This window comes from Actinomadura sp. NPDC048955 (assembly GCF_040649435.1).
Classification (GTDB): Bacteria; Actinomycetota; Actinomycetes; order Streptosporangiales; family Streptosporangiaceae; genus Spirillospora; species Spirillospora luteofluorescens.
This window is the reverse complement of record NZ_JBEZJI010000044.1, coordinates 1-57,207: the sequence shown is the minus strand read 5'-3', so window position 1 is coordinate 57,207 and position 57,207 is coordinate 1. Positions and strand designations below refer to the sequence as shown.

General features: G+C 71.8%; 49 protein-coding genes and 3 pseudogenes (1 of these 52 only partly in view). 25 read left to right on the top strand and 27 right to left on the bottom strand.

What is annotated here, in order from left to right:
• On the bottom strand, positions 1-903 hold the 5' portion of the coding sequence (locus AB0C84_RS32165; protein ID WP_361073882.1) for an ABC transporter substrate-binding protein. Its footprint begins 762 nt before the window's first position; 903 of the gene's 1,665 nt are visible here — the first part of the coding sequence; the start codon lies at positions 901-903; the stop codon falls past the left edge of the window.
• Positions 904-1,002: 99 nt separating this feature from the next.
• Here AB0C84_RS32165 and AB0C84_RS32160 point away from each other — a divergent pair, with 99 nt between their 5' ends.
• Positions 1,003-2,448 carry an aminopeptidase P family protein gene (locus tag AB0C84_RS32160; RefSeq protein ID WP_361073880.1) on the top strand — a complete coding sequence of 482 codons (1,446 nt, stop codon included), beginning with the start codon at positions 1,003-1,005 and terminating at the stop codon, positions 2,446-2,448.
• Between the two features lie 74 nt (positions 2,449-2,522).
• Here the strand turns inward: AB0C84_RS32160 and AB0C84_RS32155 are convergent, their stop codons facing one another.
• From AB0C84_RS32155 to AB0C84_RS32145, 3 genes are all read right to left on the bottom strand, one after another.
• Entirely contained in the window at positions 2,523-3,794 is a 1,272-nt protein-coding gene (locus AB0C84_RS32155) for a S1 family peptidase (RefSeq protein ID WP_361073878.1), read from the bottom strand.
• A 181-nt stretch (positions 3,795-3,975) separates the two neighbouring features.
• Entirely contained in the window at positions 3,976-4,644 is a 669-nt protein-coding gene (locus tag AB0C84_RS32150) for a GntR family transcriptional regulator (protein ID WP_361073876.1), read from the bottom strand.
• Between the two features lie 104 nt (positions 4,645-4,748).
• Entirely contained in the window at positions 4,749-5,705 is a 957-nt protein-coding gene (locus AB0C84_RS32145) for a LysR family transcriptional regulator (protein ID WP_361073874.1), read from the bottom strand.
• Positions 5,706-5,974: 269 nt separating this feature from the next.
• Here AB0C84_RS32145 and AB0C84_RS32140 point away from each other — a divergent pair, with 269 nt between their 5' ends.
• Positions 5,975-6,769: an ATP-binding protein gene (locus AB0C84_RS32140; protein ID WP_361073872.1), complete on the top strand. Its 795-nt coding sequence runs from the start codon at positions 5,975-5,977 to the stop codon at positions 6,767-6,769.
• Between the two features lie 25 nt (positions 6,770-6,794).
• Here the strand turns inward: AB0C84_RS32140 and AB0C84_RS32135 are convergent, their stop codons facing one another.
• Genes AB0C84_RS32135 through gcvPA form a run of 6 tightly spaced genes read right to left on the bottom strand, consistent with a single transcriptional unit; the run spans position 6,795 to position 12,967 of the window.
• A complete protein-coding gene (locus AB0C84_RS32135) occupies positions 6,795-7,460 on the bottom strand; it encodes a GntR family transcriptional regulator (RefSeq protein WP_361073870.1) in 666 nt (221 codons plus the stop codon).
• Positions 7,460-8,104, bottom strand: coding sequence for a GntR family transcriptional regulator (locus tag AB0C84_RS32130; protein WP_361073868.1), 645 nt, complete (start codon positions 8,102-8,104; stop codon positions 7,460-7,462). The genes AB0C84_RS32135 and AB0C84_RS32130 overlap by 1 nt, the downstream gene beginning before the upstream one ends.
• Before the next feature lie 34 nt (positions 8,105-8,138).
• The gene (locus AB0C84_RS32125; RefSeq protein WP_361073866.1) at positions 8,139-8,897 is read right to left on the bottom strand and encodes a glucose 1-dehydrogenase; all 759 of its coding nucleotides are present in this window, start codon (positions 8,895-8,897) and stop codon (positions 8,139-8,141) included.
• A 14-nt stretch (positions 8,898-8,911) separates the two neighbouring features.
• A complete protein-coding gene (locus AB0C84_RS32120) occupies positions 8,912-10,018 on the bottom strand; it encodes an NAD(+)/NADH kinase (protein WP_361073864.1) in 1,107 nt (368 codons plus the stop codon).
• 7 nt (positions 10,019-10,025) lie between these two features.
• Positions 10,026-11,606, bottom strand: a complete 1,581-nt coding sequence (gene gcvPB, locus AB0C84_RS32115) for an aminomethyl-transferring glycine dehydrogenase subunit GcvPB (protein WP_361073862.1) — start codon at positions 11,604-11,606, stop codon at positions 10,026-10,028.
• Positions 11,603-12,967, bottom strand: coding sequence for an aminomethyl-transferring glycine dehydrogenase subunit GcvPA (gcvPA, locus tag AB0C84_RS32110; RefSeq protein WP_361073860.1), 1,365 nt, complete (start codon positions 12,965-12,967; stop codon positions 11,603-11,605). The genes gcvPB and gcvPA overlap by 4 nt, the downstream gene beginning before the upstream one ends.
• Positions 12,968-13,065: 98 nt before the next feature.
• On the opposite strand from gcvPA, the gene AB0C84_RS32105 reads away from it, so the two are divergent.
• From AB0C84_RS32105 to AB0C84_RS32085, 5 genes are read left to right on the top strand one after another with little or no spacing between them, the layout of a single operon-like run.
• Positions 13,066-14,415 carry a sugar ABC transporter substrate-binding protein gene (locus tag AB0C84_RS32105; protein ID WP_361073858.1) on the top strand — a complete coding sequence of 450 codons (1,350 nt, stop codon included), beginning with the start codon at positions 13,066-13,068 and terminating at the stop codon, positions 14,413-14,415.
• A 4-nt stretch (positions 14,416-14,419) separates the two neighbouring features.
• The gene (locus AB0C84_RS32100) at positions 14,420-15,367 is read left to right on the top strand and encodes a sugar ABC transporter permease (RefSeq protein WP_361073856.1); all 948 of its coding nucleotides are present in this window, start codon (positions 14,420-14,422) and stop codon (positions 15,365-15,367) included.
• Entirely contained in the window at positions 15,364-16,209 is an 846-nt protein-coding gene (locus tag AB0C84_RS32095) for a carbohydrate ABC transporter permease (protein ID WP_218905682.1), read from the top strand. Before AB0C84_RS32100 ends, AB0C84_RS32095 begins: the two co-directional genes overlap by 4 nt.
• Positions 16,206-18,221: a beta-galactosidase gene (locus tag AB0C84_RS32090; protein WP_361073854.1), complete on the top strand. Its 2,016-nt coding sequence runs from the start codon at positions 16,206-16,208 to the stop codon at positions 18,219-18,221. Before AB0C84_RS32095 ends, AB0C84_RS32090 begins: the two co-directional genes overlap by 4 nt.
• Before the next feature lie 2 nt (positions 18,222-18,223).
• On the top strand, positions 18,224-20,377 hold the full coding sequence (locus tag AB0C84_RS32085) for a trehalase family glycosidase (protein ID WP_361073852.1): 2,154 nt from the start codon (positions 18,224-18,226) through the stop codon (positions 20,375-20,377).
• 49 nt (positions 20,378-20,426) lie between these two features.
• Here the strand turns inward: AB0C84_RS32085 and AB0C84_RS32080 are convergent, their stop codons facing one another.
• The 7 genes from AB0C84_RS32080 to AB0C84_RS32050 form a co-directional block, all read right to left on the bottom strand.
• On the bottom strand, positions 20,427-21,338 hold the full coding sequence (locus tag AB0C84_RS32080; RefSeq protein ID WP_361073850.1) for a formylglycine-generating enzyme family protein: 912 nt from the start codon (positions 21,336-21,338) through the stop codon (positions 20,427-20,429).
• 53 nt (positions 21,339-21,391) lie between these two features.
• Positions 21,392-23,395, bottom strand: coding sequence for a family 20 glycosylhydrolase (locus tag AB0C84_RS32075; RefSeq protein ID WP_361073848.1), 2,004 nt, complete (start codon positions 23,393-23,395; stop codon positions 21,392-21,394).
• Positions 23,396-23,451: 56 nt separating this feature from the next.
• Complete coding sequence (locus AB0C84_RS32070) at positions 23,452-24,432, bottom strand: aliphatic sulfonate ABC transporter substrate-binding protein (protein ID WP_361073846.1); 981 nt, start codon at positions 24,430-24,432, stop codon at positions 23,452-23,454.
• The gene (locus tag AB0C84_RS32065) at positions 24,429-25,205 is read right to left on the bottom strand and encodes an ABC transporter ATP-binding protein (RefSeq protein ID WP_179847019.1); all 777 of its coding nucleotides are present in this window, start codon (positions 25,203-25,205) and stop codon (positions 24,429-24,431) included. Before AB0C84_RS32065 ends, AB0C84_RS32070 begins: the two co-directional genes overlap by 4 nt.
• Positions 25,202-25,972, bottom strand: a complete 771-nt coding sequence (locus AB0C84_RS32060) for an ABC transporter permease (protein WP_361073844.1) — start codon at positions 25,970-25,972, stop codon at positions 25,202-25,204. The genes AB0C84_RS32065 and AB0C84_RS32060 overlap by 4 nt, the downstream gene beginning before the upstream one ends.
• Entirely contained in the window at positions 25,972-27,441 is a 1,470-nt protein-coding gene (locus AB0C84_RS32055; RefSeq protein WP_361073842.1) for a sulfatase-like hydrolase/transferase, read from the bottom strand. Before AB0C84_RS32055 ends, AB0C84_RS32060 begins: the two co-directional genes overlap by 1 nt.
• A gap of 74 nt (positions 27,442-27,515) precedes the next feature.
• Positions 27,516-28,682: an ROK family transcriptional regulator gene (locus AB0C84_RS32050; RefSeq protein WP_361073840.1), complete on the bottom strand. Its 1,167-nt coding sequence runs from the start codon at positions 28,680-28,682 to the stop codon at positions 27,516-27,518.
• Between the two features lie 69 nt (positions 28,683-28,751).
• On the opposite strand from AB0C84_RS32050, the gene AB0C84_RS32045 reads away from it, so the two are divergent.
• From AB0C84_RS32045 to AB0C84_RS32035, 3 genes are all read left to right on the top strand, one after another.
• The gene (locus AB0C84_RS32045; protein ID WP_361073838.1) at positions 28,752-29,729 is read left to right on the top strand and encodes an ROK family protein; all 978 of its coding nucleotides are present in this window, start codon (positions 28,752-28,754) and stop codon (positions 29,727-29,729) included.
• Positions 29,730-30,088: 359 nt separating this feature from the next.
• Positions 30,089-30,274 (top strand): hypothetical protein, encoded by a 186-nt coding sequence (locus tag AB0C84_RS32040; protein ID WP_361073836.1) that lies wholly within the window; start codon positions 30,089-30,091, stop codon positions 30,272-30,274.
• Positions 30,271-30,996: a peptidoglycan-binding protein gene (locus AB0C84_RS32035; protein ID WP_361073834.1), complete on the top strand. Its 726-nt coding sequence runs from the start codon at positions 30,271-30,273 to the stop codon at positions 30,994-30,996. The genes AB0C84_RS32040 and AB0C84_RS32035 overlap by 4 nt, the downstream gene beginning before the upstream one ends.
• A gap of 6 nt (positions 30,997-31,002) precedes the next feature.
• Here AB0C84_RS32035 and AB0C84_RS32030 read toward each other — a convergent pair whose 3' ends face one another.
• Genes AB0C84_RS32030 through AB0C84_RS32020 form a run of 3 tightly spaced genes read right to left on the bottom strand, consistent with a single transcriptional unit; the run spans position 31,003 to position 33,688 of the window.
• Complete coding sequence (locus tag AB0C84_RS32030; protein WP_361073833.1) at positions 31,003-31,803, bottom strand: methyltransferase domain-containing protein; 801 nt, start codon at positions 31,801-31,803, stop codon at positions 31,003-31,005.
• 34 nt (positions 31,804-31,837) lie between these two features.
• Entirely contained in the window at positions 31,838-32,575 is a 738-nt protein-coding gene (locus AB0C84_RS32025) for a glucose 1-dehydrogenase (protein ID WP_258942611.1), read from the bottom strand.
• A gap of 27 nt (positions 32,576-32,602) precedes the next feature.
• Positions 32,603-33,688: a dihydrodipicolinate reductase gene (locus tag AB0C84_RS32020; RefSeq protein ID WP_361073830.1), complete on the bottom strand. Its 1,086-nt coding sequence runs from the start codon at positions 33,686-33,688 to the stop codon at positions 32,603-32,605.
• A 287-nt stretch (positions 33,689-33,975) separates the two neighbouring features.
• On the opposite strand from AB0C84_RS32020, the gene AB0C84_RS32015 reads away from it, so the two are divergent.
• Positions 33,976-35,238: a hypothetical protein gene (locus AB0C84_RS32015; RefSeq protein ID WP_361073828.1), complete on the top strand. Its 1,263-nt coding sequence runs from the start codon at positions 33,976-33,978 to the stop codon at positions 35,236-35,238.
• Here the strand turns inward: AB0C84_RS32015 and AB0C84_RS32010 are convergent.
• The 5 genes from AB0C84_RS32010 to AB0C84_RS31990 form a co-directional block, all read right to left on the bottom strand.
• Positions 35,225-35,839: a TetR/AcrR family transcriptional regulator gene (locus AB0C84_RS32010; RefSeq protein ID WP_258942608.1), complete on the bottom strand. Its 615-nt coding sequence runs from the start codon at positions 35,837-35,839 to the stop codon at positions 35,225-35,227. The two genes, AB0C84_RS32015 and AB0C84_RS32010, sit on opposite strands and share 14 nt — an antisense overlap.
• A gap of 5 nt (positions 35,840-35,844) precedes the next feature.
• Positions 35,845-36,963, bottom strand: coding sequence for a hypothetical protein (locus AB0C84_RS32005; RefSeq protein ID WP_361073826.1), 1,119 nt, complete (start codon positions 36,961-36,963; stop codon positions 35,845-35,847).
• A 16-nt stretch (positions 36,964-36,979) separates the two neighbouring features.
• On the bottom strand, positions 36,980-38,491 hold the full coding sequence (locus AB0C84_RS32000) for a hypothetical protein (protein ID WP_361073824.1): 1,512 nt from the start codon (positions 38,489-38,491) through the stop codon (positions 36,980-36,982).
• A 103-nt stretch (positions 38,492-38,594) separates the two neighbouring features.
• The gene (locus tag AB0C84_RS31995; protein WP_361073823.1) at positions 38,595-38,975 is read right to left on the bottom strand and encodes a hypothetical protein; all 381 of its coding nucleotides are present in this window, start codon (positions 38,973-38,975) and stop codon (positions 38,595-38,597) included.
• Between the two features lie 106 nt (positions 38,976-39,081).
• Positions 39,082-39,426, bottom strand: a complete 345-nt coding sequence (locus tag AB0C84_RS31990; RefSeq protein ID WP_361073821.1) for a hypothetical protein — start codon at positions 39,424-39,426, stop codon at positions 39,082-39,084.
• Positions 39,427-39,475: 49 nt separating this feature from the next.
• Here AB0C84_RS31990 and AB0C84_RS31985 point away from each other — a divergent pair, with 49 nt between their 5' ends.
• Positions 39,476-39,970: an NUDIX hydrolase gene (locus AB0C84_RS31985; protein ID WP_361073819.1), complete on the top strand. Its 495-nt coding sequence runs from the start codon at positions 39,476-39,478 to the stop codon at positions 39,968-39,970.
• A 142-nt stretch (positions 39,971-40,112) separates the two neighbouring features.
• On the opposite strand, the gene AB0C84_RS31980 is transcribed toward AB0C84_RS31985, so the two are convergent.
• Complete coding sequence (locus tag AB0C84_RS31980; protein WP_361073817.1) at positions 40,113-42,272, bottom strand: serine/threonine-protein kinase; 2,160 nt, start codon at positions 42,270-42,272, stop codon at positions 40,113-40,115.
• Complete coding sequence (locus tag AB0C84_RS31975; protein WP_361073815.1) at positions 42,269-44,362, bottom strand: PQQ-binding-like beta-propeller repeat protein; 2,094 nt, start codon at positions 44,360-44,362, stop codon at positions 42,269-42,271. The genes AB0C84_RS31980 and AB0C84_RS31975 overlap by 4 nt, the downstream gene beginning before the upstream one ends.
• Positions 44,363-44,669: 307 nt before the next feature.
• Here AB0C84_RS31975 and AB0C84_RS31970 point away from each other — a divergent pair, with 307 nt between their 5' ends.
• The 13 genes and pseudogenes from AB0C84_RS31970 to AB0C84_RS31910 all read left to right on the top strand — a co-directional run bounded on the left by AB0C84_RS31970 (position 44,670) and on the right by AB0C84_RS31910 (position 57,143).
• Positions 44,670-44,996, top strand: coding sequence for a hypothetical protein (locus AB0C84_RS31970; protein WP_361073813.1), 327 nt, complete (start codon positions 44,670-44,672; stop codon positions 44,994-44,996).
• A 1,065-nt stretch (positions 44,997-46,061) separates the two neighbouring features.
• A complete protein-coding gene (locus AB0C84_RS31965; RefSeq protein ID WP_361073811.1) occupies positions 46,062-46,937 on the top strand; it encodes an SDR family NAD(P)-dependent oxidoreductase in 876 nt (291 codons plus the stop codon).
• 9 nt (positions 46,938-46,946) lie between these two features.
• Entirely contained in the window at positions 46,947-47,432 is a 486-nt protein-coding gene (locus AB0C84_RS31960) for a MerR family transcriptional regulator (RefSeq protein ID WP_361073809.1), read from the top strand.
• Positions 47,433-47,494: 62 nt separating this feature from the next.
• A pseudogene (locus tag AB0C84_RS31955) lies at positions 47,495-48,221 on the top strand (IS5 family transposase).
• Positions 48,222-48,635: 414 nt separating this feature from the next.
• The gene (locus AB0C84_RS31950) at positions 48,636-49,049 is read left to right on the top strand and encodes a hypothetical protein (protein ID WP_361073807.1); all 414 of its coding nucleotides are present in this window, start codon (positions 48,636-48,638) and stop codon (positions 49,047-49,049) included.
• 7 nt (positions 49,050-49,056) lie between these two features.
• Positions 49,057-50,664 (top strand): carboxylesterase family protein, encoded by a 1,608-nt coding sequence (locus tag AB0C84_RS31945; RefSeq protein WP_361073805.1) that lies wholly within the window; start codon positions 49,057-49,059, stop codon positions 50,662-50,664.
• 92 nt (positions 50,665-50,756) lie between these two features.
• The gene (locus AB0C84_RS31940; protein ID WP_361073803.1) at positions 50,757-51,875 is read left to right on the top strand and encodes a histidine kinase; all 1,119 of its coding nucleotides are present in this window, start codon (positions 50,757-50,759) and stop codon (positions 51,873-51,875) included.
• Positions 51,875-52,525 (top strand): response regulator transcription factor, encoded by a 651-nt coding sequence (locus tag AB0C84_RS31935; protein ID WP_361073801.1) that lies wholly within the window; start codon positions 51,875-51,877, stop codon positions 52,523-52,525. The genes AB0C84_RS31940 and AB0C84_RS31935 overlap by 1 nt, the downstream gene beginning before the upstream one ends.
• 521 nt (positions 52,526-53,046) lie before the next feature.
• A complete protein-coding gene (locus tag AB0C84_RS31930) occupies positions 53,047-53,457 on the top strand; it encodes a VOC family protein (protein WP_361073799.1) in 411 nt (136 codons plus the stop codon).
• Between the two features lie 565 nt (positions 53,458-54,022).
• A complete protein-coding gene (locus AB0C84_RS31925) occupies positions 54,023-54,475 on the top strand; it encodes a hypothetical protein (RefSeq protein WP_361073797.1) in 453 nt (150 codons plus the stop codon).
• Between the two features lie 350 nt (positions 54,476-54,825).
• Positions 54,826-55,116, top strand: a pseudogene (locus AB0C84_RS31920) (transposase); the annotation flags it as partial.
• A 1,269-nt stretch (positions 55,117-56,385) separates the two neighbouring features.
• Positions 56,386-56,553 (top strand): annotated as a pseudogene (locus AB0C84_RS31915) (site-specific integrase); the annotation flags it as partial.
• A gap of 20 nt (positions 56,554-56,573) precedes the next feature.
• Positions 56,574-57,143 carry a hypothetical protein gene (locus tag AB0C84_RS31910; protein ID WP_361073795.1) on the top strand — a complete coding sequence of 190 codons (570 nt, stop codon included), beginning with the start codon at positions 56,574-56,576 and terminating at the stop codon, positions 57,141-57,143.
• The last annotated feature ends 64 nt before the right edge of the window (positions 57,144-57,207 follow it).

Sequence of the window (57,207 nt, the reverse complement as noted above, 5' to 3'; positions counted from 1 at the left end):
CCGCTTCCTGACGTCCGGGCGGGTGAGGATGCGCGGCATGCTCGCCGGCGCGACCGAGTACAGCGTGACGGCGCGCTGGTCCCTGCCCTGGTCGGCGATGAGCCGCTGGTCGATGGTGGCCTGCGCGAGCCCCTCCTCCACCACGATCCTGTCGGGGTTGGCCTGGCGGACGCCGTCGGCGGCCTTGTCCCAGTGGGTGTTCCTGACGAGGATCAGCCGCTGGCCACGGTCGTACGACGCGACCTTGTAGGGGCCGGAGGAGAACGGGCGCTTGTCGAAGTTGACGCCGGTGTCCTTGGCCTTGGGGACGGGGGCGAACGTCGGCAGCGTGGTGATCTTCGGCCAGTCCATCGACGGTTCCCTGAGCCGGAACACGACCGTTCGCGCGTCCGGCGTCGTGATGGAGGCGAGGCCGTCCTTGTGCTTGTAGGGCCCCTTGTACCCGTCGCCGCCCTCCAGCATCGTCCTGGCGTATCCGGGGCCCTCCGGCAGGTCGGGCGCGAAGGAGCGCTCGACCCCGTACTTGACGTCGGCGCTGGTGATGGGCGTCCCGTCCTCGAACTTCAGTCCCGGCCTGAGGTGGTACGTCCACGTCCTGCCCTTGTCGGGCGTGGTTCCGGTGTCGGTGGCGAGGTCCGGGACGACCTTGGTGCCCTCCTGGCCCTCCTTGGCGGCGTAGGTGGTGAGCGTCCGGTAGAGCAGCCGCGTGCCGAAGTCCATCGCGAACATCACGTAGTTGCGCTGCGGGTCGAGATGGGCGAAGTCCTGCGTGTAGAGGACGGTGAGCGTGCCCCCGGCCTTCGCGGCGGTGGCGTCGCCGCCCGAGCCGCAGGCGGAGGCGCCGCCGGCGGCGGCGCTGAGCGAGAGGGCGAGGGCGAGGCAGGTCCTGACCGGACGTTTCATGGCGTCTCCGTGCATCGACGGGCGGAGTGCCATATAAAATAGTACAGTGCAATTGCACTACAAGCCCCGTTATCGAATCTCCACATCCAGGACTTTCACATGGACGACCCAGCAGCCGGCCGCTTCGCGACGGGCAGCCACGACCTGCCCGTCTCCGAGACCCTCGCCTCCTTCATGACCCGGGACTGGGCCCCGAGCGGGAAACCGCTCCCGGCGCGCCTGACCGTGGCGCCGTACGCGGAGAAACGCCGCGCGGCGCTGTCGGCCCTCTTCCCCGGTGAACGCCTCGTGCTGCCCGCTGGCCCGCCGAAGGTGCGCAGCAACGACACCGACTACCGCTACCGCGCGCACACCGCCTACGTCCATCTCACCGGGGACAACGGCGCCGACACCGGGGCCGGCGCGGTCCTGGTGCTCGAGCCGACCGGCGCGGGGCACGACGCCGTCCTGTACCACCGGCCCCGGTCCCCGCGCGACGACGCGGGCTTCTTCCGCGACCGCCGGCACGGGGAGTTCTGGGTCGGCCCCCGCGCCGCGCCGGCCGAGACCGAGGAGAAGCTCGGGCTGGCCTGCGCGCCGCTGGACGACCTGGCCGGGGCGCTCCGCGGCCGGGTGCCGACCCGGGTGATCCGGGGCGTGGACCCGGAGGTCGACCGTGCCGTACCGGCACGCGCCCCCGAGCCCGACGCCGAACTGGCCGCCTGCGCCGCCGAGCTCCGCCTGGTCAAGGACGACTGGGAGATCGCCCAGCTCCAGGCCGCCGTCGACCACACGGTGGACGGCTTCACCGCGGTCGCCGCCGGGCTCGCCCGCGTCACCGGGATGCCGCGCGGGGAGCGGTGGGCGGAGGGCACCTTCGAGCGCGTCGCGCGGATCAGGGGCAACGGCGTCGGATACGACACCATCGCCGCGGCCGGGGCGCACGCCTGCGTCCTGCACTGGACGCGCAACGACGGCACGCTTCGCCTCGGCGAGATGCTCCTGCTCGACGCGGGGGTGGAGACCGACACCCTCTACACCGCCGACATCACCCGCACCCTCCCGGTGAGCGGGTGGTTCACCCCGCGGCAGCGGCAGGTCTACGACCTCGTCTACCACGCGCAGGAGGCGGGGCTGGCGGCCGTCCGCCCGGGGGCGCGCTTCCGCGACTTCCACATGGCCGCCATGCGCGTCATCGCCGAAGGGCTCCAGGACTGGGGCGTGCTGCGCAGCGCGGAGGACGCCCTCGATCCCGAGTCGGGCATCTACCGCCGCTACACCCTCTGCAGCAGCGGGCACATGCTCGGCCTGGACGTCCACGACTGCTCGGCGGCGCGGGCGTCCCAGTACCTGGACGGGGTGCTGCGCCCCGGGCACGTGCTGACCGTGGAGCCGGGCCTCTACCTGCAGCCGGACGACCTGACCCTGCCCCCGGAGCTGCGCGGCATCGGCGTGCGCATCGAGGACGACGTCCTCGTCACCGAGACCGGCGCCCGCCTGATGTCCTCGGCCCTGCCCCGCCACCCCGAGGAGATCGAGACCTGGATGCAGTCGCTGAAGGGCTGACGGCGTGAGGGGCGGTGCCGTTCCCCTGGGCCACGGGGAACGGCACCGCCCCTGTGCTCGGGCCGACGGGGAGGTCAGCCGCTGAGCAGGGACACCCCTAGGCCGGACAGTGCCCGGCCTAGGGGTTCGTGGATCATTCCGCACCCCGAGTTCGGACCGCCGCTCAGGATGCCGTGGGCGTAGCCGCCGACGAAGACGCCGCTGCCGCTGTCACCGGGACCGTCGCACGCGGTGCTCCAGGTCATGCCGGACAGCGTCCGGTCCGGGTAGGAGACGGTGGCGTCGACCTCGGTGATCGACCCGCAGGTGTAGCCGGTGGTCGAGCCCTGCTTGCAGACGTAGCCGCCGACGTAGTCGCTCTCGCTTCCGTAGACGGACGTCTGGGGGAGCACCCAGCCCCGGGGCTGCCACCAGCCCGGATCGTCGATCGAGACGGCGGCGTAGTCGCCGTACCAGCCGAAGGTGTAGTTCGCCGCGCCTCCCACGTTCTGGTAGCCGTAGCTGTAGGTCGACACGTCCCACCAGTAGCCGAGCTCGGCGCAGTGGCCGGCGGTGAGCATGTAGTAGCGGCTGCCCGAGTAGGTCATGAACGCGCTGGTGCAGCGCGCCCCGCCGGTGAAGATGGCCAGCCCGGACCGCAGCGGCGGATCGCAGCTGTAGTCGTCGTAGCAGTAGCGGGGCACCGACTTGTGGGCGTAGGTCGACACCCGCACCGCGCTGCCGAAGGCACGGCGCGCCCAGCTGACGACATCGCGCTGGGCGGGGGTGAGCGCCGCACCCTTGAGACTGCTCAGCTTCACCACGTTGCCGGACGTGACGACGCCGGTTTGCAGACCGTTCGCGGCCCCCTTGTTGGCTTCGGCGACCCGCTTGGCCAGCGAGGCGGACACCTGCTGGAGGTGCCCAAAGCCGTACCGGACCTTCTTCGTCCTGGTCGCACCCAGGCCGACGCTCTTCGCCTTCGACCGCACCGCGGCCGACGCGCCCGCCGCGGTGACGCCCACGGTGAGTTCGCCGCCGTGCGCCTGGTCGATCCAGGCGCCGCCGTACGCGGAGCCGAGATCCTTGCCGAGCCGGGTCGCCAGCGCGAACTGCGCGGGCTGCCGGTCGGCTCGGCGGCCCGCCTCGGCCGCCGAGACGCCGTGGTCCTTGACGATCTGCTTGACGAGTGTCTGCTCGGCCTCCTGCTGGAGCTGGGTCCGGGACCTGCGGTCCGGGGAGGGGGCGGGGGGCGCACCACGGTCACTGGGGGCGTCGGCACGGGCCGGCACCGCCAGTGATGCCGCGGCAAGGGCGGCGGCCACGGCGGCGGCCGCGGCTGCCCTTCTGCGTTTCGGGCGGACCATTCGGGGAGCCTCCTTCGCGGACGGGGGTGCTGCGGCATCCGGCCGCGGCGTCCGCAATGCAATGTGAAATTGCACTGTAAAATGTGAAACGGCACTTGCCAAGGGCCGCCTCCCCGGCGAAGGCCCAGCTCCAGGGAGTCATGGCCGGATCCGGCCAGGCGTCATGGGGGCGGAGGCGCCCTCAGCGGTGGTCGCCCCGCACGTGGTCGAGGTGGCGCGTCATGAGCTCCCGCGCCCGCTCGGCGTCACCGGCGACGAGCGCGTCCAGCAGCCCGAGATGCTCCTCCGCCGACGCCACCAGCGTCTCGGTCGCGGCCGGACGGGCGAGGCCGTGCATCTGCGAGCGGCCGCGCAGGTCCAGGATGGTCCGGACGAGCGTCCGGTTGCCGGTGAGTTCGAGGAGTTCGGAGTGGAAGCGGTGGTCGGCGTCGAGGAAGCCGATCGGATCGCCGTCCCGCGCCGCCGCGAGCGCCTCCTCGGCGAGGGCGCGCAGGCGGGGCCGGACCGCCTCGGGAACGGCGCCGGCCAGCCGCACGACCGCGGGGACCTCGACCAGTTCCCTGATCTCGGTGAGTTCGGCGAGGTCGCGGGCCGAGGGCCGCACGACCCGGAAGCCCCGGTTGCGCACGGCCTCGAACAGGCCGTCCCGGACGAGGTCGATCATGGCCTCGCGGACCGGAGTGGGGGAGATCCCGAACTCGTCGGCGAGGGTCGGGGCGGAGTACACGACGCCCGACCGCAGCGTGCCCGTCGCCAGCGCCTTGCGCAGCGCGTCGGCCACCTGGCCGCGCAGGCTGCTCTGGCCGCCGAGGTCAGGCAGCCCGACCATGGCATCGGCCACCGGATCCATTGGCCCTCCTCACCCACGATCAGAATACCGCCACGTGGGCGGCCGGAGGCCCGGCGTCCCGCACCGGGCGGCGAGATCACGAGCGCGCGGTCACCGGAGTGCCGTCACAGCAGCGGGTGCACCTGGGGATGGGCGTGCCACCAGGCCTCGAAGGTCGGATGGCTGCCGGTGTGCTCCACGTAGGCGGCCGCCAGCCCCCGGTAGAGCGCCGCGGCCTCCTCCTCGTCCAGGCGGTCCCGCCGCCAGGCCACGATCAGCCGGGCGACCTGCGGCTCCCCGACCAGGGGCCGCACGACCGTGCCCGGGTGCGGCGGCCAGGACGGGTCCACCATCCGGACGCCGTGCCCCGCCGCGACCAGCGGGCACGCCGCCCCGCTCGGCGCCTCGTAGCGCACGATGGGCTCGAAGCCGGCGGCGCGGCACGAGGCCCGCAGGGAGGACAGCGAGCCGTCGTCGGCGCCCGGCGGGGCGATCCACGCCTCGTCCCGCAGGTCGAACAGGTCGATCTCGTCCCGGCCGGCGAGCGGGTGCCGCTCGGAGAGCGTGACGAAGATCGGGTAGCGCGGCACCAGGGTGCGGCTGACCACGGGCGCCGCCATCGGGATGTCGAAGCCCTCCATGAGCCCGATCAGCGCGGCATCGAGATGGCCGCGGGCGAGGGCGTCGCCCAGCAGGGCGGAGGAGGGCTCGATGCGCAGGGACACCTCGCGGCCGGGAAGGGCCTCGCCCACCCGTGCGACGATGCTCCCGACGCAGGCGAGGTGGACGCACCCGAGGCCGAGCGTCCCCTCCGGGCCGCGCGGTCCGCGCAGGTCGCCGAACAGGGTGTCCATCTCGGACAGGATCGTCCGCGCCCGGCTGATGACCTGGCCGCCGAGCGGCGTGGGCTCCAGCCCGGACCGGCTGCGGGTGAACAGCGCCCCGCCGACGATCTCCTCGACCCGGCGGAGCTGGTTCGACATTGCGGGCTGGGACATCCCCATCCGGGCCGCCGCCCGGGTGACGCTCCCGGTCTCCGCCATCGCGCACACCATCCGAAGGTGACTGATGTCGAGATCCATAGCTGGAAATTATGCATCAGCCGATGACCCACGACTCGGACCGACCGCAATAATCTCCGTACTCCTCCACATAGGTAAGCGATCGCGGCGCCAGCGGCGCCCTCACCCTCGGTTCTCCTGGCCGTGATCGCGCGGATGGAAGAAGGGAGATCCCGTCTCGCCGGCCCCCAGGACGAGGACCTTCTCACCCCTTTCTCGCCATGGGGGCCGGACGCGCCGCCGATAATTCTCGTGGAAAGCGATTGCTTATGCCGGAAAAGTCGCAGACAGTGCGGGCAGAGGGTGCGCGACTGGCCGACGGAGCGTTCCCGGCATGGCCCTTACCGCCCGGACCGGCGGCGGCGGCGTTCGCGCGCTCCATCGCCCGTTCGGTGCTCGCCGAGCTGGACATGCCCCCGGCCGCCGTGGGCGACGCGCAGACGATCATCTCCGAGCTCGCCACCAACGCCGTCGTGCACGGTGACCGTGAGCGCGCCGAGGTGTGGGCGTACCTCAGCCGCCACCCCTCCCCGCGGCTCACCCTCAAGGTCTTCGACGCCGCCCCCTGGCGGGGGACCGGCGGCGCCGTCCCGGCGGACGCCGCCGCGCTGATCACCGGCGAGCCCGCCTCCGACGCCTGCGGCGGCCGCGGGCTGATGCTCGTGGACGCGCTGACCGGGGAGGCCGGCGGGAGCTGGGGCATCCACCCCACCCGCGGCAGGCTCGGCCCCGGCCCGGTGTCCGGGAAGGCCGTCCACTTCACGATCCCGCTGCCGGAGGCGTCCGCGGCCGTCCTGTCCCCGCCGGTGCCGGGCACGGTGCCCGAACGGCTCTGCGAGCTCGCCGGCGTGCGCGGCCTGCGGGCCCTCGTCTCGCTCGGCGCGGAGGCGACCGTGGTGCACTTCGGGTCCGGGCTGTGGGTCTGGGTGAAGGACGGGGCGCTGCTGTACGAGCTGCCGGGACACGGCGTCGTCCGGCACCCGCCGTCGGACGCGGTCGAGGTCGTCGAGCAGATGGTCCGGCTGTGCGAGGAGGGCGCGGCCGGCGGCCCCGCCCCCCGCACGCCGTCACGGGACCTGTGCTGAGCGGCGTACTTGAGCGGGGCCCGCCTCACCGGCCCTCGGGCCGGTCCGCCCAGATCCCCCGGACGTGCCGCAGGTGGTGGCGCATCAGCGCCTCGGTGCCCCGCGCGTCGCCGCTCGCCACCGCCTCGATCAGGTCCTCGTGCTCGCGTGCCGACGGTTCGAGCTCGCCCCGCTCCGCCAGCCGCGGCACCCCGTAGAGGCGGGACTTGTAGCGCAGCTCGCTCACCAGCCGGACGAGCTGGGCGTTGCCGCCGAGCCCGAGCAGCGCGAGGTGGAAGCGGTGGTCGGCGTCGATGTAGGCGACGACGTCGCGCCGCTCGGCCGCCGTCACGATCGCCTCGGCCAGCGGCCGCAGCGCGCGCACCTCCGCGTCCCGGCCGGCCCGCGCGAGCCGCACCGCGGCGGGGACCTCGATCAGGGACCGGACGTCGGTGATCTCGTCCAGCTCGTGGTCGGACAGGTCGGTGACCCGGAAGCCCTTGTTGCGGACGACCTCGACCAGCCCCTCCCGGGCCAGGTCGATCATGGCCTCCCGGACGGGGGTCGGTGACACCCCGAACCGCTCGGCGATGGCCGGGGCGGAGTACACGACGCCCGACCGCATCTCACCGCTGACGATCGACGCGCGCAGCGCGTGGGCGATCTGGACCCGCACGCTCTTGCGCGGGCCGAGCGAGGGCAGGTGCGGCATCATCGCTCCGTGAGGCGGGTGAGGATCCTGTCCTTGCCGCTCTGCCAGTTGGCCTTCAGGGCCTCGACGGCCCCATCGACGTCCGAGGCGACCAGGCGTTCGGCGATCCGCTCGTGCTCCTCGGCCGAGCGTTCCAGGACCTCCCAGTCGCCGACCACGACGCGCTCGTAGCGGTGCATGGTGAGCTTCAGCGAGGTGATGAGGTCCATCAGCCGCTCGTTGGGGCAGCCGGAGAGCAGCAGGTCGTGCCAGGCGTCGTCGTAGCGCTCTATCACGGCGTGCTCCGCCTCGGGGACGGAGAACGCGCGGGCCTCCTCCAGGAGGCGGGGGGCGACCGCGTGCAGGAACTCGGGGTCGGTCGACTCCAGCGCCAGCGACTCCAGGGCGGCGACGATCGTGGTGAGGTCGTCGAACTCCTTCGCGCTCATCGGGGCGAACCGGAAGCCCTTGCCGCGCTCGCTGACGATGATGCCCTCGCGCTCCAGCCCGATGAGCGCCTCGCGGAGCGGGGTGCGGCTGACGCCGAGGTCCGCGGCCAGCACCATCTCGTTGATCGCCTGTTCGGGGGCGAACTCCCCCTTGCCCAGCCGGTCGAGGATCTCGTCCTTGATCTGTTCGCGAAGGGGGCGGCGGTCGATCGGCATGCTGTCGTCTTCCTCTCCTGGGGTGAGCGGACGGTCAGGCCGTGCCGGCGCCGTCGACCGGGATGACGGCCCCGCTGACGAACGCGGCCGCGTCGCCGGCGAGGAACGCCACCATCGCCGCGATGTCGGCGGGCCGGCCGATCCGGCCGAGGGGGCGGTCCGCCGCGCCGGCGTAGAAGGCCTCCGCCGGTTCGCCGAGCTGGCGGGCCTCCTCGGCGAGCATGCCGGTGTCGGTGTCGCCGGGGCACACGCAGTTGACCCGGATGTTCTGCGGCCCGTGGTCGATCGCCATGGCCCGGGTCATGTTCACCACGGCACCCTTCGAAGCGCAGTAGGACACGGCCTGCGCTCCCCCTTGGATGCCCCACCCCGAGCCGGTGTTGATGATACTGCCGCCCCCGGCGGCGGCCATCAACGGTATCGCCGCCCGGCTCATCAACATGATCGATTTGACGTTGACGGCCATCACCAGGTCCCAGTCGTCCTCGCCGATCTCCAGGACGGTGGAGCGGCGGATGACGCCCGCGTTGTTGAACAGGACGTCCACCCCGCCGTAGGCGTCGCGCGCGGCGGCGACGATCCGCGCGCAGTCGGCCGCGCGGGAGACGTCCCCGCGCACGAATTCGGCCCGGCCGCCCGCGGCCCCGATGGCCTTCGCGGCGTCCGCCCCGGCCTCGGCGACGTCGGCCAGGACGACCGCGGCGCCGAGCTCCGCCATCAGCTCGGCGGCGGCCCGCCCGATGCCGCCCGCGGCCCCGGTGACCACGGCGGTCTTGCCTTCGAGTGAGTTCACGTTCGGTCTGCCTCTCATCGGACGGGATACATGGCGAACCGGCCGTGCCCGGTCAGCACGGGCAGGTGGCCGCGCAGGACGGCGTCGAGGTCCTCGTCGCCGGTGTCGACCAGCAGCGGGCGGCCGCCGAGCGAGGCGAGCTTGGCCTCGGTCGCCGCCACCGCGAGACGGTCGCGGCCGGCGGCGCGCAGCACGGCGGGGGAGATCTGCTGGTTGCCCCTGCCGAACAGGAAACCCTGCCCGCCGATCGGAGTCACGGCTATCCACGCCGGCGTCGTGCCCGCCAGCGCCTCCAGTTCTGCGGCGGCCACGTCCGCCGCGACGACCGTCCCGCCGCCCGCCAGCACGTTGACGCCCATGAGGGGGACGTCGGCGCCGAGCGCGTTCGCGACGGCGCGCATCGTGGTGCCGGGCCCGAGCACCAGCAGTTCGGACGGCCCGAGCCGCTCCGCGAGGGCCGCGGCGATGCCGCCGACCGACGACGGGTCGGTGACCGTGCCGCCCACCTTCCGCTGCTGCACGCGCACCGGGACGTCGGGCACCCTCACGTGGCCGTACAGGCGGGCGGAGACGCGGCCGTCCCGGACGGCGTCCTCGTCCAGGTCCATCACCTCGGCGTCCCGGATCCGCACGCCGCCGGCGGCCATCAGGGCGGCCGCCTCCCCGGCGGCGCGCGGCGTGGCCCCGAAGACCGCCGAGTGCATCTTCACGCCGGTGGGCACGCCGAGCACGGGCACCGAGGCCCCGACCGCGTCCAGCACGTCGCGCGCCGTCCCGTCGCCGCCGGCGAACAGCAGCAGGTCGGCGTGCGGCGCGAGCGCGGCCGCCGCGCGGACGGTGTCGGCCGCCGCGGTGGGCTCGCCCGGCCGGTACCGGACGTCGGGGATCAGCCCGGCGTCCAGGACGGCGTCCTCGCCCATCGGCCCGCCCGCGGTCGGCACCGTGAACGGGCCGCCGATCCGGGAGCGCAGTTCCGCCAGGGCGAGCGCGGCGCGCTCCGCGGCGTGCGGCGTCGCGCCGAGCGCCCGGGCCTTCTCCTGGACGTCGGCGCCGTCGCTGCCCTTGAGGCCGACCCGGCCGCCGAGCCCGGCCACGGGGTTGACCACCAGCCCGATCCTCATCGCGGCCTCATCCGCCGAGGACCTTGCGGCGGTAGGCGCGCCAGGTGACCGCCCAGGTGGCCGGGTCGTCCAGGACGTCCTCGCGGGCGCGGTGCACGGTGGAGCGGTGCGGCGCCGTCCGGACGGTCTCGGGGTCCTCGTAGGCCTCGCGGGCCACCTCGGCGAGGATGGCGGCGTACTCGTCCAGCTCGGCCCGGGAGTAGGACTCGGTCGGCTCCAGCGTCATCGGCTCGGGGACGATGTACGGGTGGTGGCTCGTCCAGTAGTGGGTGCCGAAGTCGGCCGCGCGGACGCCGATGTCCTCGCTGTGCACGCCGGTCTCCTCGGCGAGCTTCTCCCAGCTGTAGCGGACCTGCTCGACCCGCGGGCGTCCCGGCGCGTACGGCACCGACGCCCCGCGGATCTGGAGCACCTTCGCCATCAGGTAGTTGTTGTTGAGGACGGCCACCTCCGCGGCCTCGCGCAGCCCCGCGCCGCCCAGTGACATGATCCAGGCGTAGGCGCGCACCAGGTTCGGCACGACGCCGTAGAACGGCCGGATCTTCCCGATCGACTCGGGCCGGTCGTCGTCGAGGCGGTAGCGGGTGCCGTCGAACTCGACGGTCGGCGTCGGCAGGTAGGGGGCGAGCTCCGCGCTCACGCCGCAGGCGCCCGCGGCGGGCCCGCCGCAGGCGTGCGGTGTGGAGAACGTCTTGTGCAGGTTGAAGTGGCACAGGTCGAACCCGGTGTCGCGGGCGCGGGTGATGCCGAGGATGCCGTTGGCGTTGGCCTGGTCGTAGGCGCACAGCCCGCCGGCCTCGTGCACGATCCGGACGAACTCCTCGATCCGCGGGTTGAACAGCCCGGTGTCCTCGGGGTTGGTGATGAGCAGGGCCGCGGTGCGGGGGCCGACCGCCCGCCGGAGCGCCTCGATGTCGGGGTAGCCGTCGGCGTCGGGGTACAGGGTGATGACCTTGAACCCGGCCGTCTTCGCGCACGCCGCGTTGGAGGGGTGCGAGAAGATCGTGGTGATGACCTCGTCGCGGGTGTCGGCCTCCCCGCGCGCCGCGAAGTAGGCGCGGATCATCGCGACGTTGGTGTAGATCGCGGCGGAGCCGGCGCCCGGCTGGAGGGAGAACCGGTCCATGCCGGAGATCTCCTTCAGCAGCCCCTCCAGCCGGTACATGATCTCCAGGACGCCCTGCACGGTCCGCTCGTCCTGCAGCGGGTGCAGCCCGGCCACCTTCGGGTCGCGGACGAACCGGTCGTTGACCTTGGGGCTGTACTTCATGGTGCAGGTGCCCTGGCCGACGTCGACGTTGAAGTCGGCGCCGAGGTTCTCCTGGGACAGCCGCAGGTAGTGCCGCAGCACCTGGGGCTGCGACAGCTCCGGCAGGGCGGGCGGCGCGGCGCGGCGCAGCCCGTCCGGCAGGACGGCGTCCGCGGGCACCTGCGGGAGGGGCGGCAGCACGCCGCGCTCGCCGGGGGTGCCGAGCTCGAACAGCAGCGGCTCGTCCCACCGGGCCTGGTGGAACCGGCGCAGCGGGGGCTTCGGGCCGATCTTCGCGTCGGCGGGGGTGAGGGGGGAGGGGGTCGGGCCCGTCTTCACTTGGCGATCTCCTGGAGGGTCTCGGCCAGCCGGTCGATGTCGTCCTTGGTGTGGATCTCGGTGACGCAGTACAGGGCGTCGGTCCCCGACAGGACCCTGCCGCCGAAGATCCCGTGCTCCAGCAGCGCCTCGCCGATCTCGGCGGCGGTCCGCGAGCCGGTGAAGCGGAGCGTGAAGTCGGCGAAGTGGGGGGCGTCCGCGTAGGGGGCCAGCACGCCCGGGACCTCGGCCAGCCGGTCCAGCGCGTACCGGGTGTTCGCGAGGATCGTCTCCGCGACCTCGCGCATGCCCTGCGGCCCCATCAGCGCGAGGTAGACCCCGGCGGCGATGCCGTTCAGGGCGGCGGCCGTGCCCACCCACTCCTTGCCTTCCTCGCGGACGGCGAAGGAGGTGCGCTCGTAGGCCACGTCGCCGAAGCCGTACTCGCCCTCGACGCTGGTGGGCGCCAGGCCGAACAGCCGGGAGGGGAACTCGCCCACGTAGAGTTCCTCGTCCCGCGTCGCGATGAAGCCGCCGTTCATCCCGCCGAAGCTCATGGGCAGCCCGAGCGGCTGGATGTCGCCGCAGACGATGTCGGCGCCGTACTGGGACGGCGGGGTCACCGCCCCCAGCGAGATCGGGTTGCAGCCCACGACGTACAGGGCCCCGGCCTCGTGCGCCGGCTCGGCCAGCGACGGGAGGGCGGGATCCAGGATCCCGGACGCGGAGGGCGCGTCGGCGAACACCGCCGCGACGTCCCCGCCCGCCAGCTCGGCCCGCACCGCGGCCGGGTCGGCCAGCCCGGTGGCGGGATCCACCGGCACGAGGACCACGTCGTGGTCGGGACGGACATAGTCCTCGATCTTGGAAAGCCTGTCCGGCGCGACGGCCGTCACCAGCAGCAGCCTCCGGCGGCCGGTGATCCGTCCGGCCATGCGCAGCGCCGTGGCGGCGGCCTGGTAGCCGTCGTACACCGGCACGCTCACGACGTCCATCTCCAGCAGCTCGCCCATCAGCGACTGGTACTCCCAGAGCGCCTGGAAGCGGCCGTGGTCCTCGTACGGCTCGCCCGCGTAGGCGGTGAGGAACTCGCTGCGGTTGACCACCTCGTCGACCACGGCGGGCACGTGGTGGTGGTAGCACCCGGCGCCGAGGAAGCTCAGCGCTTCCTGGGCGCTGGTGTTCTTGCGCAACAGCGCGCCGACGTGCCGGACCAGCTCCGCCTCGGAGCGCAGCGGCGGAGGCAGGTCCAGCGGACGATCCAGCCGGATGCGGCCGGGCACGTCGGCGTAGAAGTCCTCGACGCTCCGCGCTCCGATCGCCGCCAGCATCTCCCGCTTGACCTCGGGCACCGAGTTCGGGATGTAGGGGTGCGCGTTCATCTCGCTCTCCTTCACATTCCTTGCCTCACCCTCTTGACGAGAACACAGGATGCAGTGTGCTGTATACAGCATTATCCCGAATCCCTTGGGGAGGCAAGATGGCGACCAACCCCGGACGGGCGGCCATCGGACGCCGGACCGTCCTGACCGCCGGAGTCGCCGGAGCCGTCTCGGCGGTGCTCGCGGCGAGCGGGTGCGCCACCGGAGGCGGCGCGAAGAAGGCGGGGCCCGCGCTGAGCGCCGGCGCCCAGGCCAAGATCGAAGGAAGGATCGCCGTCTGGTCCTGGGACGTCGCGGCGAAGGCGCTCAAGCGGCTCGCGCCGGCGTTCGAGCAGCGCCATCCCGGGACGAGCGTCGAGGTCGTCGACATCGGCTACGACAACGCCTACGACAAGATCACCGTGGGGATGAAGGCGGGGAAGGGCCTGCCCGACGTCCTCACCATCGAGGGCGGCAGGCTGCCCGGCTACATCGGCGCCTTCCCCGGCGGGCTGTACGACCTGACCCCGCTCGCCGGCGCCCGCCAGGCCGAGTTCGCCCGCGCGGCCTGGAAGGACGTCACCGACGAGCGCGGCAAGGTCTTCGCGCTGCCCTGGGACGGCGGGCCCTGCGCCCTCTACTACCGCACCGACATCTTCGAGAAGGCCGGCGTCGACCCGGCGAGCATCGCGACCTGGGACGACTACGTCCGCGCCGGCGAGCAGATCAAGGCCAGGACCGGCAAGAAGCTCCTCGTCATGGACCCGCAGGAGGACAGCATGTTCCCGATGCTGCTCCAGCAGCAGGGACAGGGATACGTGCGCGGCGGGAGGATCGCCGTCTCCGACCGGCAGGCCGTCCGCGCCGCGACGCTGCTCAAGATGCTCGCCGACAAGGACCTCGTCGCCTTCGAGAAGGGCTGGGACGGCCTGGTCTCGGCGACCAAGGCGGGCAAGGTCGCCACCACCCCCTACGCGGTGTGGTGGTCGGGCACCCTCACCGACGAGATGCCGGAGCTCAAGGGCAAGTTCGGCGTCGTGCCGCTGCCGGCGTTCGACCAGGGCGGCGTGCGGACGTCCAACGACGGCGGGTCGACGCTCGCCGTCAGCGGCCACAGCGCGAACGCGCGGGCGGCGTGGGCGTTCATCGAGTTCGCCCTCGCCGACACCGCCAACCAGGTGTCGATGCTGAAGAACGAGGGCCTGTTCCCCGCCTACCTGCCCGCGCTGAAGGACCCGTTCGTGACCGCGCCGCAGCCCTACTACGGCGGGCGGCCCGTCTTCGCGACGTTCGCCGACCTGGCGGACAAGGTGCCCCCGATCGAGGTCTCCAAGGACGGCCCCAAGGCGAGGGACGTCGTCAACCGGACCGTCTCCGGCATCGTGCTGCACGGGGACGACCCGGCCAAGGCCCTGAACTCGGCGGCCAAGCAGATCGCCGCCGCCACCGGCCGGTCGATCGCAGAGTGACGCCGTGGTCGTCGACGTGACGAAACGGAAGCCCGCGAGCGGCGGCCCCGCCGGGGCGGTCCGGCCGGACGCGCCCCGCCGGCGGGAGCGCTGGCGCCGCCGGTGCGCGCCGTGGACCTTCGCGGGCCCGGCCGCGGCGCTGCTGGCGCTCTTCTTCGCCTATCCGCTGCTGGCCGGCTTCTACCAGAGCTTCACCGCCGACCGCGACGGCGTGACGACCTGGGTCGGGCTGGCCCAGTACCGCCGGATGATGGAGGACCCCGTCTTCTGGGCCGCGCTGCGCAACACCGGCCTGATCCTCCTCGTCCAGGTCCCGGTCATGATCGGCCTGGCGCTGCTGCTGGCGTTCGGGCTGAACCAGTCCTGGCTGCGCCTGCGCTCGGGCCTGCGCATCGCCTACTTCCTGCCCGCCGTCACGATGCTGGTCGCCTACTCGGTGGTGTTCCGCGTCCTGCTCAAGACCGACGGCGGCCTGGTCAACCAGATGCTCGGCGCCGTGGGCCTGCCCTCGGTCGACTGGCTGAACGGCCCCGGCTGGGCGCGGCTCGCGCTGATCGGCTCGATCACCTGGCGGTGGACGGGCTACAACGCCGTCATCCTGCTGGCCGGGCTCCAGTCGATCGGGCGGGAGCAGTACGAGGCGGCGGCCATCGACGGCGCCGGGCCCGTCACCACGTTCGTCCGGGTGGTCATGCCGCAGTTGCGTCCGGTCATCCTGTTCTGCTCGGTGACCTCGACGATCGGAACGCTCCAGCTCTTCGACGAGAACTACGTCCTGACCGGCGGCGGACCGGGCAACGCCACGACCACGCCCGTCCTCTACCTCTACAAGGTCGGCTTCGAGCAGCTCGACTTCGGCTACGCGGCCGCCATCTCCTGGGTCGTCGTCGCGGTCATCGGGCTGATCTCCTACGCCCAGTTCCGCTTCCTGGGGAAGGAGAAGTCCCGGTGAGCCCGGTCACCGAGGGGAGGGGCCGCCCCCGCGCGGGCCGCCTGCTCGCCCTGCTGCTGCTCCTGGCGGGCGCGCTGATCAGCGCCGCGCCGTTCTACTGGATGGTGGTCGCCTCCACCCGCGACGACTCCGAGCTGTTCGCGTCGCCGCCGCCGTTCCTGCCCGGCGGGCGGTTCCTGCACAACCTGGTGGAACTGGAGCACACGATCGGCTTCGGCCGGGTCATGCTCAACAGCGCGGGCGTCACCGTCGTCTACACCGTGCTCAGCTCGCTGATCTCCGCCATGTGCGGGTACGCGCTGGCCAAGTACCGGTTCCGGGGACGGCGGCTGCTGCTCGGCGCCGTGCTGGCGACCATGATGATCCCGTTCCAGGTGCTGCTCGTCCCGCTGTTCCAGATGATGGCGAGCCTCGGGTGGGTCGACACCTACCAGGCGGTCATCCTGCCGTTCCTGGCCAACTCGTTCGGCATCTTCCTCATGCGCCAGGCCTTCCTCGCCTTCCCGGACGAGCTGATCGAGTCGGCCCGCATCGACGGCGCGGGCGACGTGCGGATCTTCTACCAGGTCGTCCTGCCGGTCGTCCGGCCGCAGTTCGGCGCCCTGGTCATCTTCACCTTCATGACGCAGTGGAACGCCTTCCTGTGGCCGCTGCTGATGCTGAACACCGAGGACAAGTACACCGCGCCGGTCGCGCTGTACACGCTCATCGGGCAGAGCCACGTCGACTACGCCGGGCTGATCCTCGGCTCCTTCCTGGCGACGCTCCCCCTGATGTTGATCTTCTTCCTGTTCCAGAAGCAGTTCGTGTCGGGGCTCCTAGGAGGGGCGGTCAAAGGTTGAGCGGAAAAGACATTCGGGTGCCGGGGCTGCTCTATGGCGGGGACTACAACCCCGAGCAGTGGCCCGAGGACGTGTGGGTGGAGGACGTCCGGCTGATGAAGGAGGCCGGGGTCAACCTGGTGACGGTCGGCGTGTTCTCCTGGGCGCGGCTGCAACCGGGCCCGGACGACTGGGACTTCGGGTGGCTCGACCGGCTGCTCGACCTGCTCGCCGGGCACGGGATCGCCGCCGACCTGGCCACCGCCACCGCGTCGCCGCCCGCGTGGCTGGTGCGCCGCCACCCGGAGATGCTGCCCGTCACGGCGGACGGCGTCCGGCTGGAGTTCGGTTCCCGCCAGCACTACTGCCCGTCCTCGCCGGTCTACCGGGAGTCGGCGGCGCGGCTGGCCCGGATGATCGCCCGGCGCTACCGCGCGCATCCGGCGGTCGTGCTGTGGCACGTCCACAACGAGTACGGCGACCACGTGACCGAGTGCTTCTGCGCCGAGTCCGCGGCGGGCTTCCGGTCCTGGCTGCGGGAGAGGTACGGCGGTGTCGCGGAGCTGAACCGCGCCTGGGCGACCGACTTCTGGTCGCAGCGCTACGGCCGGTGGGAGGAGATCGAGCCGCCGCGCGCGGCGCCCGGCCCGGTGAACCCGACGCAGCTGCTCGACTGGCGCCGGTTCTGCTCCGACGCGCTGCTCGGCTGCTACCTGGCGGAGAAGGCCGTCCTGGACGAGGAGGGCGGGGGCCTCCCGGTGACGACGAACTTCATGTCGATGTTCAAGGCGCTGGACTACTGGAAGTGGGCGTCGCACGAGGACGTCGTGTCCGACGACGCGTATCCCGACCCGGCCGACCCGGCGGCGCACGTGAACGCCGCGATGAACTTCGACCTGATGCGCTCGCTGAAGGCGGGCCGGCCGTGGCTGCTCATGGAGCAGGCGCCGTCGGCGGTGAGCTGGCGCCCGGTCAACGTGCCGAAGCCGCCCGCGCTGGGACGGCTGTGGTCCTTCCAGGCGGTGGCCCGCGGCGCGGACGGCGTGCTGCATTTCCAGTGGCGGGCGTCGCGCGCCGGAGCGGAGAAGTTCCACAGCGCGCTCCTGCCGCACCGCGGCACCGGCTCTCCGCAGTGGGACCGGACCGTGCGCCTCGGCCGCGACCTCGCCCGCCTCGCCGAGGTCGCGGGCACCCGCACCACGGCCGATGTCGCGATCGTCCTGGACTGGGAGTCCTGGTGGGCGCTGGAACTGGACGACCACCCCTCGTCCCGGCTCCTGCTCAAGGACCTCGTGCTCTCCTGGTACGGCGCCGCGCACGCCCGCAACGTGGCCGTCGACTTCGTCCCGTGCGGCGCGGACCTGGCGCCGTACCGGCTCGTGCTGCTGCCCAACCTCTACATGGCGAGCGGCGAGACGTCCGCCTGGCTCGGCTCGTACGTCGCGGACGGCGGCCGCCTGGTCTGCGGCTTCTTCAGCGGCATCGTCGACGAGCACGACCACGTGAATCTCGGCGGCTACCCGGCGCCGCTCCGGGACGTGCTCGGAGTCGTCGTCGACGAGTTCTGGCCCGTCCCGGACGACGCGTCCGTCGAAGTGGCGTTCGGGGACCGCACGGTCGCGGCGACGCTGTGGAGCGAGTGGCTGGAGACCGCCGGGGCGCAGACCGCGGCCGTGTACGGCTCCGGGGCGCTCGCCGGACGCCCGGCGGTCACCCGCAACGCCCACGGCGGCGGCCAGGCCTGGTACGTGAGCTGCCATCTGGGCGACGGCATCGGCCTCGTGCTGGACGAGGCGTTCGCCGACGCGGGCGTCCGCCCGGTGCACGCCGTCCCGGACGGGGTCGAGGCCACCCGCCGCGACGGGCCCGCCGCGTCCTACCTCTTCCTGCTCAACCATCGCGACGCCGAGACGGACGTTCCCGTCCCGGACGGCGTCGACCTCCTGTCCGGTACCGCCGTGCGGGACACGCTGCGGCTGCCCCCGCTCGGGGCGGCGGTGCTCAGGACGGCCCACCCCCACCCCGAAAGGTGATCATGCGACGATCGCTCAACGCCCTGGCCGGGCTGACGCTCGGCTCCGCCCTCATCGTCACCGCCGTGCCGGCGTCGTCGGCCGCCGAGCGGAAGGCCGGGCCGGAAGGCTACGCCGACGTGCTCGACCTGCACGGCGTCCCGGCGAACGCCCTGCCCGCGGAGGTCAACGAGGTCAACGTCTTCAGCGACCGCGGCGCCTGGCACGCCTACGCCCTGCCGCGGCCGGGGGACAAGGACGCCTACGGCGGGTTCTCCGGGCCGCTCTACATCGCCCAGGAGTACCCGTGGTGGCTGAGCAAGGCGTTCAGCCGCCTCCGGCTTCGCGCGGACGGCCGGGACCTCGACCTCGGCGCCGCCGGGCCGCCCCGGCTCACCGCGCTGCCCGGGATGCTGCGTCAGGTCTACGACCTGCCGGGGCTGCGGCTGACCCTCGAACTGCGCTTCGGCTCCGGGCACAGCGCGCTCGTCCGCGCCTCCGTCGCCAACACCGGGACCGCCCCCCGGACGGTGGAGGTCGGCTGGAGCGGGTCGCTCCTGCGCCCTGACGACGAGCCGATGAGGAGCGCGCCGTCCCTGCACGCCACGGCGCGCGGCGTCGCGGTCGGCTTCGCTCGCGTCCGCGAGCAGTGGGACTACCTCACCGACGGCACCGAACGGTTCGAGGTGACCCACGCCGACCCCGTCCGCACCACCGTCACCGGCGACTCCTACCGCACCGACCTGGCACGGCCGCTCACCCTCGCGCCGCGCCGCTCGTCGGATCTGACCTGGACCGAGACCTACACCTTCACCGCCGCCGAACGCGAGCGGGAGGCCCCGGCCGTCCGCAACCTGCTGAGCCGTCCGGGCCAGGCGATCGGCGACACCGACGCCCGGTGGCGCCGGTACGTCGCGTCCGTCACCGCCGGCGTGCCCGCTGGACGGCGGCGGCTCGCGGTCAAGGCCCTCGAAACCCTCGTCACCAACTGGCGCGGCCCGGCCGGGCGGCTCGACCACGGCGGCATCACGCCGTCCATCTCCTACAAGTGGTTCACCGGCGGCTTCTGGGCCTGGGACACCTGGAAGCAGGCGGTCGGCGTGGCCGGCTTCGACCCGGCGCTCGCCCAGTCGCAGATCAGGTCGATGTTCGACCACCAGATCACCGCGGGTTCGCGGGACCGGCCGCAGGACGCCGGGATGATCCCCGACTGCCTCTTCTACAACGACCCCGCCCGCGGCGGCGGCAACTGGAACGAGCGCAACTCCAAGCCGCCGCTGGCCGCCTGGGCGGTCTGGGAGACCTACCGGCGAAGCGGGGACGTCCGGTTCCTGCGCGAGATGTATCCGAAGCTGGTCGCCTACCACGACTGGTGGTACCGCACCCGGGACCACGACCACGACGGGCTCGCCGAGTACGGCGCGACCGTCGACCCGGCCAACGACACGCCGGAGGCCCGGCGGCAGGCGGCCGCCTGGGAAAGCGGCATGGACAACGCCCCGCGCTTCGACGCCGCGCTCGGCACCACCGCCGTGGAGAACCGGGACGGCGCCGGACGGGTCGTGGGCTACTCGCTGAACCAGGAGTCCGTCGACCTCAACTCCTACCTCGCCGCCGAGAAGGGCTACCTCGCGGCGATCGCGCGGCGGCTCGGCGACCGGGCGGCGTCCAGCCGCCTGACCGCGCAGGCGCGGACGCTGACCGCCGCGATCCGCACGCGGATGTACGACCCGGCGACCGGCTACTTCTACGACACCGACCTCGCGTCGGGGCGGCGCCTCACCGACCGGGGCCGCGGCATCGAGGGCGCGATCCCGCTGTGGGCGGGCGTCGCGACGGGTCCCCAGGCCGCCGCCGTCCGCGGCAGGCTGACCGACCCGGAGGAGTTCGCGACCCCGATGCCGTTCGCGACGGTGTCGAAGAGCTCGCCGTACTTCGCCCCGGAGAAGTACTGGCGCGGCCCCGTCTGGCTCGACCAGGCGTACTTCTCCCTGGAGGGCCTGCGGAGGTACGGCTACCGCGCCGACGCGTCCGCTCTCGGCGACCGCCTGCGCGGCTCGGCGTCCGGGCTGCTCGGAGACGCGCCGATCATGGAGAACTACAACCCCCTGACGGGAGCCCCGCTGAACTCGACCAACTTCAGCTGGTCCGCCGCGCTGCTGCTGGCCCTGGACTGACGCCCCGGGCGGCGCCGGCGCCCGGACGGCCCTGGCCTCCCAGGGCCGTTCAGGCGTCGGCGGCGCAGCGGAAACCGGCGTTGCCGGTGGTGGAGTCGGGCGTGTTGGAGGTGCGGGCGGCGACGCGGTAGCGGTTGCAGTAGGAGTCGTGGCAGAGGTACGAGCCGCCGCGCATGGCGCGGCCGTCGCCGTCGCGGGTGAAGGCGTCGGCGCACCATTCCCAGACGTTGCCGACGGTGTTGTAGAGCCCGTAGCCGTTGGGACGGTAGGCGTCGGCGGCGACGGTCCCGGGCCGTCCTTCGTGCTGGTCGGGGAATCGTCCGCGCCAGATGTTGCACCGGTCCTGGCCGCGCGGGCGCAGCTCGTCGCCCCACGGGTAGGTGGCCTGGTCGAGGCCGCCGCGCGCGGCGTACTCCCATTCGGCTTCGGTGGGGAGGCGTTTGCCCGCCCACGCGGCGTAGGCGGCGGCGTCGTTCCAGGAGACGTGGACGACAGGGTGTTTCCGGCGCTGCTGGATGTGGCTGCCCGGGCCCTCCGGGCGGTTCCAGGCGGCGCCCTCGATGCCGCGCCACCAGGGCGTTCCGGCCGGTGACGGAGCCGTGCGCGCCAGGGCCGGGGGCAGCAGGCCCTGGAAGACGTAGGACCACCCGAAGCGCTCGGCCTCGGTCTGGTAGCCGGTCTCCTTGACGAACTGGGAGAACTCGGCGTTGGTGACCGTGTGCGGGTCGATGCGGAACGGTTCCACGCGGACGTCGCGGACCGGCCCCTCACCGTCCAGGGGGTTGGCGTGGACGTCCTCGTTGCCCATGCGGAAGGTGCCGCCGGGCAGCACGATCATGCGGTTGAGGCGCGGGGCGGCGCGGCGGGCCACGGCCGGCTGGGAAAGGAGCGGTGCGGGCTGGGAGAGCGGCGCCGCCTGGCGCGAGGCGGCGCAGCATGCGGGGATGTCGGCTGAGGTCATGGCTTCCGATGGAGGCGTGTGCGGGGGACGGGGCCGTCCCCCGCACACCCGGTTCAGGAGACGGTCAGGGTCAGCGGCGCTTCCACGGGCGCCCGGCCGGCCGGCCGGAGGGTGAGGGTGGCCGTGTAAGTGCCGGGGGTGGTGAACGTCCGGTCCGAGACGGCGGTGAACGCGGCGTTGCCGCGCATGTCGGGGATGCTGGCCGCACGGGACGTGGTGAGCGTGACGTCCTCCTGGACGCCGTCGCTCCAGGTGACGGTGCCGGTGAGGGCGCCTGCGGCGGGGGCGGTGACCGTCCAGGAGGCCCCTGCGGGCGAGCCCGCCGGAACGGTCCTGTCGGAGCCGAGGGCGGCCGTCCGCCAGGGGACGCCCGCGGTCGGGAAGAAGTTGACGCCCTGGAGTGTCAGCCGTCCGCCGACCATGGCGAGGCGTCCGGTGAAGTCGGTGTAGTCACGCTGCGACTGCGGTGTCCAGCCGACCTCGGCGGTGGCGACCAGGCGCGGGTAGCTGTAGTACTGCGCCTGCGGGAGGCGCCGGATGAACTCGCCCCACAGGGCCGACTCCACTCCGAGGACGTCGCTCTCGGACGTGCCGGGGATGTAGGTTCCTGGGTCCCAGCCGTAGTGCCGGTCCAGGCCGCACGGTCCGCCGCAGGCCCACGTGCCGCCCTGGGGCTGCCGGGAGTCCTGCTTCTGCGGGACGTAGGTGTTGCCGGCCGGGGAGAGGATCATCTTGGCGCCCCTGCCCGTGACGGCGCCGGCCACTGCGGACTTGTCGCCCGCCCAGTACTGGACGACCGCGTTGCCGCGCGGGAGCGCGGTCCGGGCGGTCTCGTTCCAGCCGACGACCGTCTTGCCCAGCGCGTCCACCTGGCCGGTGAAGGCGTCGACCATCGTCCGGTAGTCGGCGCCGCTCGTGCTGTGCGACTCGTCCCCGCCGATGTGCAGGTACGGGCCGGGCGTCATGGCCGCGAGCTGGGTGAGGACCTGCTTGGTGAACTCGTAGGTGACCGGGTTGGCGGCGTCGAACGACGAGTACCCGACGTTGGGGGTGCCGTCGGCGGGGACGGTCGTCTCTCCCGGCTTGAGGGCGGGCTTGGATCCGGCGCTGTTGAGCTGGGGGATCGCGTGCAGGGCGGCGTTGGTGTGGCCCGGCATGTCGATCTCCGGGACGACGGTCATGCCGCTCGCCCCCGCGTACCGGACGATCTCGGCGTAGTCGGCCTTGGTGTAGAAGCCGGTGACGCCGGGTTCGGTGCCCATCTGCTGGCCGCTGGAGTTGCGGGTCATCGCGGTCGAGCCCGAGACCGAGGTGAGCCTGCCGTAGTCGATCCCGGAGGGGTTCGCCGCGGGGGCGTCCATCGCGATCCGCCAGCCCTGGTCGTCGCTCAGGTGCAGGTGCAGGCGGTTGATCTTGAACTGCGCGGCGGCGTCGATGTACTTCCTGACCTCGTCCACGGGGTAGAAGCTGCGGGCGACGTCGAGCATCATGCCGCGGTGCGCGAACCGCGGGTAGTCGCTGATCTCGACGTGCGGCACCGTCCAGGCGGCGCGGGCCTTCGCAGGCGACTCGACCCACTGGGGGAAGAGCTGCCGGAGGGTCTGCACGCCGTTGAGGGCGCCGTTGGCGGTGGACGCCTCGATGACGACCTGCGCCGGGTTCGCGGTGAGGTCGTAGCCCTCCGGGCGGCCCGCCGGTCCGAGCCCCTGGCCGACCCTGACGACGATCGGGTTCCGGCCGGTCCTCGCGGACACGACCGGCAGCCGGTAACCGGTGGACGGCCGCAGCACCTTCGCGAGGTAGGCGGCGGGCGCCGCGGCCCCGCCGCCGACCGCCGCGATGGAGGTCGCCGGATCGAGCCGGTAGCCGGGGCCGCCGTCCGCTTCGACCGACACCGGCTTCGGCACCAGCCCGAGCGGGCCGGCGGCGGGACGGTCCCAGGCCGTGCCGGCCCGCGCGGGCGCGGCGGCGAGCGGGGACAGGGCGGCGGTGAGGACGGCCGCGAGCGAGGCCGCGACCGTGCGGCGGCGGGACAGGGGGACGCGTTGACGGGGCATGGGGGTGTGCCTCCTCAGGGGCGGCCCGGCCGGCCGGACGCCGGCCGGGTCCGGGGTCACTTGCTGCCGGCGTTGGTGTAGAGGCTCGCGGTGTAGTAGGCGGCCGGGTCGGGGGAGGAGGGAAGCTTGCCCATCGCGACGAAGATGTCGGACAGGCCCTTGTACCAGCCGTTCACCGTCCCGTCCCCGGTCAGCCGGGTCAGCTCCGCCGAGCTGAACGTCTTGGTGACGGCCGACGCGCCCTTGAACTGCGCGGGCGGCACCTTGACGAACGCGGCGGCCGTCGTCTCGGCCTCGGCCGTGTGCCCGTCCACCCAGTCGTTGGCCTGCTGGAGCACCCTGATGACCTTGCGCACGGTCGCCGGGTCGTCCTTCACGACCTGGTTGCGGGCGACGAAGGAGCTCGGGAACGACATCGCCGGGAAGAAGTCGGCGTTCTTGGACAGCTCCACCAGCCCGGGGGTGCGCTTCTTGATGGTGTCGATGAGCGGGTACCAGATCGCGGCGGCGTCCACCTTGCCGGAGGAGAACGCGGTGACCACCGTGCTCGGGTCCATCGGGACGCGCTTGACGTCCTTCGGGGTCATCCCCGCCTTCTTCAGCGCGAGCTGGAGCAGCATGTCGCCCGACGTCCCCTCGGGCACGGCGACCTTCCTGCCCCGGAGCCCGGCGACGCTCGTGATCCCCGACTCCGGGGTGGCGATGATCCGGTCGGCCTGGCCGAGCATGTTCACCGCGATGATCTTGGCTTTGCCGGACGCGGGCATCCAGGTGGCGCCCGGCCCGATGTAGCCGTAGTCGAGGTCGCCGGCGCCGAGCGCCTGGATCTGGAGCGGGCCGTTGGTGAAGACCTTCAGCCGGGGCTTGAGCCCGGCCTTCTCCCACAGGCCGAGCTTGTCGGCGGCGGCGAGGGTGGCCGCGCCGGAGAAGTCGGCGATGTAACCGAACTTCACGGTGGTCCCGCCGTTTTCCTCGCCGCCGCAGGCGGCCAGCGGCAGCAGGAGGAGCGACGCGGCCATCAGGCGCAGAGATCTCATGGTGCTGTCCCTTCGGGGGTCGGGGCGGGGGGCTGGTGGTAGACGGCCGTCCAGACCTCGCGGCGGAGCTCGTCGAACTCCGGCGACAGGCGGATCTCCTCGGTGCGGGGATAGGGCAGCCCGACGTCGACGACCTTGTGGATCCGGCCGGGGCGCGCGGCCATGACGACCACCCGCCCGGCCAGGTACACGGCCTCGTCCACGTCGTGGGTGATGAACATGACGGTGCGGCGCTCCCGGGTCCAGGTGTCGAGGAGCCCGTCCTGGAGCTGGACGCGGGTCAGCGCGTCCAGCGCGCCGAACGGCTCGTCCATCAGCAGCACCGACGGGTCGACGGCGTAGGCGCGGGCGATGGCGCACCGCTGCTTCATCCCGCCGGACAGCGTCTTCGGGAGCGCGTCGGCGAAGTCGGCGAGGCCGACCAGGTCGAGGTAGTGCTCGGCGGTCGCGCGGCGCTCCTTCCTCGCCACTCCGGCGATCTTCAGCCCGAACTCGACGTTCTTGCGCGCGCTCATCCAGGGGAACAGCGCGTACTGCTGGAAGATGACGCCGCGCTCGGGGCCGGGTCCCGCGACCCGGGCGCCGTCCACCTCGACGGTCCCGGCGTCCGGCGCGAGCAGCCCGGCGGCGAGGTTCAGCAGGGTGCTCTTGCCGCAGCCGGACGGCCCGACGACGGTGACGAACTCGCCGTCGGCGATGTCCAGCGAGACGCCGTCGAGGGCGGTGAACGAGGCGAACCGGTGGGTGACGTCCCGGAAAGAGATCTTGTTCATCGGCGCTCCTGCCATCCGGTGAGCCGCCGCTCGGCGAGCAGCAGCAGGCGGTCCATCGCGAGTCCGGTGAGCCCGATCACGATCAGCGACACGAAGATGGTCGGCAGCTCGTAGTAGAGCTGCGCCTGCTGCATCCGGTAGCCGAGCCCGCCCTGCGAGGCGATCAGCTCGGCCGCCACGACCGTGGCCCAGGACGCCCCGAGCCCGATCCGCATGCCGACCAGGATGAACGGGGTCGAGGCCGGCACCACCACGTCGGTGAACAGGGTCCGGTCCCCGGCGCCGAGCACCCGGGCCGCGTTGATCAGCGTCCGGTCGACCGAGACCACGCCCTGGTAGGTGGACACGACGCAGGACAGGAACGCGGCCAGGAAGATCACGAAGACCTTCGGGGTCTCGTCGATGCCCATCAGCACCACCGCCAGCGGGATGATCGCCAGCGGCGGGATCATGCGGAAGAACTGCAGCCAGGGCTCGAACAGCCCGCGCACCACCGGGTACCAGCCCATCGCGAACCCGACCGGGACCGCGAGCACGACGCCGAGGACGAAGCCCATCAGGACGCGGCGCAGGCTGGCGAGCAGGTCGTCGAACAGCGTGCCGTCACCGATCAGCTCCCCGGCGCGGCGCGCCACCGGGAGCGGGCCGGGGAACCCGTCGATCCCGCTCCTGGACAGCCCGACCCAGACCGCGAGGCCCAGCACGGCCGAGGCCAGGGTCAGCGAGGCGGCGCGCAGGCGCTCCCGCCTCCGGCCGGCGGCGGCCATCACGCGACCTCGTCCGCGACGCCGTCGACGTCGGGCGCCCGGCCGGCGCCGATGTCGGCCATGTAGCTCATCCAGGTGTAGGCCGGGTCGCCCCGGCGCACCAGCTCCCGGTAGAGCCGGCCGGTCATGTCCCGCCGCACGTCCGCGTAGGCGGGCGCCGAGTACACGTTGCGCAGCTCGTGGGGGTCGTCCTCCAGGTCGTACAGCTCGTGGACGCTCTCGGGGTTGAACACGAGCTTGTGGCGGCGGTCCCGGATCATCCGCTGCGAGTAGGGGAAGTGGTGGCCGTGGAACTCGGCGACCACCTCGGGGCGGGGGTCGTCCTCCCCGCGGACGAGCGGCAGCAGGCTCCGGCCGTCGCAGGGGTCGCCGGGCGGCAGCCCGGCCAGGTCGAGGATCGTCGGATGCAGGTCGATCAGCGTGGCGAACTCGTCGACCGCGCGGACGGGCGCGCCCGGCACCCGGATGATCCCGGGGATGCGGTAGATGTCCTCGTACATCGCCGGGCCCTTGTCGTTGAGCCGGTGCGCGCCGGTGAACTCGCCGTGGTCGGCGGTGAACACGACCGCCGTGTCGTCCCACAGGCCGCGCTCGCGGAGCCGGTCGAGGATCCGCCCGGCCTGCTCGTCGATCATCGTGACGTAGCCCCAGTAGACGGCGATCAGCTTGCGCCAGGCGTCGGCGTCGAAATGGTCGGCCGACCAGTACTCGGCGTAGCGGCGCTGGACGTCGGGCTTGCCGGCGAACGTCTCGGCCATGGACGCCGGCAGCGGCACGTCCGCCGGGTCGTACAGGTCGTAGTAGGCGTCCGGCAGCAGGTAGGGCAGGTGCGGGCCGAACCAGCTGCACGTCAGCGCGAACGGCCGCCCGTCGCCCGCGTACCGGTCGATCAGTTCGATCGTCCGGTCGGCGAGGAACCGCTCGACGGTCGCCTCGGCGGGCTGCTCCAGCCGTCCGGCGATCAGGTGGCCGCGCCCGGAGTCGTTGGGGGCCTTGCCGAAGACCGCCTCGCGCACCTTGAACGGCGGGTGCCCGTTGTCCCCGAGCCAGGCCTGGTAGGACGAATGGTGGAACGGGTTCAGCGCCCCGGGCAGGTGCTCGCCGTCCATGCCGTAGTACTCGGGGCCGCGTTCGCGGCCGATGTGCCACTTGCCGACGTGGCCCACGTTGTAGCCCGCGCCCAGCAGCGGCCGGACGAAGTTGGGGAACTCGTCGTCCACCTCGTCCTTGGCGCCGCCGTTGCGTTCGGGGTTGTTGAGCAGGCCGTGCCGGAACGGATGGGTGCCGGTGAACAGGGAGGCGCGGGCCGGGGTGCAGATCGCGGTCGGCGTGTAGAACCGGTCGAACCTGGTGCCCTCGGCCGCCAGCCCGTCCAGCGCCGGCGTGCGCACGACCGGGTTGCCGTAGCAGCCCAGCGTGTCGACCCGGTGCTGGTCGGTCATGAGGATCAGGACGTTGCGAGGGGGCACGGGACTCCGTTCATTAATTCCTGAGGGTTGACAGAAATAGGCGCTTTGTTGCGGAGGCGCAGGTCGGGCCGGATCTAGGGGTCCGCGGGCCGCGGGCCGGGCGGGAGGGGGTCCTGCTCCTTGAGGACCAGGGCGATCGCGCCCATCGCCGACGCGGCGGGCCCGAGGTCGGCCGGGACGACGTCGAGCGCGCGCGGCTTGCCCGGCAGGGCGAGCTCGCCGATCGCCGACCTGATCGGATCGAGGACCAGGCCGCCGAGCGTGGCGAGGTCCCCGCCGACGACGACGCGCCGGGGGTCGAGCTGGGCCACCGTGCCCGCCAGGACCGTCCCCAGCGTGCGGGCCGCCTCGACGACCACCGCGGTCACCTCGGGCGTCCGGGACCGCGCGGCCTCCAGCAGGTCGTCGGTGCCCGTCAGCCGGACGCCCCGCGACGCGGCGGCCTCCAGCAGCGCCGGCACGCCGATCCGCCCCTCCAGGCAGCCGCGCCCGCCGCAGTGGCACCGCGGCCCCGCCGGATCGACCGAGACGTGGCCGACCTCGCCGGACGCCCCGTGCCCGCCGCGCAGCAGGCGCCCGCCGGAGATGAAGCCGCCTCCGACGCCGACCGCCCACCGCACGTAGACCACGTCCTCGGCCGAGCGCGCGGCGCCCCACGTCTGCTCGGCCAGCGCGGCGAGGCGGGCGTTGTTGTCGACCTCGACGCGGGTCCCGAAGGCGGCCTCCAGGCGTTCTGCGGCCCGCCGCCGCCGGTCGGGGGCGTCCATCACCCCGACCAGGCCGATCCCGACCGCCTCCAGCGCGCGCAGCCCGATGCCGCGGTCGTCGCAGACCTTGCGGACCAGCGCGATGGCGAGGTCGGCCTGCTCGCTCTCGTCCGCGTCCGGCGCCGAGTCGTCCACGGCGGTGGCGACGACCTGCCGGGCGATGTTGGCGATCGCGACCCGGATCCGCCGCCGGCCGAGGTCCACGCCGACCAGCAGGCCGGCGTCGGGGTTGAGGGAGACGCGGGTCGCCGGCCGCCCCCGGCCGCGGGGCCGGCCGTCGTCCTCGGCCCCCGACTCGATCACCGCGCCGCGCTCCATGAGCTCGGAGATGATGGCGAAAAGCGTCGTGCGGGACAGGCCGGTGCGCTCGGTGAGCCGTGTCCGGCTCATCGGCCCCTCGCCGCGCAGCGCCGCCAGCACGGCGCCCTCGTGGGTCCGCCGGAGCCGTTGCAGCGCGTCCGCCCGCTTCTCCATGCCGGGAAGCATGGAGGATGCGCCCGATTAATGTCAATGCTCCGGACGAAAACCCCCTAAGGTGGGACGGTGAACAGCCCACGGGACATCGCAGCCGGTCAGGCCGACAAGAGGGACGGGACGTCGCGCGGATCGGCCGGCGTCGTCGTCGCGCTCGACGTCGGCGGAACCCGCATCAAGGCGGGCATCATCGGCCCCGCCCACGACGTCCTGCTGGACCGCACCCGCGACACCGGCGCCGCCGGAGGGCCGGACGAGGTGACCGCGCGCGTGCTGAACCTGGTGACGGACCTGCTCGCCGAGGCGGAAGCGGGGGGACACGCCGTCGACGCCGTGGGCGTGGCGCTTCCGGGGATCGTCGAGGAGGCCGCGGGACGGGTGGTCCTGTCCGCCAACCTGGGCTGGCGCGACCTCGACCTCGCCGCCCGCCTCGCCGAACGCACGGACCTGCCCGTCGCGATCGGCCACGACGTGCGCGCCGGCGGTCTGGCCGAGTCGGTCCTGGGCGCCGGGCGGCAGTGCCGCGACCTGCTGTTCCTGCCGATCGGGACGGGGATCGCGGGAGCGATGATCCTCGACGGCCGCCCGTACGCCGCCGGCGGCTACGCGGGGGAGATCGGCCATCTGCGCGTGCACCCGGACGGCCGTCCGTGCGGATGCGGCGGCCGGGGCTGCCTGGAGCGGTACTCCTCGGCGTCCGCGATCGCCGCCGCCCATGCCGACCGCACCGGGGAGCCGGTGTCCGCGGCCGAGGTCGCGGCGCGCGTGGCGGCGGGCGACCCGGTCGCCGTCGCGGTCTGGCGGGAGGCGGTCGAGGCGCTCGCCGTCGCCCTCGCCGCCTACGCCACGGTCTGCGCGCCGGAACTGGTCATCGTCGGCGGGGGGCTGGCGGGCAGCGGCGAACTCCTCCTGGAGCCGCTGCGAACCTCGCTGGCGGCCCGGCTGACCTTCCAGCGCGTCCCCCGGATCGTCCGCGCGGAACTCGGCGACCGGGCCGGCCTCCTGGGCGCCGCCCTGCTGGCACGCGCCAATACCGAGAGCCCCTGAGCATCTGATGCGACAGCCGTTTCTCAGAACTCATTGGGCAGCATTCGTGTGAATGCGCAGCTCGCGTCATGCGGGGTTTCCCCGGGACGGGTGAACCGCAAGGCCTTGACGATCCGGAGACCGGAAGAACTGCTGAGAAGGCGATAAGCCTCTTTCCGTTCCGCTGGAGATTCGCCGCTTTCGCGGCGACATACTTTCTGTAGCGGCCTGTTGCTGAACGTGAATCATTGCTCGTCAGCGTCGCCGTCTCGAAATTGTGCCGCCCTCAGATTGCGCCGCGGCGAGCGGTGCCGTGCGGACGTCGCCGCTCCCAGGTCAGCGCCGTCACGGCCGGGCGGCTCCCGTGAAGGCGGAAGCGCGTGCGCGACCAGGAGGACAGCATGAACCAGGAGATCGAGCACATGGACGAGGTGGACGCCCACCCGGACGTGCACGTCGCCACGGAGCCCGACGAGCAGGAGGTCCTCGAACGGCTCTACGGCCCGCCCGACCTCGACGGGATCTTCCGGGGCCCGCCGATCCACGAGCGAGGCGAGCGGCGATGACCGCGGCGAAGATGGTCGCCGAGGCTCGCAAGACGCTCGGAATGTCGGGGCGGCCGAACGCCATCACGCGGGAGTACGCGTCCAGGCACGGCGACGAGTACCTCCGCGCCCCCTGGTGCGACATGGCCGTCACCTACTGGGCGCGGCACAGCGGCAACGCCAAGGCCGTCCTGCCGGGCGGGGACCGCGCCTACACCCCGTGGCACGCCCAGGACTTCAAAAGGATCGGACGCTGGCACAGCGGGACGGTCAGCAGCGTGAACGCCGCGAAGCCCGGCGACATCGTGTTCTACGACTGGGGCGGCACCGAGTCCATCGACGCGATCGACCACGCCGGCGTGGTCGAGTTCTCGCTCGGCGGAGGGCGGTTGCAGACGATCGAGGGCAACACCGACGACGCGGTGAAGCGCCGCATCCGCGCGGCCGGCGTCATCGCCGGCTACGGACGGCCCGCTTACGACGACTGGACGGAGAGCATGGTGAGGAACCTTCCGACGCTCGCCAGAGGCGCCACCGGGGAGGACGTGCAGACCGTGCAGGGCCTCCTGCTGGCGCGCAGCCACCCCGAGGTCTCGATCAGCGGCATGTTCGACGCCACGACCGAGGAGGCCGTGAAGGCGGTGCAGCGGTGGGGCGGTGTCGAGGACGACGGGATCGTGGGTCCGATGACCTGGCCGGTCCTGCTGCGCGTTCAGGACTCCATGGAATCCGGCGCCTGGTAGGCCCGGCTAGGGGCGCCGCGCGGTGACGGTCCAGGCGCGCGAGTCGAACCAGACGCCGTCGTCGCCCAGGTGGGCGGCGAGCATCTCGCGCAGGCGCGCGACCGCACGTTCCGAGGCGGCGGGATCCAGCTTTCCCAAGGCCTCGCTCGTGGAGGTGAAGCCACGGACCCAGTCGAGCGCGGCGTCCACGTCCGGACCGTAGTAGACGGGCTCGTGGACGTCGGTGAAGGCGATGTCGGCGAACCCCGCCGCGTCCAGGATCTGCTCGACGGTCGACGGGTCGCCGAGGGAGAACGCGTCCGGCCCGGCGGGAGCCTCCTCTTCTTTCTGGGCCGCGGCGAGGGCTCGGCGGATTTCGACCTCCCATTCGTTGCGTTCGGCGGGCTGCCACACCATCATCACCAGGCGTCCGGCCGGGCGCAGCGCCCGCCCGACGTTGGCGAACGCCGCGACCGGGTCGTCGAAGAACATCGTGCCGAACCTGCTGATCGCCAGATCGAAGCCCTCGGGCGGGAAGCGGTGGACCTGGGCGTCGGCGTGCTCGAAGGCGACGTTGCGAACGCCCTCGGCCCGGGCGCGTTCCCGGGCGCGCTCGACGGCGGGCGCGGAGACGTCGACCCCGAGCGCGCTGCCCGCCCCGGCCGCGCGTGCCGCCTGGCGGGTCGTCCGCCCGGAACCGCATCCGATGTCGAGGACGCGGTCGCGGAGCCGGACGCCGGCCGCCCGGCGCAAGATCCGGTCGTGCCGCCGCAGTTCGGCGTCGTAGTCGGTGGGGCCGGGCGCAGGTTCGTCTGAGGAGTCTCGCACCGTACTCTCTCTACCACTGCCGGGCCCGCCGCGGTCACCCCTTGTGGGGGATCTGCTGGACGGTCCCCCCGTCGATGACGAACTCGGACCCCGTGGCGAAGGACGACTCGTCGGAGGCGAGGAAGACGACGAAGGAGGCGACGTCCTCGGGCAGGCCGGGACGTCCGAGGGGGATCGGGACCATGTCGTCGGGGATCCCTTCGGTGAGCGGCGTCCGGATCAGGCCGGGGTGCAGCGAGTTGACCCGGACGCCGTGCGGGGCGAGCTCGACGGCGACCGACTTGGTCAGGCCCCGCAGTCCCCACTTCGAGGCCACGTAGCCGTGCGCCCAGGAGGTGCCGCGGAGGCCCTCGATCGAGGAGTTGTTGATGATCGAACCGCCTCCGGCGGCGATCAGCGCGTCGGTGGCCGCGCGGATGCCGAGGAACGGGCCGGTGAGGTTGACGTCGATGATCTGCCGCCACTTGTCCGGCCTGAACCGGTTGATGGACGCGCCGTTGGCGATCCCCGCGTTGTTGAACAGCACGTTCAGCTCGCCGAACGCGCCGACGGTGGCCTCGACGGCCGCCGCCCAGTCGTCCTCGCTGGTCACGTCGAGGTGCACGTAGCGGCCCGCGTCGCCCAGTTCGTCCGCGACGGCCGCGCCCTCGTCGTCGAGGATGTCGCCGATCACGATCCTGGCGCCCTCGGCGGCCAGGGCCCGGGCGCTTGCCGCGCCGATCCCGCGGGCCCCGCCGCTGATCAGAGCGACCTTCCCGTCCACACGTCCCATGCTCGCCGTCCCTTCTGTCGCGGTGCCCTAGCCGGCCAGCGCCTGCGCGAAGACGCCGCGCGCGGTGGTGAAGGGCAGGTCGAGCGGCGTCCGCAGTCCCGGCGGCGCCGCGATGACGTCGGGGATCGCGTTGACGACGCGCCCGGCGCCCGAGGCGATGGCGGCGTGGTTGTGGTCGCCGTCGGCGCTGGTCGGGCAGACGTCGACGCGGTAGGACGGTTCACCGACGATCTCGACCCGGTAGGAGCCGCCGTCCTGCGCGGGCTGCGGCCAGTCGGGACGCAGGTCGCCGCGCAGCCGGGTCGTGTGCTCGATGACGAGGACCTCCCTGCCGCCGACGACGCCGCCGACCTGGAACCGGAGGGCCGCCATCCCGCCCGCGGGGATGTGGCCGGCGGCCACGTCGAACGCCTCCGGCGCGGGCTCCTGCTCGAACCACTCGGTGATCTCGTCGAGCTCGAATCCGAACCCCCGGGCCAGCATGCGGAGGCTGACGCCCCACGACGCGGCCAGCATCCCCGGTCGCAGGATCTTCGGCAGGTCCCCGACGGGACGTCCGAAGCCCATGAAGTCGAACAGGACCGGGCCGCCGTCGTAGGTCGCGTAGTCGGCGATCTCCGAGCAGCGCACCTGCTCCACCCGCCGGCAGGTGCTCGCGATCGCGAAGGGGAGCAGGTCGTTCGCCCAGCCGGGGTCCACCCCGGTGACGAACACGCTCGTCCCGCCCGCCCGGCAGGCGTCCTCGATGGGACGGATCATGCGGTCCGGCAGCAGCCCCCAGGGGTAGATCAGCGGCACCGGCGAGGAGGCGACGACGTCGCTGCCCGCGGCGAGGATCCGGCCGATGTCGGCGAGGGCGTCCGGCAGCCGGGTCTCGCCGATCGCGCAGTAGACGGTGCAGTCCGGCCGCGCGGCGAGGGCCGCCTCCAATTCGTCGGTGGCCGCGACGCCCGTGACCGCGTCGAGTCCGGCGAGCTCGCCGGCGTCGCGCCCGACCTTCGCGGGGTTCGACACGACCAGCCCGGCCAGTTCGAAGCGGGGATCCTCGATCAGCTGCGCCAGGGCGATGCGGCCGACGTTGCCGGTGGCCACGTGCAGGACGCGGATGGCCATGATGCTCCTCGACGGGCTCGCAGGGCATGGAGACGGCTAGTAGAACGCGTTACCGGGCGGTGTGCCGGAGGCCGCGCCACGGCGTCCGCCGAGCCGCACCGGCCAGCTTGCTGGACACATGTCCAACATAGGGTGCGGGCTTGCGCCGCCGCAATGGCCGCCGCCTACCGGCCGACTCTCCGGACAACTGTCTGGACACTCTTCCAGTTCCTCTGGAACGCGTTCTACTATGGCGCCGTGCGCACGAAGGCCGTCCTCCGCCCGCCGCAGACCAAGGAGATCCGCAGATGGCCCACCCTCCGGTGACACCTCCGGGCCGGTACGCCGACCTGACCCGCGAGGAGCTCGCGGTCGTCGTCCCCGAGCTGCTCCTGATCGGGCAGCTCATCGACCGCTCCGGGATGGCGTGGTGCATCTCCGCGTTCGGACGGGAGGAGATGGCGCGGATCGCGATCGAGGAGTGGGCGGCATCGAGCCCGATCTACACCGGGCGGATGCAGCGGGCCCTCGGCTACGCCCCCGACGAGCCCGGGAACGGCGACGTCCCCACCATCTTCAAGGGCCTCCAGCTCGACATCGGCGCCCCGCCGCAGTTCATGGACTTCCGCTACACCGTCCACGACCGGTGGCACGGCGAGTTCCACCTCGACCACTGCGGCGCCCTGATGGACGTGGAGCCGATGGGCGACGACTACGTCCGGTCCATGTGCCACGACATCGAGGACCCGACCTTCGACGCCACCGCGGTCGCGACCAACCCCAAGGCCCAGGTGCGGCCGATCCACCGGCCGCCGCGCCGGCCCGCCGACCGGCGCCCCCACTGCGCGTGGACCGTGATCATCGACCGGTCCCACCCGGACGCGCAGGGCATCCCGCTCCTCGCCGACAACGAGCGGTCCCGCGCCGCGACCCTCGCCCTCGCGCCGATCGACCCCACCGACGACGGCCTCGCCGACTACTCCGGGCCCCTGCTCTCCGACCTCGACTTCGCCGCCTTCTCCCGCTCCGCGCTGGCACGGATCGCCGACGAGGTCTGCCTCCAGATGCACCTGCTCAACCGGGCCTTCACGCTCTCCGTGGCCCGGCGGGCCGCCGACGACGGAGAACTGCTCCGCATCCGCCGCAAGCAGCTCGTCGGCATCGCCGGAGTCGCCGCCGAGCGGCTCGCCCGCGCCCTGGACCTGCCGCGCGACCCCGAGGGAGCGGCCCGCCTCCTCGCGGTGCACCCCCTCCTCAACCCCTCCGCCTACGTCGACGCCGACATCAACGGCGCGCGCGTGGCCGTCCGTCCGTCCCCCGCGCATGAGGACGGCGCCTGGATCTCGCTCTGCGGCCCCACGTGGACGACCGCGCTCCAGGCCATCGTCCGAGCCGTGGACGCCCATCTCGACGTCGAAGTGACCGGTTCCGGTGGCGACTCGTGGGAACTGGCCGTCGTCCGCCGCGACGACCCCGCCCCGGAGCCCGGCGAGGTGGCCGTCGTCCGCTTCAGCACCGGCACCGCCTTCACCTTCGAGCCCCGCCGGTCCCTGCCGATCACCCCGGTGTGACGCCGCCGGGGCGCAGGCCGGGGGCGAGCCAGCGGTACAGGACGGCACGGAGCCGGGCTTCGTCCTTCGGCGGCTCGCCCGGGTGCTGGAGCAGCGAGGTCAGCAGCCGCATGACGATCTCGGCGAGGCCGTCGAGGTCGTCCTCCCCGACACCGGCGGCCGCCCAGTCGACGGGGAAGCGGCGCAGCATCTCGGCGCCGTAGGCGATGGCGTCCGCGGTGGTGGCCCCGCGGCCGAAGGCGGCGGAGTCCTCCAGCTGGAGCAGCAGGCTCAGCCGCGGCTCGCCCGGAATGGTCCGCACACAGAAGATCATGCCTTCGACCACGGCCTCGGCCGGGTCGCCGACCCCCTGGAGGTGGGCGATCAGCCGGTCGACGAACGACTCGGCGCCCTGGGCCGCGACCTCGCCGATGATGTCGCTGATGCGCCCGAAATGGCGGTAGACGGTCTGGCGGGTCACCCCGAGCTCGTTCGCGACGTCCGACAGGGTCGTCTTCACGACGCCGTGCCTGTCGATGCAGCGGACGGTCGCGTCGACGATGCGCTGCCGGGCCTCCGCCTCCGATGCGGGAGGCCGGCCTCCCCAGCCGTGGTGCCCCATGGGCTTCAGGATCGCACAGGCTCCGGCGTCCGCCGTGACGCGGCGGCGCGCAGCGCGGCCACGATGATCCCGGACGCGGCGGCGGCGCACAGCGCGGCGTACCACAGGCTGCCGACCGGCGTGCCCTGCTCGGTGACGCCGCCGGTCGACGCGAGGAACGCCGGCAGCGCGACGAGCCACAGGACGACGTGGACGCCGAGGTACAGCGCCGGGTAGATCCGCGCGAACAGCGGCGACACCACCGGGACGCCCTTGCCGGCGCGCTCCGCGCGCCAGGCGTCGGCGAGCAGGAGGAGACCGGCGACCCAGACCGCGGCGAGCTCGGCGGCGAGGATCGTCCGCTGGACCCCGAGGCGGCCTTCGAAGGCCCCGCTGGGCGCGCTCACCACGACCATCGCCAGGGGTGTCACGGCACCGGCGACGAGGGTGCGCCAGCCGATCCGCGGGCCGGTGAGCGCGCCGTCCCCGCCGCCCACCAGGCGGACGACGAGGTAGGTCATCGCGCCGAAGGAGACCGAGGCGAAGAGCAGCATGCTGTTCATCGGCACCGAGGCCAGCGCCGGCTGGTTGATCTTCTCGTTGGCGGTGTTCCACGCCCACCATCCCAGCTGGGGACCGAGCTGGTCGAAGACCTCGTAGAAGACCTGGCAGGCGAACGCGACCGCCACCGAGCCGGCCAGCGGCCCGCGCCGCGCGAAGACGCCCAGCGCCCGGACGAGCTCGTAGGCGAGCTGCGAGATCGCGGGATAGAAGGCCACGATGTAGAGCGGCAGCCGGTCGTACATGAACTGCACGGTGAACACGTTGTGGGAGAAGATGAACCCGACGTGGTCCTGCAGACCGAACCAGCCCGGGAAGTACAGCGGCGGTTCGATCACCGCCAGATAGACGACCGACGCGAACCACAGCGCGACGTTGACCGGGTCGCCGTCGCGCCGCCACCGCCGCCACGCATGGACCAGGGCGAACACCGCGCCGCCGACGATGAGCAGTTCGAGCACCGCCATGCTGCCGTCGGCGAGGTCGAACGGGTTGCGGAAGGTCACCACGGGATCGGCGCCGTGGCAGGAGAAGCCGAGCTTCTCGGCGACGCGCTCGGCCGCCGGATCGCAGGTGTCGCCCATGAGCCGCTCCCTCGCGTCAGGTGCCGACAAGGTCGTCGCGGGCCTGCGAGGCACCGCGAGCAGCGGTGTAACCGGTGAAGTCGATGCCTGGCGGATCCCGCCGGTAGTCGAACCCGTGCGGCACGACGGTGCGGCCGAGCCGCCGCCGCAGCTTGTAGCGCGCGATCCCGAACCAGAACCGCGGATCGGCGGCCATCTGCCCGAGCGACCTGTCGAGGTTGAACACCTGGGCGAACGTCCGCTCGACGTAGGCGTCCTCGCGGCTCGCGGCGGTGATGGCGTTGAAGACCGGCCAGCTCAGGCGCGCGGTGAGCCCGCGGCGCCAGGCCGCGGCGACCTCCGTCCCGGTCGCGAAGTCGTAGGCCTGGTCACGGGCCATCGCCAGCATCCACGGCACCTGAAGGGACTTCTTCTGCCTGCCGAGGAACTCGCGCGTGAACGCGAGGTCGACGGCGTCACGCCTGCCCAGCACCTCGCCGAGGATGAGCGCGGAACGGGCGGCGGAGCTCATCCCCTGGGCGTAGAAGGGGTTGAAGGCGCAGATCGAGTCGCCGACGCACACCAGCCCGATCGGGGGCGCGTCGAGCAGGTCGAAGCGGCGCCACTTGTTGCCGGTCGAACGCGTCAGATGCACCCCCGAGGTCGGCGTGCAGGCACGGGCCGCCTGCGCGAACACCGGCGTCCGCACACGGTCCAGCGCGTCCTCGAATGCCTCGACCCTGCGCGGCATCTCGATGCCCCACGACCCCATGCACACGATGGCGCGATCGCCCTCGATGGGGAAGAAGTTGCTGAGGAACTCGTGCTCGGCAGGGTGGTCGCCGCCGTCCTGCGTCGGCGTGATGACCAGGTGCTTCCACCACCACGTCTCCGGGCGCCGCTCCGCCGGGGGCAGGTCGTACCAGCGCGAGGTGTAGGTGACCTTGGCGTCGAGCGTCCTCTCCGGCGGCGCGGGCCACCCGTCCGCGGCGAGCCACTCCACGACCGACGAGCCACGTCCCAGCGCGTCGACCACCAGATCGGCGTCCAGGCGGCCCTCGCCGCCGTACTCGACGCCCTCGACCCGGCCGCTCGCTGTGCGGAGCCCGGTGACCGTCACGCCCTCGCGGATCTCGACGGCCGGCAGCTCACGCACCCTGTCGCGCAGAACCCGCTCGATCAGCACCCGGGAGCTGTACACCATCGTCATCGATCCGGACTTGCGCGGGGCCCAGCCGTCGTTCTCGCAGTAGGCCGCGTCCATCGACGGCATCAGGTGCATCCCGCCCGCGGCGATCAGCGCCTCCTCGAACCCGGGGAAGATCTCGCCGATCGCGCGCCGGCCGGAGTTGAGAAGGAAGTGCGGATGCTTGCTCTGCGGAACGCCCCGCCGATGCTCGGCCCCCGGCGGCAGCCGATCCCGCTCCAGCACGACCACCTTCTCGAAATGCCGGGCGAGCACCCCCGCGGCGCACAACCCCGCCACGCTCCCGCCCAGCACCACAGCCGTCCCGCCCGGCATCCCGCCACCACCCATCCATTCATACACTCAACGAGTGAATGTATGATGGGGGCATGGCAAGGTCAACAGGACCGCGGTGCTCTCTCCTCTCCGGCGGACAGTGGGCCCGTCCTGGCCGGAGGGGACCGGCTCAGTCCGTCATGCCGGCGCTGAAGGGCGGCACGGGAGGGTCGGAATGTGCGCTGCTGCCCACGACCATGATCTGCCAGCAGGGCTCACGCGCATCGTCGAGCTGGAACCACACGTAAACGACGGGGAAGGGGATGCCCGCTGGATCGCGGGGCGGGGTGGTGGCAGCGGCGGCGAGACGCTGGGCCAGGATGCCGGCGTGGCTCGTGGTGAGCTGCGGACGAAGGCCGGCCTGCACCACCGTTGTAGCCCGGTCGCCCTGCCAGACCATGAGCTGGTCACCGGTCACGCCGATGCTGGTGATGGTGTCGGCACGGATGAGATGGACGTCCTCGGTCACTAGCCAGACCACCGGAGAACTCGTGAACGCGTCGGGCTCCATAGCAGCGGAGCCTAGAGGCGCCCGACGTATCCGAAAAGGCAAAACCGGGTCTGAAACGACTGCGAACACGTGAGACTGGCCCACGCCAGGTCGAGGGGCCCGACGACTATCGCCAGAGGTAGTCGTAGCGGGCCGGAGCCTGGGCGACCATGACCTGTCCGTCCCTGACCTGCCATTCGGTCTGGTGCCCTTCCTCGTGGAAGACGAGGAAGAGCCCGGTGACGCGGTCGCCGTCCTCGTCAACGGCGGGGAGGGCGGCGATCCGCCGGACCTGGTCGAGAACATCATCGGAACCGGAAGAGCGAACGGCCCGGGCATAGCACGCGGCGTCGAGCCAGCCCCCTTCCGGAAACGCCCACCCCGCAGGGTCCCCACGGCGGATGATGCGCTCGGCTTCGCCCCTCTGCCCGTGAAACTCCACCCATCCCCGTATGTAAACCCATGCGCTCATGCCGCCATGATGCCGAGGACACTGCTTCACCGAGCAGATTGGGAGTCCCGTGAGCTGGTTGCCCCCTGAGGAGTACGTCCGGACTCTTCCGAATGCCACCATGTACGCCGCCTTGTACTTCACCGACGTCGACGGCGATCCCCTCGCCCTGCGCTCAGCACTGAGCGTGGAGACCTGGCAGTTCCCCGGCGGCAACGTCGAGCACGGCGACGCCACCCCGTTCGCCACGGCCGTGCGGGAGTGCAGGGAGGAAACCGGCATCGAGTTCGACGGACCGCCCGTTCTTCTTCTGACGCACTTCCTCCCGGCCCAACCGGCGTGGCCCTGCGCGAAGATCGGGTTCGTCTTCGACGGCGGAACGCTCACGGCCGCCGAACTCGGCAGGATCGTCCTGGACCCGTCCGAGCACACGGAGTGGCGCGTGCAACCGATCGACGCGTGGAAGGCGACGATGAGCCCGCGCTCGTTCACCCGAGTCGCGGCCGTGGACGAGGCCAGAAACAGCCGATCCGCGACGTTCCTCTGCGAACCACCCGTGCCGTAGCTCGCTCGGACGAGCCCCACAGACAGGCACTGTCGGGGCCATGACGAGGGCACCGGACGCGTCGCGATGCGTATCGGCGATGGTACTGAGTGTGGTTAGGGGGTGTCCGGGATCGCCTCCAGGAGCCCTGTCGACCACCGTTTCAGGAGAGGCGGAAGGCGAGGAGGGTCTTGTCGTGGGCGGCCACGAGGGTGCGGTCGCGGGTGGTGAGCGCCCAGCGCTTGGTCGGAGCGGAAGCCGAGGCGGGGTGGTTCCAGACGAGTTCGCCCGTTTCGGCGTCCCAGCCGTACAGCCCCGCGCCCGTGCCCGTCACGCCGGTGCAGATCATTCCGCCTGCGGCGATCAGCCGGGCGGTGCGGGCCGCGGGCGTGTTGACGGACCAGACCCGGCGGCCGGTGCGGGCGTCGAGCGCGACGAGCTGCGGGTTGTCGAGGATGTAGGCGTACTTCCCGCTGACCAGGAGGCTCCGTTCCTGCCCGCCGGGCGAGGTCGGTGTGTAGGTCCACCGCTCCCGGCCGGTGGACGCGTCCAGGGCGTACAGGGTCGGGCCGCCGGTGTAGACCGTCCCGCCGGCCACCATGAAGTTCTGCGAGAGCTGCGTTTCGTCCTGGGGCTTCGCCGCGGCCTTGGGGAGTTCGACGCTCCAGAGCGTGCGGCCGGTGTCGGCGGCCAGCGCGTGAAGCGTGACGCCCGACGGATTGCGGAAGATCAGGTTCCCGCCGCCCTCGGGGACGAAGGTCAGGCTCCCGTCCGGGTCGGACCAGCGGAGCGCGCCCGTCGCTGTGTCGAGCCCGACGAGCAGGCTCTTCGCCCCCTGGTTGCCGATCGCGACGACGGTGCGGTTCGTGATGCCGTAGAGGAAGACGAGGGACGTCGCGGAGGGCCACTCGTAGGCCCAGAGCCGCATGCCGGTGGCGGCGTCCACGCCGACGACGGTGTGGTTCCGGCCGGTGAGGACGAGTGTCCCGTTGTCCGGTCCCTGCAGCTCGGGGGCGTCGTCCCCGCCGGTCACATCGCTGGTCCATCTGACCCGGTGGGACTCGTCCACGGCGATCAGCGAGCCACTGTCGTCCGCGACCCCGTAGATCAGGTTCGGTCCGAAGGCCGCGACGGAGAACCTGCTGGACCACAGCTGCCGCCCGGTGTCGAGCGAGTGCCAGCGGTACACCGGTCCCTCGTCGTGGGGGACGACCGTCCGGGAGAGGACCTCGACGGCGAAGCCCCGGTCGCCGAGGTCGCCGATCGTCGTCCGCCACAGCGGCTTCGGCGGGGCGGGCCTGCGTCCGGCCCCGCCGTCGGCCGTGGCCAGTGCAGCGGCCGTCCCGCCGCCGACGACGGCGAGTCCCGCGGCGGCGGCGCCGCCGAGCAGCAGCCGCCGGCGGGTGCGGGACCGGGCGAGCTCCCGCATGTCCAGGAGGAGCGTGTCCTCCCGCTGCCGCAACTCCTCGCCGAGGGGGCCCGGAAGCCACCCGGCGGCCGCCGGGTGGGCCGCGAGAAGCGACGGCAGCAGCCCGGTGGGCGGGCGCTCGCCGGGGTCACCGCTCAGGCAGGCGGCCACCAGCCGCTCCAGGGACGCCGGGACGCCGTCCAGATCGGGCCCCTCGTGCAGGGTCCGGTGAATGACCGCGGCCAACGCGCCTCTGCCGAACGGGGGACGACCGGTGGCGGCGAAGGCCAGCACCGCCCCGAAGGCGAACACGTCGGCGGACGCGGTGAGCGTTCCGCCGCGGATCTGCTCGGGGGCCATGTAACCGGGGGAGCCGATGATCTGCCCCTCGGAGGTGAGCGCCCGCGTGGGCCCGTCGGCGGACGCGTCGACGGCCTTGCTGATACCGAAGTCGATGACCCGCGGCCCGTCCTTGGCCAGCAGGATGTTGGCCGGTTTGAGGTCGCGGTGCAGCAGCCCCGCCGCGTGGATCGCGATCAGCGCCTCGCCCAGCCCCGCGCCGAGCGTGCGCAGCAGCGGCTCGGGCATCGGCCCGTAGCGCTCGACCGTCTCCTTCAGGCTGAGGCCGTTGACGTACGCGGTCGCCAGCCACGGGACGGCCCCGTCCGGCTCGGCCTCGACCACGGGGCTGGTGAACGCGCCGCCGACCCGCTGGGCGGCGGCGACCTCGGCCGCGAACCTGGCCCGGAACCCCGGATCCCCGGCGAGTTCCGGCCGCACCACCTTGATCGCGACCGCCCGCCCGGCCGGGGACGCGCCCAGGTAGACCCGTCCCATGCCGCCCTCGCCCAGCCGCCGCAGCACCCGGTACCCGCCGATGCGGTCGGGGTCTTCGGGCCCGCGCGCGGCCGTCACGAGCCCGTCCGGAAGCAGAGCAGCCGCTGATGATCGGTCGCGAAGACCGACGAGCCGGACACGACGACGCCCCATTCCCTGGCGCGATGCACATCGCCCCAGTGCACCCACAGCCCCCGGCCGGAGGCCGTGGCGGCGAAGAGGCCGTGGGGCGCGCCGCCACCGAACGCGGCCGCGACGACGTCGTCCGACGCCGCGTCCCGCCCCGGCTGGTCGACGAACTTCTCCGGGCCGGCCAGCGTCCACGCGGGGGCCCCGGTCGCGCGGTCGTGGGCGTGCAGATCGTCGCCCCTGAAGATCACGTTGCGGCCCGCGAGCAGGACGGAGGAGAACTCCGCGCCGGTGGTCCGCGACCACACCCTCTTCCCCCCGGCCGTGTCGACGGCCTGGAGCGTGTCGGCGAAATTCCCGAAGACCCTGCCGCCGGCGACCGTGATGCCTTGGGTCAGCCACTCCCGCCCGTTTCCGGACCAGTCGACGCTCCAGCGCCTGCGGCCGGTGGCGAGGTCGACGGCGCTGAGCGTGTGCTCGACGTTGAGGTACAGACCGTTCCGGTCGAGGGCGCCCTCGATGACCGAGTCGGCGACGGGGAACCGCCACCTGGCCTTGCCACCGGCGAGGTCGACGGCCCACACGGTCGGGACGTCCTCGTCCGAGTACGTCCCCGATTCCAGCAGGACCGCGCCGTCGGCCACGCCGAAGACGGAACCGGGAAACGCGCCGTCCGGCATCGGCAGATGCGTCGGCTCACCGGACGCCGCGTCGACCAGGGTGATCGTCGTCTTCCCGTCGAGACCGCCGCCGTTCGGAAGGACGAACGTCGACTCGTGGACCGCGCCGCCCGGGAACATGCTGACGTCCGCCGTCCACAGCCGCCGTCCCGACGAGGCGTCCACCCCGTACGTCGCGTCCTCGCCGCCCCACAGCACGACACCGCCCGAGACCAGCAGGTGCGACTCGTCGGACGAGACGGGCGCGGGCGGGACGAACGTCCACGCCGGCGCGGGCGCCGTGGCGAGGGCGTTCCCACGAGGCGCGGGCCTGGCGGGCTTGGACTTCCCGCCCGCCAGGGCCCAGCCCGCCGTCCCCGCGCCGATGCCGGTCACGGCGACCGCCGCCCCGGCGCCCAGCCCCAGCACGCGCCGCCGACGCAGACCACCGGAGACCGTCTCCTCGATCCTCGGCAGCGGCGGCGGCAGCGCCACCGGCCCGGACGAGATCCGGTTCGCCTCGGTCTCCCTGACCGCCAGGTCCCGGCGCAGGGCCGGGGTGAGGAGCGCCGAGAAGTCAACGGGGGTCAGTGCCGCGAGCACGTCCGTCAGCAGAGGCCGCCGCGCCGGTTCCTTGTCCAGGCAGGCGGCCAGGATGCCCCGCAGCGACGCGGGCAACCCGTCCAGGCCGGGCTCGCCGTACATGATCTCGTAGAGCAGCGCGCCCGGGTCGCCCTCGCCGAACGGCCGGGCCCCCGTCGCCGCGTAGACCAGCACGCCCCCCAGCGCGAACACGTCCGCCGCGGGCCCCGCGTCCTTCGCACCGGCGATCTGCTCGGGCGCCAGGTACGCCAGCGTGCCGATCATGCCCCCGGTCCGGGTGATCTGCGTGGCGTCGACGACCTTGGCGATCCCGAAGTCGATGATCTTGGGGCCGTCCTCGGCCAGCAGGACGTTGCCGGGCTTGAGGTCGCGGTGCACCAGCCCCGCCCCGTGGACGGCCTGCAGCGCCTCGGCGAGCCCTGCCCCCAGAGCGCGGACCGCGGGTTCGGGCAGCGCCCCACCGTCCTCGACGGCCTCTTTCAACGTGGGCGCGGGAACGAACGCGGCGGCGAACCAGGGCTGCGCCGCGTCGGCGTCGGCGTCCAGCACGGAAGCCGTGTACAGACCGCTGACCTTCCCCGCGGCGGCGATCTCACGGCGAAACCGCTCCCGAAATCCCGGGTCACCGACGGACTCAGGCCGGATGACCTTGAGAGCCGCCAGCCGCCCCCCAGGAGACCGAGCGAGATAGACGACCCCCATCCCACCCGCCCCGAGCCGGGCAAGAACCCGATACCCGCCGACGCTGGAGGGATCCCCCGGCTGGAGTGGCCCCATCCCGCCCCCACCTCGACAGAACACCAATGTCTGTAAGTCTACCGAACCAGCCTCCGGCACACCTTCGGCGTCGCAGTCGAAGGCCATCTCCATGAGGGGCACGCAGAGGGCCCGGTGGGGGGACATGTCACTCCACTAGGCGCTTAGCAGGCCCTGGCTGACCAGCGAACGGACGGCCCCACTGCACGCAACGTGGGCCATCCGTTCCCGCGATCGCCTCCGCTACGCTTCGCCGATGGCGAGGGCGAACGCTGCCCCAGGACTCATCGCACAATTTCGGGGTGGCCTGGGAGCCGGCTTGCTCCACGTGACCGACTCGGAGTCCCCTGAGTACTTCGATCCCGACGACTGCGCGAGCGGCTTCGTCGCTGGCCGTACCTTCCTGATCGTTGGCACGGCCTGCTTCGTTGACGATCTCGTAGAGGTGCGCGTCCGTAGTAATGGCTCGCGCATTCCGTCACCCCCGGTGTTCGCAGGACCTCTGGAGATTGCGAGCGGCGCCCTGGTCGTCGGCGACCTGACGCGCGAAAAAGAACTCGGCGTCATCGTGCCAGTCGATGCCGGAACCGTGCACGTGACGATCGTCCGCAACCACGACCAATTCGCTACTGAGGTCGATGTGACGCTGAGGTGACGAGCCGCGGTGCCGCCGGGCCGCGCCACCGCAGGCCGATTCGGGACCGGCCGCGCCCCTAGCTCGACTTGCGGTCCTTGCGGCGGCTGCGCCAAGCGGAGAAAGCCTGAGAGGCCCTGATCACAAAGGAAGGGTCTCCGCCACCCTGCAGCGACTGTGTCCCGATGAAGTTCGCGTTGGGATCCTGGCGTCGCTCATACTCGGCGTTGCTCTGCCCAGGAATGCGCTTTTCGGGTGCGGCCATCATTGCTCCAACGGTCGTTGTGGATCTTGCCTCACAGAACAAGTCGCCCTTTCACCACTCTGACGCAACCCGTCGCCCTCCGGTTGCCCCTACGGGGGCGACCATGGCCACCCACCGCACCCCCCCGCTTCAGATTGCGTCCACGGAGGCCATCAACCAGGCCGCGCAGCGCGATCGACCACGTTCACAGCAGGGGCCTGCTTCACGCAGCCAGCGTGCAATCGTCCCGCGACATTGCGCTCTCCAGAGAGCAGAGGACGGGCGAGGTGGTTGGGCAACTCCCGGAAGGGAGCCGGACAGTGAAGCAGATGAGCCAGCTGTTCGTACTCCCCACCACGGTCAGCGTTGAGATCGCCGCCCGTGCCCCCGGGCTCGGGCGTACACGCGCCTACCAGCTCGCCCGGCAAGGGCAGTTCCCCTGCAAGGTGATCCGCATCGGCACGAGCTACCGCATCGTGACGGTCGACCTTCGCCGGTTCTTGGCATCGAGCCGAGCTAGCGACTCGTCAAGAACGAAGGTCCGGTTCCCGTTCAGGGGCCGGACCTTCCGTGTTGGCCCTCCGCTCCCGAAGGCGTCCCCAGCCGCCGGTCCTCCAATTGAGGCTGGTAGCACGGACCCAAGCGGGGGGCTTGGAAGTCCCAGGGGCTTGCGGCGAACTGAAGGATCCTCAGCGAGCCGAGGGCGGCGGTCCGTGGTGGGCGTATCCGGTCCTGGGTTCGGGGACAAGGGACGAGGTACGGCTCGGCAAGCAGACCGTTGGCGAGCAGTGGCGGACGCCGTGCTTGCGTTCGAGCGCGCTCGAACTTCTAGCGTCGCCGGCATGACATCACAAGCAGGGACTTCGCGGACATGGATCATCACCGGCGCGTCGGCGGGCTTCGGCCGTGCCATCGCCGAGTGCGCGGTCGGGCGGGGCGACAACGTGGTGCTGGCTGTGCGGCGGCCCGGGTCGGTGGCCGACCTCGCGGACGCCCACCGCGACCAGGTGCTGGTCGTCGAGTTCGACGTGTGTGACACCGGGCGCGCCGGGGATGTCGTACGGGCGGCGGTCGACCGGTTCGGTCGGGTGGATGTACTGGTGAACAACGCCGGCCGCGGGGTCGTCGGCGCGGCCGAGGAGGTCGGCGAGGAGGAGCTTCGCGCGTCTTTGGAACTGCACCTGCTGGGTCCGGCGGCGCTCGTGCGGGCCGTCCTGCCGTACTTCCGCGAGCAGGGGTCGGGCACGATCGTGCAGATGAGCAGCCAGGGCGGACGCATCTCCTTCCCCGGTGTCGGTGCGTATTCGGCCGGCAAGTTCGCGCTCGAAGGCTGGTCGGAGGCGCTGGCCGGCGAGGTCGCGCCGTTCGGGGTCCGGGTGATGATCGTCGAGCCGAGCCGGTTCCGCACCTCCTTCAACGCGCCCGACGTGCTCGGGGTCGCCGACGCCAGCGCCGCGTACACCGGGCTGCTGGGGGCCGTCCGCAACGACATGGCGAGCGCCGACGGGATGCAGGAGGGCGATCCAGCACGGGCCGCGGAGATCATCGTGGACCTGGTCGCCGGTGACGAGCTGCCGCTGCGCCTTCCGCTCGGGCGTGAGGCGGTCGAGCGCATCGGAAGGTCCTACCGGCAGAACCTGGAGGAGCTCGAACGCTGGGCCCCTACCGCACGTGCCGCCGACTTCCCGGGCGCCGCCGCATCCGCCCGGCCGATCTAGAGTGGCGCCATGGCCACGGACGATCTGATGTCGAAGGCGCTCGCCGCCCTCGACGCGGTCGACGGCCCGATGTCGGTCGAGGTGATCCACCGCCTCGTCGACGTCGGCGCCGCCACCGACCCCATGACCATCACGGAGGTCGCCGACCTGCTCGACATGTCGCCGCACACGCTGCGCTACTACGAGCGGATCGGACTGGTGCAGGTTGGCCGCGACGCCAGCGGCCACCGCAGCTACGACGCGGCGGCGGTGCGGAGACTGGTGTTCCTGACCCGCATGCGCCTGTCCGGGATGGCCATGCGCGACCTTCAGCACTACATGCGGCTGGCCGATGAGGGCGACGACACCGTCCCCGAGCGCCTCGACCTGCTGCTCGAACACCGCGACACGATCCGCCGCCAGCTCAAGGAGCTGACCCTGTCGCTGGCGGCGACCGAATACAAGATCGCCACCTACGGCGGCCACACCGGCCCGTCGTCAGCGGAGAACGCCTGACGTTCGGGAGAGGGGAACCGCGTTGAGGACGCAAGCTCCGCCACCGTGCTGATCCTCCGCCGGTGCCGGTCAGACCGTGAGGCGGCCGCCCCATAGAACTCTGAGCGCGCACACCGGGATCCGGTGGGAGTTCCTGCCCCAGGAGTTGGGGTTCGGGTCGGGGATGTCGTGCTGGCGGCGGCTGGCCGAGTGGCATCAGGCCGGCGTGTGGGACAGGTTGCACCGTCTGCTGCTGGAGGTGCTGCATGCCGCCGGGCAACTGGACTGGTCCAGGGCGGTGATCGACAGCTCGCACGTCCGCGCGCTCAAGGGCGGCCCAAAACCGGGCCGAGCCCGGTCGACCGCGGCCGGCCGGGCTCCAAGCACCACCTGCTGACCGACGGGCACGGCACCCCGCTCGTGGTGTCGTTGACCGGCGGGAACCGCGGGCGACGTCACTCAGTTGATGCCGCTGCTTGGGGCGGTGCCGCCCGTCCGGGGCCGGGTCGGCCGGCCTCGGCGAAGCCCCGGGCGGCTGCTGGCCGACCGCGGCTACGACCACGACAAATACCGCCACCTGGTGTGGGCCAAGGGCATCAAGCCTGTTATCGCCCCTGCGGCGCCCCGCACGGGTCCGGGCTGGGCGTCCACCGCTACGTCGTCGAGCGCACCATCGGCCTGCTGCACTGGTTCCGCCGTTTACGCATCCGCTGGGAAATCCGCGACAACATCCACGAGGCGTTCATGACCCTGGCCGCAGCCATTATCTGCTGGCGACGCCTCGCCCACCGATTCTGTTACGACCGCTAAGACCACCGGACACCGCAGAACTCATCGCGGCCCCACGAGAAAGACCCAGAACCGCATCCAACCGGATACCGGCAAGATCGGTGCTCGAGAGCGCCGACGCCCCGAGCAGGCCCGCCCTAGGCGGGCCGCACGCCGTCCCCCTAGACCTGCTCGGCCACGGCCCGGACTTCCCCCTGCTCCAGGATCCTGGTGGCGGTCGAGGCGTCCTGCTCGTCGATCTTCGGTGTGACGTCCTCGCTCACCGGATTGCGTGGCGGCGAGTCCATCACCGGGAGGCCCAGCCGTACAGGCTCGACGGCGACGCGGTGTACCGCCTGATCGACCGGGCGGACAGCTCCGGCCGACCAAAGTCGGTATCGCGTTGCCTTCTTTTGGAGGCTGTGGGCACCCCGGGCATGGCGGGAGCCTGGGATCATGAGCGAATCGAAGGTTCCCCTTGCGGCGGGGTCGTACGCCGGTTCCCCGGCCGAGGAGCTCGCCGGGCGCAAGCGAGGTCACCGGATCGCCGCGGGAGTGGACCAGCGGGTGCTGTTCTCGCGGACCGGACGGCTGGAGCTCCATCCCGACCGCCTTGTGATCGGCGGCTGGCATGGTGGGTCCGATCTCGTGCTGCGGCCGGAGGAGGTGAGATCGGTGGCCAATGAGTACACCGACCTGTACGGACGGTTCGTCGGCGGGCTGCTGAACTCGGGCAGGCCGCTCATCGTGGAAACCGTCACGGCCGGCGAGATCTACCTGATGGTGGATCACAAGACGTTCCTGGAGACCACCGCCAACCGCAAGTGGACCCGCCTGCTGAAGAGCTGGCTGGAATCGAGCGATGGCTGAGCCGGGCATGCGACGAAGGTGGCAGACGGCCAAGCCGGTATGGGTCGTGACGGCCTTGATGACGCTCTCTTTGAGCGTCCCGGCGGTCGGCGCGGCGGTCACGACGGGCGGCGCCGACCTGGTGGTGCGCACCGATCTGGGTCCGGTGCGCGGAGTCGCGGCGGGACGCACGGAGCTTTATCAGGGCATTCCCTACGCCCAGCCGCCGACCGGGTCCAGGCGCTGGCGCCCGCCGGTCCGTCCTCGTCCCTGGACGGCGGTACGCGACGCGAGCGAGCCCGGACCGGCATGCGCCCAGCTGGACGAGACCGGTGGTGTCGCGGCTCATTCCTCCGAGGACTGTCTCTACCTCAACGTCACCGGCCCCCGCCGGAACCGTTCTGAGCGCCGGCCGGTCGTGGTGTACCTGCACGGCGGAGCGTTCAGCTCGGGTTCGGGCAGCGACTTCGATGCCCGCCGCATGGCCGCCACTGGCGACGTCGTGGTGGTCACCGTCAACTCCCGGCTCGGCGTGTTCGGGTTCTTCGGCCATCCCCGGATGGCCGGGTCGGGCACCTACGCTCTGGCCGACCAGCGGGCCGCGTTGCGCTGGGTACGGGCCAACGCGCAGGCGTTCGGCGGCGATCCGGGTAACGTCACGCTGATGGGAGAGTCCTCGGGCGGGGCCAGCGTCTGCGCCCAGCTGGTCTCGCCCCCGGCGGCCGGGCTCTTCCACCGCGCGATCATCCAGAGTGGTTCCTGCCTGCAGAGCTGGCCAAAGAACGTGATGGCTCCCAGGCTCGACGCCATCTCCTATTGGGCGCCCCGAACGGCCGTGCAGGCTCGGGGCGCCTCCGCGGCGGCGGGGCTGGGCTGCGCGGGACCGGACGGACCGGCATGCCTGCGCCGGACGGAAACCGGGGAGCTCCTGGCGTTGAACGGCCAGTTCGTCATGCCGGCGTTCGGGACCTGGGCGCTGCCCACCGACCCGGTCAAGGCACTGCGAACCGGCGCCTTCCACCGGGTACCGGTGATGCAGGGCAACACCCGGGACGAACACCGGCTGTTCGGGAGCCTTTTCGAGGCGGAGAAGCCCATCGATGACGCCCGTTACCGGGCTCTGCTGGCGACGTCCTTCGGAGAGCGCCTGGCTCGTCGCGTCTACGTCCGGTATCCGCCCGGGGCGTACTCCGGCCAGTCGGGTTCCCCGGCCGCGCTGGCCTGGGCCGCGGTCGGCACCGATGTCGGATGGGTGTGCCCGACCCTCGCCGCCGACCGGCTTCTGGCCCGCCACGTGCCCGTCTTCAGTTTCGAGTTCGCCGAGCCGAACGTCCCGGACTTCCTCGGCATCTTCCCCAAGGACTACCCGCCCGGCGCCTATCACGGCTCGGAGCTCCCCTTGCTCTTCGACATCGAGGGCACGTCCGTGCGGCTCGACCCCGCGCAACGGAACCTGTCCGAATCGATGACCATGTACTGGGCCGCGTTCGCCGCCCAGGGCGATCCGAACAGGGCGGGGCTGCCCCGCTGGCCGAGGTTCCCGGCCACCCAGTCGCTGGACTCCGCGCGCGGCGGGATCTCCCAGACCGATCTGGCCGCCGGTCACCACTGCCGCTTCTGGGCGTCACGGACATGAGGACCCCATGGTGGTCGGCGCCGGGGGCGCGTCGAACCGAGCCGGATCGTGACCCGGTCGCCGAAACGCCGACAGGGGCGACGCCGGCCCCCGTGGTCGACGCCGTCGCCATCGGCGTCGCGGTGGTGATCGGCGCGCTGAACCTCTGGCCTCGTTACGCGCGGGGAGCGGACACGCTCGCCAACGCCGACCTGGCGGCCGGGCTCGCCTGCTGCTCGGCCTTGGTGATGCGCCGCCGCCGGCCGGTCGGCCTGGCGCTGGTCGTCACGGCGGTCTCGGCCGTGTCCCTGGCGGCCGTGGGCGCGGCGTTCGTGGCGACGCTGTCGGTCTCCGTGCGGCGCTCCTGGTCCGTGGCGGCGGGGATCGGCGCGCTCGGCGTGCTGACCGGGATGATCGCCGTGGCGCTGCATCCCCCTCCCGATCTGCCCTACGCGGCGAGCGTTGCGATCATCGCCCTGCTGACCGCCGCGACGGTCGGCTGGGGGCAGGCGATCCGCGCGCGACGCCAGCTCCTGGCCTCCCTCGCCGAGCGGGCCCGCCGCGCCGAGAGCGACCGGCACCTCCGGGAGGCCGAGGCCAGGCGGCTGGAACGGGTGCGGATCGCCCGCGAGATGCACGACGTGCTCGCCCATCGGATGTCCCTGCTCAGCGTGCACGCCGGCGCGCTGGAGTTCCGCCCGGACGCTCCGCCGGAGGAGATATCGCGCGCCGCCGGAGTGATCCGCAGCGGCGTCCACCAGATGCTGGTTGACCTGCGCGAAGTGATCGGGCTGCTACGCGAGGACCCGGTCGACGGCGTGGACGCCCCACCGCCCTCGCTCGCCGGTGTGGCTGGCCTCGTAGAGGAGTCGCGGCGCGCGGGCGCACAGGTCAGTTTGGCCATGGACGTCGGGAACGTGGAGGCGGTGCCCACCCTGGCCGGGCGCACCGCCTACCGAGTCGTCCAGGAGGGATTGACGAACGCGCGCAAGCACGCGCCGGGCATGCCGGTCACCGTCACCGTGCGGGGCGAGGCCGGGCACGGGCTGGAGGTCCAGGTCCACCAGCCGCTGCCCGGCCCCGGCTCCGATCGCGGGCGTCCGGCGATCCCGGGGACCGGCACCGGCCTGACCGGGCTGTCCGAGCGTGCCACGCTGGCCGGCGGGCGGCTGGAGCATGGCCCGGTGGCCGGCGCCCACCTGCTGCGCGCGTGGCTGCCGTGGGAGGCGTGATGCCGGAACCGATCAGGGTGTTGCTGGTCGACGACGAATGGCTGGTGCGGGCGGGTCTGGCCACCATGCTCGGGGGCGTCGAGGGGATCGAGATCGCCGGCGAGGCCGCCGACGGTGCCGCGGTGCCCGCGGCGGTGAGTGCCACCCGCGCCGACGTGGTTCTCATGGACATCCGGATGCCGGGGACCGACGGCCTGACGGCGACCCGCCTGTTGCGCGCCGCCGACGGCGCCCCCGAGGTCATCGTCCTGACCACCTTCGACACCGACGAGCACGTTCTGCGTGCCCTGCGCGCGGGCGCCGGAGGCTTCCTGCTCAAGGACACCCCACCAGCCGAGATCGTGACGGCGATCCGGCGCGTCGCCGCCGGTGAGCCCATGCTCTCCCCGTCGGTCACCCGCAAGCTCATCACCCATGTCACCGGCCGGGACCACCAGACCCGGACGGGCGCCCGCACCCGGCTCGCCTGCCTCACCGACAGCGAGCGCCGGGTGGCAGAGGCCGTCGGCCGCGGGCTGTCCAACGCCGAAGCCGCCGCCGAGCTGTACATGAGCGTCACCACCGTGAAGACGTACGTGTCACGCATCATGCGCAAGCTCGACCTGAACAACCGCGTCCAGATCGCCCTGCTCGTCCACGACGCCGAGTGAGCGTCGCAGTCTCACCGCGCTCGGAGCACCGCCCCACCAGCAGGCGTCGACCCGTGCGCAGACGAACCCGCCGCGGCTGCCGCTGACGGGCCGGGCCGGTGCCACGAACCCGGCACCCGGCAGGTCGGGCTGTCTGTTGATCGGATGTCCCCGGCCTCATGCGCATGGGTAGTGCGATGAGTTCGTTCGTGGACGGCCCCGATCAGGGTTCGGCCAGCCGTCGTGGATCCCCGAGATCAGAGAAGAGGTGGTGCAGTGCGCACGTTCATGGCCGCAGCCGGTGTTGTCGGGTTGGCCGCGGGGACGATCCCGGGCCTGTCAGGCACCGCGACCGTCGCTGCGGGGGCGGTGGGATCACCTGCCATGGGGCGCCGTTAACGGCACCCCTGTCGGCGAGGTCGATGCTCATCGAGGGGTCGAGTACACCATCGGCGCGGTCCGTCTGGCCCGGTCACGCGGCCGATTCGCCTGGCTACGATCCTTACCGTTGCTCTTTGGTGGCCACTATGAGGAGGCACGCTATGGCTGGGCCGCTGGACTCCGCGCATGCCATCACCAAGCTCCCCTGCCAGGACCTGGACCGAGCGCGGCGGTTCTACCGGGACCGGCTTGGCCTGGAGGCCGTCGAGGAGCGCGAGGGCGGACTGCGCTACGTGTGCGGGACAACGGAGTTCCATCTCTTCCTCTCGTCCGGGACCGCCTCGGGCACCTCAACGCAAATCGGGTTCGAGGTGGACGACCTCGACCAGGTCGTTACCGACCTACGGGCACGCGGACTGCAATTCGAGGCGATCGATGTTCCCCGCTTCAAAGTCGAGGGCGACATCGTGACCGTCCCCAGCAACTATCCCAGCAAGGGACGCGGCGAGCGTGGCGCGTTCTTCCGCGACAGCGAAGGGAATCTCCTGGCGCTCGGGCAGGCGACCCGCTGACCGACCTGCCGCCCGTGGGCGGCGTCCTCTTACGGGACTCCGGAGCCGACACCATCGCCTTCAGCCAGGGGAGCAGCCGGCGTTGCGTTCGGCTCGGGCGCATCAGCTATGCGCGAACCAAGGACGCCGATCTGGATGAGGCTGCCGACTGCCTCATTCGGCATTATCGCGGTGCGGTTGACCCCGCTACCCCGGCCTGGGATTAGAACCCCGTGAAGAGAGGCCAAGGAGGGGCCTACACCGTCCTGTTCACCGCTGCGGTGGCGACCGCCGGGGCCGCCGGTGGACGCACTTACATCCGTGGCTCGACCTTGCACACCGCAACGGCAGGGCACACTTGCCTGCGGGCCGCGGCGGCCGGGTCGGACCCCGACGCCAGGTGTGGACACCCGCCGACAAGCCGCGCCGATGCGCAGGGTTGTTGAGATCGACGTGGTCGCGTTGAGCTCGTCCGCGACCGCGCGGCCCCTCCTCCACGAGGGCCCCGCCGCGGGCCCGATAGCAGGGCCCGGTCGCGGGCCGACGCCCGCTGCCGGCTCGTCGAGGCGGACGCTAGCCTGCCGATGTGGCTGAGACTTGGAGCGAAGATCGACTCGTTGCCGACGGCTTTCGGCGTGTCCTCGTCGAACTGGATCGGTATGACGGCGTACGCGCAGGTCTTACCGAGGTAGACGGCAAGGTGCACTACTTCCAAAGCCTCAACCAGTTCGACATGGTTGATGAAGTTGAGTACTACGTGTGGCCCGCGAGCGACGACGTTGCGGCGATGGAACGCGAGCAATGGGTCATCTATGTCGAGTGGAACCGGCGTTATGAGGCCGGAGAGGCCGGGGTGGACAGCCATCCAGGGCACGGAGGGCTCGACGCGCGGTATGACGAGCTGAAATCGTTGCTCACGCCGCACCGCCGGGCGCCGGCTGATGCGCTGCGCATGTTGGCCGAGTGGCGGTTCGGCCCGGGCGCACGCTACCGGGCCGAGGGTATCGACACCTGGGTCCGGTGGAAGGCGATCGGGTAAGTCGGCAACGATCACGACCGGCCACTCCCCAGCCCTTGGCGAACGACCCTGACACCAAGGGCAGTCACAGAGAGTGCTCACCTGACTGGCCGTACACGGGGGACTCTGCTCTGGCCGCTGTCACTCCGGGGAAGATGCCAAGAGAATCTGCCGTCCCTTGGAGAAGCTTGGGCGGATCAAACACCGGTCAACACGCTTATTGAAACTCACCTGGCTGGAGGAGCACGCCTCTGCTTCCTCCCCGTTCAAGTTCACCGCTTAGAAGTCATAACAAAATGTGTATGTGAAGCGACATTGCGTGATGTTGGGTGTGGTGTGGGCGGGTGCGTAAGGGCGGGCAACCTCTATGGATCGTGTGCGACAGCTTGTGGGAGCGGGTTGAGCCGCTGCTGCCGAAGGTGGAGCGCCGTAAGCGCCACCCTGGGCGTAGGCGGTTGGACGACCGCAAGGTGCTGTGCGGGATCTTGTTCGTGTTGCACACCGGGATCCGGTGGGAGTTCCTGCCCCAGGAGTTGGGGTTCGGGTCGGGCATGACGTGCTGGCGGCGGCTGGCCGAGTGGCATCAGGCAGGCGTGTGGGACAGGTTGCACCGTCTGCTGCTGGAGGAGCTGCACGCCGCCGGGCAGTTGGACTGGTTCCGCCGTTTACGCATCCGCTGGGAAATCCGCGACGACATCCACGAGGCGTCCATGACCCTGTCCGCAGCCATTATCTGCTGGCGACGCCTCGCCCACCGATTCTGTTACGACCTCTAAGAGCCACTCCAGTAGGAAGCTGGCATCATCCATGGCGGAACCATATCGGCGGTGGCGCGGCCTGGTGACTGCCGTTCGCTGAGCACCTGGTGATAGCTGCACGGTGCGCGGCGGGGCGCTCGCCGCCCCTTGACCGGCCGCGCAGTTCGTCATCGTTGATGTCCGACCTTCAGAGCCCCCAATCGGCGGACGGGCTGTACCCTTGCTCGCGGCACGCGCCTTGGCGCTACTTAAAGTCGGTAGCCTGATTCTTCCGAGGCCAAAGTGAAGCGCTGACTCGCGTCCCGCAGAGTTCCTGACCCTTCACGATCGACTCATACGGCCTCACCCACACCCGAGGCGATCACATGTTCGGAAAGTACACCGCAGTCGGACTAAGCACTGGCCTCCTGGTCGGTGCTGTAGGCACTTTCCTCCAAGATGTCGACCATCCAAACAGCGACTCCGTTATCGGAACCGGGGTGCTGGGGGCGCTCGCTGGGTTCCTTGCCGGTTTCCTAACCGCAGTCATCACTCTGGCGCTCCGCCGCCTGCAGGATCGACGGGCCGGTCGAAGCGATTAGGGCCGCGAGAAGAAGCAGCGCGCAAGGCGGTTGCCCAGCTCAACAGCGGCGCTCAGCGCGTCGAGGCCTTAAAACCGATGCCGGAGCGGAAGGGTCGTCCTGCCGACGGCGATCCTGCCCGAGCTTCGGGCGCACCTCGACAGCTACGCCGAGCCCGGCCCCGACGGACGGGTGTTCACCGTCTCGAAGGGCGGCGCGCCACAAGCGAGCGTGACAAGAAGATCGCCGATGGGCTCAACCTGATGATCGGAGGGCGGCTGATGGTGCCACCGACGGACGACCTGGACGCCCCGGAGGGGCCGTCAGGAGCGCTCATCCCTGCCTGATCTGGCACGGATCTGGCACGTAGACGAGGAACAGCCCCGAGGAAGTACAAAAGCCCAGGTCGCCGGACGCCGGTTGACCTGGGCTTTCGGGGTGGGAGCGGGCGACGGGAATCGAACCCGCGTAGCCAGTTTGGAAGCGGCAGTTGAACACCTCTCGGAGATCGCCTCCAACCCGCTAAACTGCAGGTCAGGGGCCGTTTTCTATGCCATCCTGTGCTTGCCGATGACGCTCGGATTTCCATGATCCAGTGACAAATGAGTGACACATCGCCGAAGGCAAGGCGGGCGACCCCCGCCGCGCTCGCCAGACCTTCCGCACTTACGTAGAGGAACGCTGGTTCCCCAACCACCGCATCGAGGCGTCAACGCGCCAGGACTACGCCTACGCCCTCGCCTCCCACGTCATGCCGTACTTCGGCGACATGAGGCTGCAGGACATCAAGACCGTCCGTGAGTGGATCACGCACCTCAAGAAGCAGGGTGCCTCGGCCTACCGCATCAAGTACTGCAAGACGGCGATCCTCAACGCCATCTTCACCACCGCCGTCAACGACGGCGTCCTCGTCTACCACCCCAGCCGCGGCGTAAGACCGACCCCGTCCCCGAGAAGCCGCGCCAGATCATCACCGCCGACCAGTTCGCCCGTATCTACGAGGCGCTCCCTGACGCGACCGCCCAACTCCTCGTCGAGACCGACATAGAAAGCGGCCTCCGCTGGGGCGAGCAGACCGAACTCCGCGTCAACGACCTCGAGTTCGCCACCGGCATCCTCACCGTCAGCCGCTCCGTGGTCGAACTCGTCCCCAAGTTCCACCCCGAAGGCCGCCGCTTCCTGGTGAAGGACTACCCCAAGGGCAAGCGCTGGCGCCGCTTCAAAATCAGCCCCCAGATCGTCGCCAAGCTCAAGGCCCACGTAGAGGCCAACAACCTCGCCCCCGACGACCTCTTCTTCAGCCGCCACCGAGCCGAGCCGCCCAACCTCGAACTCCTAGATGTACTTGGCCATGATCTTGGTGACACCTGACCGGTAGGTGTTTGATCAGCAAGAAGACCTCCGGGCGTAGTGGAGTTTGCACGCTTCACCAGCA

Coding starts and splice junctions, on each gene's coding strand:
- AB0C84_RS32145 (WP_361073874.1), bottom strand. CDS start 5,705: ATGGATCTCGACATCAGTCACCTTCGGATGGTGTGCGCGATGGCGGAG.
- gcvPA (WP_361073860.1), bottom strand. CDS start 12,967: ATGAACGCGCACCCCTACATCCCGAACTCGGTGCCCGAGGTCAAGCGG.
- AB0C84_RS32105 (WP_361073858.1), top strand. CDS start 13,066: ATGGCGACCAACCCCGGACGGGCGGCCATCGGACGCCGGACCGTCCTG.
- AB0C84_RS31945 (WP_361073805.1), top strand. CDS start 49,057: ATGCGACGAAGGTGGCAGACGGCCAAGCCGGTATGGGTCGTGACGGCC.
- AB0C84_RS31965 (WP_361073811.1), top strand. CDS start 46,062: ATGACATCACAAGCAGGGACTTCGCGGACATGGATCATCACCGGCGCG.
- AB0C84_RS32155 (WP_361073878.1), bottom strand. CDS start 3,794: ATGGTCCGCCCGAAACGCAGAAGGGCAGCCGCGGCCGCCGCCGTGGCC.
- AB0C84_RS31935 (WP_361073801.1), top strand. CDS start 51,875: ATGCCGGAACCGATCAGGGTGTTGCTGGTCGACGACGAATGGCTGGTG.
- AB0C84_RS32025 (WP_258942611.1), bottom strand. CDS start 32,575: ATGGGACGTGTGGACGGGAAGGTCGCTCTGATCAGCGGCGGGGCCCGC.
- AB0C84_RS32070 (WP_361073846.1), bottom strand. CDS start 24,432: ATGAGATCTCTGCGCCTGATGGCCGCGTCGCTCCTCCTGCTGCCGCTG.
- AB0C84_RS32015 (WP_361073828.1), top strand. CDS start 33,976: ATGGCCCACCCTCCGGTGACACCTCCGGGCCGGTACGCCGACCTGACC.
- AB0C84_RS32035 (WP_361073834.1), top strand. CDS start 30,271: ATGACCGCGGCGAAGATGGTCGCCGAGGCTCGCAAGACGCTCGGAATG.
- AB0C84_RS32135 (WP_361073870.1), bottom strand. CDS start 7,460: ATGCCGCACCTGCCCTCGCTCGGCCCGCGCAAGAGCGTGCGGGTCCAG.
- AB0C84_RS31960 (WP_361073809.1), top strand. CDS start 46,947: ATGGCCACGGACGATCTGATGTCGAAGGCGCTCGCCGCCCTCGACGCG.
- AB0C84_RS32085 (WP_361073852.1), top strand. CDS start 18,224: ATGCGACGATCGCTCAACGCCCTGGCCGGGCTGACGCTCGGCTCCGCC.
- AB0C84_RS32160 (WP_361073880.1), top strand. CDS start 1,003: ATGGACGACCCAGCAGCCGGCCGCTTCGCGACGGGCAGCCACGACCTG.
- AB0C84_RS32080 (WP_361073850.1), bottom strand. CDS start 21,338: ATGACCTCAGCCGACATCCCCGCATGCTGCGCCGCCTCGCGCCAGGCG.
- AB0C84_RS32020 (WP_361073830.1), bottom strand. CDS start 33,688: ATGGCCATCCGCGTCCTGCACGTGGCCACCGGCAACGTCGGCCGCATC.
- AB0C84_RS32120 (WP_361073864.1), bottom strand. CDS start 10,018: ATGAGGATCGGGCTGGTGGTCAACCCCGTGGCCGGGCTCGGCGGCCGG.
- AB0C84_RS31995 (WP_361073823.1), bottom strand. CDS start 38,975: ATGGAGCCCGACGCGTTCACGAGTTCTCCGGTGGTCTGGCTAGTGACC.
- AB0C84_RS32005 (WP_361073826.1), bottom strand. CDS start 36,963: ATGGGCGACACCTGCGATCCGGCGGCCGAGCGCGTCGCCGAGAAGCTC.
- AB0C84_RS32065 (WP_179847019.1), bottom strand. CDS start 25,205: ATGAACAAGATCTCTTTCCGGGACGTCACCCACCGGTTCGCCTCGTTC.
- AB0C84_RS31975 (WP_361073815.1), bottom strand. CDS start 44,362: ATGGGGCCACTCCAGCCGGGGGATCCCTCCAGCGTCGGCGGGTATCGG.
- AB0C84_RS31990 (WP_361073821.1), bottom strand. CDS start 39,426: ATGAGCGCATGGGTTTACATACGGGGATGGGTGGAGTTTCACGGGCAG.
- AB0C84_RS32050 (WP_361073840.1), bottom strand. CDS start 28,682: ATGGAGAAGCGGGCGGACGCGCTGCAACGGCTCCGGCGGACCCACGAG.
- AB0C84_RS31930 (WP_361073799.1), top strand. CDS start 53,047: ATGGCTGGGCCGCTGGACTCCGCGCATGCCATCACCAAGCTCCCCTGC.
- AB0C84_RS32010 (WP_258942608.1), bottom strand. CDS start 35,839: ATGGGGCACCACGGCTGGGGAGGCCGGCCTCCCGCATCGGAGGCGGAG.
- AB0C84_RS31950 (WP_361073807.1), top strand. CDS start 48,636: ATGAGCGAATCGAAGGTTCCCCTTGCGGCGGGGTCGTACGCCGGTTCC.
- AB0C84_RS32075 (WP_361073848.1), bottom strand. CDS start 23,395: ATGCCCCGTCAACGCGTCCCCCTGTCCCGCCGCCGCACGGTCGCGGCC.
- AB0C84_RS32150 (WP_361073876.1), bottom strand. CDS start 4,644: ATGGATCCGGTGGCCGATGCCATGGTCGGGCTGCCTGACCTCGGCGGC.
- AB0C84_RS32130 (WP_361073868.1), bottom strand. CDS start 8,104: ATGCCGATCGACCGCCGCCCCCTTCGCGAACAGATCAAGGACGAGATC.
- AB0C84_RS32060 (WP_361073844.1), bottom strand. CDS start 25,972: ATGGCCGCCGCCGGCCGGAGGCGGGAGCGCCTGCGCGCCGCCTCGCTG.